The organism is Streptomyces sp. NPDC005878 (assembly GCF_040629815.1).
Taxonomy (GTDB): Bacteria; Actinomycetota; Actinomycetes; order Streptomycetales; family Streptomycetaceae; genus Streptomyces.
In genome coordinates this window covers 57,153-114,300 of the sequence record NZ_JBEXWK010000019.1, presented here as the reverse complement: position 1 = coordinate 114,300, position 57,148 = coordinate 57,153, and the positions used below count along the sequence as shown (strand labels likewise).

Here is a 57,148-nt window from a genome sequence, read left to right as displayed (position 1 = left end):
GTCCGTCTGCGTCGCATCGAGCCGCACGGCCACAGTTTCCCCGGAGACGCCTTCGACGGTGACCGCGTCGGAGGCGGTGGTCGAGAAGCCCTTGACGTAGGAATCGTAGGTCCCGCCCAGGTTCTTCCCCCCGAGGTCCCACGCACGCGCGTAGTCCTTGGTGTCGATGGCAGCGAAGTAGTCCTCGACGACCTGCTGGGCAGGTGCGGTGGTGGGGGTGGCGGGGATGGCGGGGATGGTCGGGGCCGAGGTCGGTGGGACTGACGTCGATACGGGGTTGGATTGTGCCGGTACCGGAATCTCACTGGCCTGGCTTGGAGGGGTTTGCGTAGCCGTCCGGGTGACGATGCTCTGCGAGATGGCGGGTGCGGGCTGCGGGGTGTCTCGGGAGACGCTGGTCATCACCGCGGCTGCGCCCCCGCCCACCAGTGCCGCAGCCAGCGCGGCCCCGGCGATCAGCGGCCACTTGCGCCGCCTGCGCCGATCGTCGCCCGCAGCGCCCGCGCCCGGGTGGTCATCGTGGTCGGTGGAGGGCACCCGTACGGTCGGCGGGGTGGCCGACCGATGCTCGTCGTACGCTGCCGCAGCTGGCTCGGGTCGGTTGCCCAGCCCGTATGACGGCACCGGCGTGTGGGGTGTCGTCTCGGTCGGTTCCGGGGCCAGGCGCCCCTTGCCGGCGCTGTCCGTCGGCGGCGCGATTTGCGTCGGTGGATGCTCCGCTGCCCTGGGGGCGGGGGCGCTCACCGGCAGCCCGGCTGCCACATCGCCCAGCATTCGCTGGGCCTGCTCCGCTGTGGCCCGCTCGTTTGGGTCCTTACGGAGCAGCGCTTCTATGACAGGGGCGAGCGGGCCGGCGTGCCGGGGCTCAGGAAGCTCCTCAGCGACCACGGCCTGCAGGGTGCTCATCGTCGTGGTGCGGCGGAACGGTGACTGTCCCTCCACCGCGGCGTACAGCGTCACGCCGAGCGACCACAGATCCGACTCCGGGCCCGGCCGGTGGCCCATGGCACGCTCGGGGGCGAGGTAGTCCGGCGAACCGACGACGTCGCCGGTGCGGGTCAGGCCGCTGGAGCCGCCCATGACGGCGATGCCGAAATCGGTGAGCACCACCCGGCCGCCGCGCTCAAGCAGCACGTTGGCCGGTTTGACGTCCCGGTGAAGAACCCCGAGCTGGTGCGCCCGGTCCAGCGCCGACAGCAACTGCACGCCGAGCCGGGCCGCGTCCCGTGGCAGCAGTGTCCCCTCCGTGGCAATGACATCGGCGAGGGATTGGCCGTCGATCAGCTCCATCACGATCCACGGTCGACCGTCCTCTTCCAGCACATCGAATACGGTGACGACCCCCGGATGTTTGACGCGCGCCGCGGCCCTTGCCTCCTGTTCCATGCGGGTGTGCAGCACCGCGAGCTCTTCGTGGGGCAGGCCGCTGACCGTCAGCTCCTTCACCGCCACCTCACGGTTGAGCACCTGATCCTGCGCCCGCCACACGGTTCCCATCCCGCCGCGGCCGAGCTGTTCGACGAGGAGATACCGACCGGCCAGTAGCCGTTCCGCAGCGCCGCTCATGGTGCCGCCGAGCCGTCATCGCGCATCCGCAGGCATCGTGCACATGGTGTACGCGTCGTCATGGCTCCTCACTCCCGCCGTCATGCGGCCGAGGATCCCGTCTCTTTCCATGCTGTGCCGACTGCTCGGTGTTGTCGCGCTGAGCCGGATGCGAAGGCTGTGCATCAGAGCGGATTGTTCGCGATGACCCGGCCGGCAGCCGGTGAGACAACTCGATCAGGCCAGGCCCCCCGGCCAGCCAGATCTCCGCCGAGGTTCTCGATCGCGGTGGCGATGCGTGGCCGGGCCGGTACTCCGGGGCCGCCGTAGCGGTGCGATGTGGTGCGCGCCCTTTCCCGTGGCAGATACTCCTGCGAGTCCAGCGGACAGGATGCTGCGTCGGTGGCGGCATGGACGGGGGATCACGCCACTGAGGATGGGGGCGACCACACGGTGCTGGTGGCACCGATGAACTTGCCCGTCGCGACCTCGTCAGCGGTAGCGGAAGAGGCCCCAGCCCGACGCTGGATCTCCTTCCCATTACGGGAGGCCGCCCCACGCCCGCAGAGGCCCGGCCGGCGAGGGCTGGGCGGAGGTCAACTCCGGTCCCCTGATCGGTGGCCAGTGACGTTTCTGTGGTGAACGGAATAGTCCGTTGGGGTGAGTAAAGGGCTAGTACGGCGACGATCTAGAGATGGCCCAGAAAGGATCAGGGTCGGGTAAAGCGCTGCGTGTCGCAGCGTGCTCCCACGGTTCGTACCTCTTCTCCCCTCGAAGGAGCTGACGATGAGTTACGGGAACAAACTGCGTGCCCAGATCGCGGAGCCGGGCACCACACCTCTGATCGGCGTGTACGACATGTACTCGGCCTCGGTCGCCGCCGGGCACTACGACGCGATGTTCGTCTCGGGGTTCGGGTTCGCCGCCTCCCACTACGGGCTTCCCGACATCGGCTTCATCGCCTGGCCGGACATGCTGGCCTTCGTCCAGCGCCTGCGCGGAGCCTTCCCTCAGCATCACCTGCTCGTGGACATCGACGACGGTTACGTCGACGTGGAGGTCGCCTGCCACATGGTGGAAGGCCTGGAGCGGATCGGGGCCTCCGGGGTGATCCTCGAAGACCAGAAGCGCCCGCGCCGGTGCGGGCATGCCGACGGGAAGCAGGTCCTGCCGCTCTCCGAGTACCTCGACAAGCTGGAGGCGGTGCTCGAAACCCGTAAGGACATGCTGGTCGTAGCCCGTACGGACGCCACCGAGGAGGCTGACATTCTGCGTCGGGCCGAGGCCCTGGCCGCGACCGCCGCCGACGTCGTCCTGGTCGACGGGGTCCGCAGTGTCGAATGGATCCGGCGAATCCGCGAAGTCGTCGGCACCAAGCCGCTGTTGTTCAACCAGATCGCCGGCGGCAAGTCACCGCGCCTCTCCCTGACTGAACTCACCGAACTCGGCGTCGACGTCGCGATCTACAGCACGCCGTGTCTCTTCGCCGCCCACCGGGCGATGGACACCGCCCTGGCCGAACTGCGACTGGCCGACGGCCGGCTGCCCGCCGCGGAGGGACCCAACGGGGGGATCGGCGTGGGGGAGTCCACCAGGCTCCTGGCCAAGAACATCGCTCGTCGCCCGCTGGTCCCCGCCGCCCCTCAGGGCGCCGGGGTATGAGCGGCGCGCGCATCCGGGCTGCCGCCTTCCTGGCGGTGACCCTGGTCTGCGGCAGCGCGGCATCCGCCGTGGCAGGGAGCCTGATCACCGTCGTCGACAATTCCCATGCCGACTCGATCCTAGAAGTCGACCGCACCGCAAACCTCCAGACCGGAAGCGGCACCGCCGGCAGCGACCACGACGGCAGCGCCGTCGACATGTTCGCCACTCTCATAGACTCCGTGCACTCCGAACACGACAACAAGTAGGCCGACTACCGGTGCGGTCGGCCCCAGTAGGGTGCCGGCCGCACCGACGTCAGCACGACGGCAATCAGGGATAACTCGTCGTGAGCCGGAGCCGGGGCCGGGGCCGGGGCCGGACCGCTTACGAAGGCGGTGCTGGCGGCGCCATCCGGACGCGGCCTCCATCAGAGGGGTGTGTCACACCCGCCTAAAAGCCCGACGTCGGTACGGTCATCGACGACTGCCACTCTCGCCTGAGCAGCCCGAACACCCACGAGTCGGAGACCTCGCCGTTCACGACGCAGTCTTCCCGCAACGTCCCCTCTCGCACGAATCCGAGTTTCTCCAGAACCCGGGCAGACGCCACGTTGCGCGTATCGGCCTCGGCCTGCACTCGATTGAGGTCCAGTGTGTCGAAAGCCCACCGCAGCAAGGCATGCGCGGCTTCCGTCGCGTAGCCGTGGCCCCACATCGCACCGTCGAGGACGTAGCCCAGCGACGCACTGCGATTGCCCGGGTCCCATTGCGTCAGGCCGCACCAGCCGACGAACGCCCCGTCAGAAACACGATCGATGGCCACCCGCGCCCCGGTACCTTCTTCCGCCATCTGTCCGCACATCGCGATGAAGCGCTCAGCGCGAGCCCGTTCGTTCCACGGTGCTGAGTCCCAGTACCGCATCACATGAGTGCTGCTGTGCAGTGCGAAGAGGCGGTCCGCGTCGGCGTCGCCGAAAGGGCGCAGGCGCAGGCGAGCGGTGAGTAACAGAGGAGTGGCCAGTGTCATGCGGACCATCTTGCGTCCGCATGGGGTGGGCAGAACACCGAATATCCGACCCCGGTCCGGTCCTGGCCCCTCCGGGCAACGTCGCTGCCGGAGGTCGACTTGTGCCGAGCCCGCCCGGGCCGCTCGTAGGATGGAGCGCGCGGGCCCGTGGCGGGCCTGTTCGTCTGGTCCGTTCGGTGCCCCGGACGGAACCGCCTAGTAGCTGTCGTACGTGGGCTCGCCGGTCGGGCGGTAGACGCCGACGACGGTGCCCCCCTTCGTCGTCGAAACGCTGACCGGCTCCAATGCGGTGGGGATCGCTCCGTCGGCGAAAAGCCGCTTGCCGGTACCGATGATCACCGGGTGGATGGTCAGCCGGTACTCGTCGACCAGGCCGTGCTGCATGAGGGTCTGGGCGAGGTCGCCGCTGCCCACAACGTTGATGTCGCCGCCGTCGGACGCTTTCAGCGTGCGTACGGCATCGACGGTGTCGCCTTCCAGCAGCGTGGAGTTCTCCCACTCGACGGACGTCAGGGTCCGAGACGCCACGTACTTGTGCATGCTGTTCATCCGATGGGTGAAAGGGTTTTCGGGATCGGCGGTCGGCCAGTACGAGGCGAAGATGTCGTACGTCCTTCGGCCGAGCAGCATCGCGTCGGAGGCCTCGTACCAGCCGGCGATGGCCGTGCCCACCTCCTCGTCGGTCACCGGCTTCTGCCAGCCGCCGTGCTCGAAGCCGCTCTGTGCGTCCTCGTCCGGACCGCCCGGTGCCTGCATGACGCCGTCCAGCGTCAGGAACGTGCAAACGATGATCTTGCGCATGGTGCGCTCCCTTCGTTGACAGGTAGACCGCACCACCGCCCAAAACTCATCGGCGGGACTTCCGCAGTGCGGCCCGCGCGTCTGGCTCCACTCTGCAGCCGCCGCCGGGAGGAAGCCACCAGAGGCGTGGCACGCCGTGTCCAAGCTTCTACTTACCGTTACCGTATGGCTTGGGGAAGCAGCGCATTCCTCCACTAATTCACCAGGACGGGCAGGCCGCCCGTCAGCGCCACGCGCCCCCGGAAGCGGCCCGCGCACCTGCCCACCGGGGTCAGGAGCGGACGGCGGCCACGAGCTCGCCGGTTGTCACCACCTGGGCGAAGCCGCCGCCGTGCAGCGAGACGGCACTGGCTCGGGCCAGTTCGTCGGCCGTCAGCTGCCAGCCGTTCGGGCCGGTCAGGTCGAAGGTGTGGGTGGCGTCGAGGGCGACCAGCACGTCGTAGCCGAGGTTGCCGCCCATGCGGGCGGTCGTCTCCACGCACATATTGGTCTGGATGCCGACCAGGACGATCTGGGTGATGCCGGCAGCCTTGAGCCAAGGGTCGAGTTCGGGGGTGCCGTAGAACGCCGAGTTCACGGACTTGGTGATGAGCAGCTCCGGGCCGGCGCCCTTGCCGCGCCGCGCCTGGACGTACTCCTTGAAGTCATTTCCCTCGTATCCGGTCCGCAGGGGCGAGCCGGGTTTGTTCGAGTCATGCCGTACGAAGACGACGGGTCGGTCCGTGCGCTGCCAGGCCGCGATCAGCGAGGCGATGTTCTCGTCGGCGGCCGGGTTGTTGCGTGGTCCCCAGAACTCCGACTCGTCGAAGCCCCTCTGCACGTCCACCACGACCAGGGCTGCGTTCTGTGTGATCTCCATGCCGATGATCCTGCCGCCCCGGACGGCTGTCTCCCAGAGGACCAGAAGACAGCGATCGATGGTTTACTGCCACCGTGACGCGACTCGTGCGGGCCCACCGCATTGCCCTGCTCGCCTTCCCCGGCATCCGAGCCTTCGACGTCTCGGTGATCACCGAAGTGTGGGGTACGGACCGCACCGGCGACGGAGTCCCCGCCTTCGAACTGCGCCGGGTCGCCGCGGACCCCGCCCCCGTGACGATGCGCGGCGGGCTCGCGCTCACGCCCGACCGCACTCTCGCCTGGCTGCCCCGCGCCGAGCTGATCCTCGTGCCAGGTCTGGACGACCACGCCACCCCGGCGCCCGAGCCCGTCCTCGCCGCGCTGCGGCGTGCGCACGCCCGGGGGACCACCATCGCCGCGCTGTGCGGCGGCGCCTTCACCCTTGCCCAAGCGGGATTGCTGGATGGACGCCGGGCGCTGACCCACTGGGCACTGACCGATCTATTGAAGACCCGGCACCCCCAGGTGCACGTCGAGCCCGACGCCCTGTTCGTCGAGGACGGCAACCTGTGGACGGCCGCGGGTACCGCCGCGGGCATCGATCTGTGCCTGCACCTGGTGCGCACCGCTCATGGCGCGGAAGCCGCCGCGACCATCGCCCGCTCCATGGTCACCGCCCCCTTTCGGACAGGAACCCAGGCCCAGTTCATCGAACACCCGACGCCGGCCGCCGACCGTGACGTGGACGTGCTGGCCGAGGTGCGTGCTTTTGCCCTGGCCCACCTCGGCGAGCCGCTCACCGTGGCCGCGCTCGCCGCTCGCTCCGGAATGTCGCCGCGTTCCTTCGCGCGGCACTTCGCGGCGGCGACGGGGACAACGCCGCTGAGCTGGCTCTTGGGCCATCGCGTCGCGGCGGCCCAGAAACTGCTCGAACGTACTGATCTGCCCATGCCCGAGATCGCCCGCCGGTGCGGTTTCGGCAGCGAGGTCACCATGCGCCAGCACTTCGCATCGCGCCTCGGGACCAGTCCGCGGGCCTACCGCACCTCGTTCGCCCAACCATCAAGGTACTGACCCGGTTCTCGGTTCCAAGTCCCGGTGGTAGCGGTGGCCGTGGGTGTCACCGGAAGCGGCGTGCCACGGCGTGGAAGGACTGTTTGGGCTCCCAGTGACCGGTTTCCGGGTAACCGCGCCTGGTTCCGGCGGGGCAGGTCTTGGCCAGTGCGAAGCTGGCGATGTCCAGGTCGTGGCGGCGCTGAGGGGAGTGGGGCGAGTCGGGGGCGATGAAGTTGTAGACGAATGCGCCGTGCAGGCGTTCGGCCGCGTAGAGGTCGAGCAGATCCCCGATCTCGTCGGCCTGTTCTTGTTCGTTCCGCAGGTATCCGTCCTTGACCAGGGGAGGTTGCCGCTCCCAGTCCACCGCCTCGAAGCCCGATCCTCCCTGCTTCCTGGCCCCGGTGAAGGTGCAACAGCCGAACTCGGTGATGACGACGGGCTTGCGAAGCCGTTGCAGAGCTCTCAGCTGCTGGGTGTACGTGGTGTGGTTGTCCGCGGTGCGGTAGAGATTGGCTCCCACGACATCGAAGCCCTGCCAGTCGACCTCCTCCCACTCTCCTGAGCTGTAGGTGATCCGCCCCTTGAACAGGGGGCGTACGGTCGTGAGCGCCCGGCCCAAGAAGATGTTCAGCCGCTGCTGGTAGCCGGCCGACTCAGGGCGCCCCAGGGCCTGGCCGCGTTCGGTGTAGTCCTTTCCCGGCACCAGGCCGGACATGAAGATGGTCAGCTCCGTGCCGAGGGAGAGGCCAACGCCTGGGTGACGGGTGCGCAGTTGCTCGGCCGTGCGCGCCACGGAGTCGAGGAAGGCGAGGGTCTGCTCCGCGTCCTTGTCGAACTGACGCGGTTCGAACCAGACGAACAGGCCCTGCGAAGCGGCGATCGCTGCGGCCTCCGCCAGCCGGTCGAGGTCATGGCCGAGCAGCAGGATCGCGTTACCGTGCAGCTGTTGCCGGACGGCGGTGATCTCCCGGCGCACGTACTCGGGCCGCCAGACCTCGCGGTCGGTGTCGAAGTTGACGCCCTTGTAGGTGAGGGATCCAGCGGTCCGCGATGACGCCGCCGGCACGGCGGCTGTCGTATGGGCGCGCGCGTTGCCGGCGATGCAGAGGGTGGAGAGGGCCGCGGCGCCCGCAAGGAGCGTCCGGCGGGTGGTAGGTGCTGAGGGTGTTGACGTCATGCTGCCAGCCTGTACGCAGCGGGGCGGATGGCACGTCGGTCGAAAGGCTCCCGTCCCACGACCAAAGTCGTTACTGGGCCCGACCTTCGGTGCGTGGAGCCCGTGGCCTTGGTCGCCACATTCCGCACTCCCTCGGCATCTCCGCGGCCGATCCGCATCACAGTCGGGCAGGGCAGCACGAACCTCATCAGATCCCGCTCGGACCCGGCCCGGCGCAGTCGACTGGGCAGCACTCGCTCGTCCAGCCCTGGCGGCGCCTTTTTCAGCAGGCTGTAGCCGAGCATCCGCAATGCGTCATCTTCGGTTCCATAAGCACGCCTTGGGCTTGCCTAAACAGATTACTCAGGAAAGTGATCTTGGGTGATAACGTCGGCACGCTGTGCAATTGCACACAAGTGGAGCCACTCATTCCATGATAACGATCTTCCTAAATGACGTCTCGCGGGTTTGCCGTCCATTGGAATGTACCTTTGGTGCTTGCCCCATCAAATCCCGTACTGACAGCCGAACTTGAGGGTACGTCAGTAGCGTTCGCGCATTGCCCAGAAGGGCCCGCTCCTATTCCCCGCACAAAGCGGCCCTGTCAGTTCGTGCATCCGCTCTGGCACACTTCCGGCCAACCACAACTCCCCCACAGAAATGAGGTGTGGCCTTGTCCGGTCGCAGAAGACAGGTGCAGCAACGGCGGCGAAGACGCGGCATGCTCGTCGTAGCGGTAGCCGTCACGGCGGGAGCCCTCGCCGGTACAGCGGCACTCGGTGGCGTCTTCGACCACCACTCCTCCCGGCCCGAGATCACCGCCGCGCCTGCCGCGGCGGACGGTCCCGCTCCGGCGCCCGCACACGACAAGACGCCGGAACCGGTGGCACGAATACCCAACGAGGACCGCACGCGCGGCCTGGTCTACAAGGGCCTGCATTCCGCGCCCAAGGGTGACCGTTGCGCCGGTGTCCTGCGCACCGCAGACGGCCGGTGCACGCACGGTCCCGACAAGCCCCCCAAGGGGGTGGACATTTCGAAGGACACGCCACCCGCCGTGAAGGCGCAGGGAGCGGCCGGAACGCCAAGCCGTCCCGCCACCCAGAAGCCCTCCCCGGACCAGCCGTCCTCCGGAACCACGGCCTCGGTGGACGCCCGTCGGCCGGGCGCCGCCGCCAAGGCACCGCCCGCCGCCCCCACGCGGGGCTCCGGAACCGGAAAGGCGGCGCCGGGTGGTCAGGCGGTGCAGTGCGACGGCGACGGGAGCACGGGCAACCGGGTACAGGTGGTGTACGCGCACGGTCCCGGCAACGACCGGTACGGCGAGTACCTGGCGTCGTTCCGCAAGTGGGCCGCCGACGCCGACACCATCTACTTCGCCAGCGCGCAGGAGACCGGCGGCGTACGGCACATCCGGTACGTGACCGGAGCCGACTGCACCCCGTCCGTGCTGAACGTGGAGGTGGCGAACTCGGCACTCGCCGAGTTCGGTGCTCTGAACTCCGCACTCGCCGCCAAGGGTTTCGACCGGCGCGACCGCAAGTACATGATCTTCGCGGACGCCAAGGTCTACTGCGGCATCGGAACCTTCAACGGTGACGAGCGCCCCGGCGCCGCCAACCTCAGCAACTTCGGCCCCTCCTACGGCCGTACGGACGCCGGGTGCTGGAGTGGTTCCACCGCAGCGCACGAGCTCGGGCACAACCTCGGAGCGGTGAACAACAGCGCACCGAACAGCAGCCGCGGCGCCCACTGCACCGACGAGTGGGACGTCATGTGCTACTCGGACACGCCGTACTACCCCACCATGCGCAACGTCTGTACCGAGCGGAACCATGACGAGCGCCTGGACTGCAATCACGACGACTACTACAACACCAGCCCACGGGCAGGCAGTTACCTCACCACGCACTGGAACGTCGCGAACAACCAGTTCCTGATGACCGGCGGTGGGACCCGGCCCGACCCGAACCCCAACCCGAACCCGAGCCCCACGCCGACCCCGACCCCGAAGCCGACCGGCAGCACCGGACCAACGACGGGTCCCGTCCCGGTCCTCGGACAGCTGACGTCCGACTCCGCCGTGGTCAGCTGGCCGGCGGCGCCCTCCGCCGCCTGGTATCAGCTCGTGCTCAACGGCAGCCACCTGGCATGGGTCCAGCCCAACTCGGCCCGGGTCTACAACCTGCGCCCCGACACCGACTACAGGCTCGCCGTGGCGGTCCGCGACCAGGCCGGCCACGACTCCGCACCCGGACGCACACTGTCGTTCCACACCCCGCCCGTCGGCAGCACCACCCAACCCGGCACGCGGTACACGCTGACCAATGGCCACACGGGGCTGGCGGCTGAGATCTGGGGCGGCCAGAGCGCCGACGGCGCCGTCCTAGTCGGTTCGCAGCCCAACGGGTTCACCCCTCAGCAGTGGTACCTCGATGACGCTTCCGGCGGCAACGCGCGCCTTCGCTCGGCCGTGTCCGGCAAGTGCCTGCAGCTCGGCGGTGCCCCGGCCGCGGGCCAGTGGATCGCCCAGAAACCCTGCTCCGGCAGTGACGCCCAGCAGTGGCGGCTGACCACGTCCGGAACCGGTCTGCGCCTGACCGCCAAGAACAGCTCACTCGTCCTGGCTGTCGGCAATCGCCCGTACTACGGAGCCTGGCTGCTCGAACTCCAGGACCCAGGCACCTCCAGCTACCAGACCTGGACCTTGCAGAAAGCATCCTGACCCACCCCTAGAGGCAGGGGCCGTCGTCATACGGCCCCTGCCACCCCCCCACCCCCCTCACACCGGAGTCACCCCCTCATGCCCGATCGCCGCTTCACGGCAGTGGCCGCCGCCCTCACGGGCCTGCTCCTCCTGGGCTCCACGGCAACGGCACACGCCCACGGCGACACCATCCACCTGACCGTCACGGGCGTGTCCGCCGGCCACCCCGTCACCAGGGCGACCTGGGAGGACGACGGTCACCCCGTCAAAGAGGCAGTCGCCGGAACCCTCACCGCGACCTCGGTCGACGGCACCAGCGTCGGGCCCTGGCGGTTCGTACCCGTAGCCGGCGAGCCCGGAACCTTCACCACCGCCGAGGCACTCCCCGCCGGCCACTGGACCATCACGGCGCAGACGGCCTTCCCGGCGCTCGGCCGCGCCGAGTCCCAAGCCGAAGTGGCCCCCGCGTCGGTTGCCTCCTCGCCACCCGCCGCACAGGCAGTGGCGAAGCCCCACGTGGCGGCAGCCCCTGATACCGAATCCGACGGCGGACCCGGCGCGGGCACCCCGCTTGCCATCGGCGCCGGCGTCCTGTTCGTCGCCATCGCCGGCCTCGCCGTATTCCGACTGCGGCGCCGCAGCCGGATCCGCCCTTCCTGATCAGGACGAACACCCTGATCAAGACAAAGGAACCCCCCATGCACAGATTCCGCAGGACCTCCCGCACACCCGCCCATACACCGCCCGGCAGGCAGGCCCCCGGCAGGCAAGCCCGCAGCAGAACGCTTACGTCCGCAGTGGCCGCCGCCGCCCTGTCCGCCGGCCTCCTGCTGGTCGGTGCCCCGCAAGCCGAGGCCGCCATCACCGGAACAGTCGTCGGCGGCCAGGGCAACTTCACCACCATCAACCAGCGTTCCCTGCCCACCCTGTCCTCCAATGTCACCGGCAGCTCTCCGGTGGGTGACCACATCCCGATGGTCTGCCGGACCACCGGCGACGCCGTGGAGAACAACTCGCGCTGGATCTGGTCCGGGGCCTACTACCTCGCCGACGCGTTCATCCGCGAGGACACCGGCAGCCTGCCGGTGTGCGGCACCACCCGGCCTGCCAGCTGGACGGCCCTCAACATCGGCATGCAGAAGCAGGTCCAGAACCAGTGGTGCTGGGACGCCTCGGGCCTGACCATCGCCAACTACTGGGGATACACCGGCTACACCCAGTACGACTTCTGCCGACTGGCCGCCCAGAACAGCTGGCTGGACTGCAACAACCAGCCCGCCACGCTGGGCGACATGGCCAACGCCCTCAAGAACATGGGCTTTCGCAACAGCGGCACCGACCTGTACCGCAGCGCCTCCTTCAGCGAGACCCAGACCGAGATCGCGAACGGGCGCCCGTTCGCCGTCCGCATCGGCTGGACCTCCGGCGGCGGGCACATGAACGTCATCTACGGCTACGACAGCACCAGCAACATGGTGGCGGTCGGCGACCCCTGGCCCAGTACCCAGACCTACACCTGGTGGAACTACTCCACCTACGCCGGAAACAACTCCTTCCGGTGGACCCATACGCGCACAGGCATCCACGGCTAGGGGAACCGACCATGCACCGTACAACCACACGCGCCGCCACTGTGCTCGCCGCCGCTGCCGCCACCCTGGTCGCGGCCGCTCCCGCGCACGCCGCCGACCGCCCCCCTGCGCCCGCCGCGGCCGACTACACCGCCGCTCAGCAAGTGCTGCGCTCCGGGCAGCTTCACGACACCGTCTCCCGCTTCCTGACCGCCGCCGAGCACCGTACGCAGGTCACAGGCGCGGACGGCGGCACGGCCGGTACTCGACGCGGCCTTGTTCAAGCCCCCACCACCGCACCCGGGTTCGACCTCAAGAAGCCCGTCCCGCTCTACGAACTCGCACCGGAGTTCGTCACCGGTAAGACCAAGCCGACCGCCGCCTCGGCTCTTCGGCTCTCCTACCTCGTCTCCCGGGTCTCCGCGGCCGATGGCCACCAGGCCGCGGTCCTGCTCGCTCAGAAGCAGAGCGGCCACGCCTGGGAGCTGGCGGGGATCCGGGACGGCGACGCGGACATCAGCACCGCCGAGCGGGGGACCGAGCAGGCACAGACCTTCTTGGAGCCTCAGATACACGCCTGGTACCGGGTGACCGACACCGGCACCGTCGAGCCTCTCAACAAGGAGGCCGGTGTGGCACTTCAAGGCAAGCCGCAGGTCAGCCTCAAGGCCTACCAGCAACTCGTCGCCAAGCGCTACAGCGACAAGCTTCCGGGCTCGGCCTACGACCGCAAGGGCCTCGCCGGCGGCTACACCTCTGCCGAAGACCGGCCCGCCACCACGACGGCCGCTGCCGCCAGTACCTCACGTCCCTGGGCCCCCGCCGCCTCCACCGGGGTCGCCCTGTCGGCGGCAGGGGGAGCACTCTTCCACCTGCGCCGCCGACGTCGCTCCGCCTGACCCGCGCGGTCCGGCCCCCTTCGCGGAGGCCGGACCGCCGCTTGGCAACACGACAGCCTGCGCCGTGTGATGAACCACACTGAACCACACCGGGACACGCTGGATACGCAAGTGCAACCCCCCGCAGCGGAGTTCGACCTGTGGCGTCGGCCGGGCGCTGTCCGCCCTGTGAGGTGCGCGCGCGTCCGTTGGGGGAACTGCCCCTCGCCGCGGAGCACCTTCACGAAAGACGGCGTTCGATCGCTTCCGGGACCCGAACAGACGCTGGCGAGGCTCTCATTCCGGAAAATGTGCGGCTCGGGTTCGCTCTCGCGGATATTTTTACGGTGATCCATTGACCGGGGTCACGGCGCCCGGATAGAAAGATCGCGATCAGGATCGCGATCACGAGTCCGGTCCATACAGCCTGCCCGGGGGATTCCGCTTTGCCGCACACAGATGCACTTCGTCCTGCCCGCGTCCTCGTGGTCGAACCCGCCTCCTCCGGGGGTGCCACCCTGATCGGTGTCGCGGCCGAGATGGGACTGCGGGTCGTCGTCGCCAGTGCCGACTCCGGTGACCGTCGGCTCTCCGACGCCGTGCGCGCGGCGGCCGACTCGGTGCTGACGGTGGAGACCAACGACCAGGCCGCCCTCGAAGCGGCCGTACGCGAACTGCACAGCGCCGAGCCGTTCGAGGCGGTGCTGCCGGGCTCCGACATCTATGTGACGGCGACCGCGCGCGTCGCCGCGGCGCTGGACCTTCCCGGACTGCCCGTGGCGACCGTCGACCGGGTCCGCGACAAGAGCGTGATGCGGGCCGCCGTGGCGGAGGCCGGGCTGCGCACTCCGCGCTTCGCCCAGGCCACCTCCGACACCGAACTGCGCGCCGCAGCCGAACGCGTCGGCTTTCCCTGTGTGATGAAGCCGGTCGCCTGCTCCGGCAGCATCCACGTCAGCCGCGCCGACGACCTCGACCAGCTCACCGCGGCGTTCCAGCGGCTCGTGACCGACCCGGAGCCCGACATGGGCAAGCTCCACGAGCACCGGGTGCTCGTCGAGGAGTACGTACAGGGACCCGAGTTCAGCGCCGACGGTTATGTCCTGGAAAGCGGCGAGATCACCGTCGTCGCCCTCAGCCGCACCCTGCTCGGCCCCGAGCCGGACTTCGTGGAGATGGGCCACCTCACCCCCGCCCTAGTCGACGACGCCACCCTGAAGAGCGTCGAGGCGTACGTCGGCGATGTCGTCCGCGCCGTCGGCATCACCAGCGGGCCCTTCCACTGCGAACTGCGCCTGGCCGCCGACGGTCCGGTGCTCATCGAGATCGGTGCCCGGCTGCCGGGCGACCGGATCGTGGAGTTGCTGCGGCTCGTGACCGGCGTCAGCCTGCCCAGGGTGGCCGTCGCCATCGCGCTCGGCGTCGGTCTGGAGGCGGCCGGCGCCTTCGCGCGGCCGCAGGCCGAGAGCGCCGGCATCCGCTTCTTCTCCGCCGCGGGCCGCTCCTCGTACCGGGAGCTCACCGGGTGGCGGGAGCTGGAGGCACTGCCGGACGTCCGCGAGAGCGCCGTGTACTTCGCGCCGGGCGAGAGCATCCCCGGCGTCGAGGACTGCCGCTCGCGCCTCGGTCACGCCCTGTTCACCGCCGACTCGCCGCAGGGCGCCCTCGACCGCTGGCAGGCGCTCGGCGACCTCGTCGTCCCGGCCTGAGCCGGCGGATCCGACCATGAACACACACATACTCGACTACGCGGCCGTCGGTATCGGCCCCGCGAACATGAGCCTCGCCGCGCTCGCGCATCCGGTCGAAGGGCTGCGCGGCGTCCATCTGGAACGCCGGGAGAGCTTCTCCTGGCACCCCGGGCTGCTGCTGCCCGAGGCCACCCTCCAGGTCTCGCTGCTCAAGGACCTGGTGACGCTGGTCGATCCGACCAGTCCCTTCTCGTTCCTGTCATTCCTCGCGAGCGAGGGCCGGCTCTACCGGTTCCTGGCCGCGGACTTCCCGGCCGTCCTGCGTGCCGAGTTCAACCAGTACCTCCAGTGGGTCGCCGGGCGGCTGCCGAGCCTGACGTTCGGGGCGGACGTACACAGCGTGGACTTCCACGACGGCGCCTTCCACCTCCGTACCGCAGAACGCGAAGTGACGGCACGCCACCTCGTTCTCGGTACGGGGCTCACCCCGTCCGTCCCCGAGCCGTTCCGGCCCGTCCTCGGCCCCAGTGTCTTCCACTCCGGGGAGTTCCTGCTGCGGGCCCCCGACGTGACCGGACGGCGGGTCGTCGTGGTCGGCGGCGGCCAGAGCGGCGCGGAGATCGTGCGCCACCTGGCGGCCGGCGGGGCCCCCGAGAGCATCACCTGGGTCAGCCGGCGCTCGTCGTTCCTGCCGATGGACGACTCGCCGTTCGCCAACGACCTCTACTCGCCCGACTACGTACGCCGCTTCCACGCGCTGCCGGCCGACCACAAGGCGCGTCTGCTGGAGCGGCAGAAGTACACCAGCGACGGCATCGACCTCCAAGTCCTCCAGGACATCTACCGGTTGAGCTACCGCGACGAGTTCATCGAGGACAACCCCGGCAGGCTGCGCTTCCTGGCGGACAGTGCCGTCAGCGCGGTCGAGGGCGGCCCCGACGAATGGAAGCTCGTCGTCGAGTCCTCGGCCCCGGACGCCCCCGCCGTGCTCGCCGCCGACATCGTGATCCTGAGCACCGGATACGCCTACGCGCTGCCGGACTTCATGGCGCCGCTGGACGCGCGGCTACGACGGGACGGCGGGATGCTCGTCGTCGGCGACGACTTCTCGGTCGCCTGGGACGGGCCCGCGGAGAACCGGATCTACCTCCAGAACGGCGCCCGGCACTCCTGGGGCGTGGCCGATCCCAATCTCAGTCTGCTCGCCTGGCGCAGCGCGGTCATCCTCAACAGCATGCTCGGTGAGACGAGGTATTCGGTATGACCGCTCATCAGGTCGCGCAGTTCCAGGCCGAGGCGGTCGGTGCCCTGGTCCCCTTCGGTCCGACCGAGGTGGAGCCCGACGGAGTGGTCGTCGCCGAGGCGGACTTCGCCCGTTCGGTCTTCCCCCACGTGCCGTTCAAGACGGCACGCTTCACCGTGCCGCCGGGCGGGACCAGCTCGCCCGACCAGCACGCGGTCCAGGAGATCTGGCTGGTCCACGCCGGATCCGGCACCCTGGAGGTGGACGGCGAACGATCGCTCGTCGGGCCCGGCTCCCTGGTGGGCTTCGCCTCGCGGGCCGTCCACGAGATCTTCGCCGACCAGGGCGAGGAACTGGTCATCTACTCCTTCTGGTGGTCGGCGCCTGATGAGTGAGCGCACCACCGGGACCGATGAGGCGCTCCACTACGACCTGGCCGTGGTCGGCGCGGGCGTGGTCGGCGCGCTCGCCGCGTACTACGCCGTGCGCCGGGACCCGGGCCGCCGCGTCGCCGTGATCACGCACGCCGGGCGGGGGGCGGGAGCGACCCGTCTGTCGGCCGGGTTCGACACACCCACGGGGCACAACCCCGCCCAGCGCGCCCTGGCCGCTCGCAGTACCGTGCTCTTCGACGAGCTCGCCGCCGGACTCGGCGACGCCGGACGCGCGCCGGTCGACGTCCGCTGGCTGGTGGCCCGCGCGAACACGGCCGCGCTCGACGCGACCCTGGCCGCCGGCGGCCGCACCCGCCCGGTCACCGCGGAGCAGCGGGCCCTGCTCGACCGGACGTTTCCCGGGCTCACCCACGGCGACGGCGAAGTCCTGCTGGCCAGCGACCCCATGACGGCGGGTCAGCCGCAGTGGCTCGCCGACCGGCTTCTCGACGAGGTCCTGGGCCACCCGGACACCACCTTCCTGGAGGGCTTCCGGGTCACCGACGTACGCCGTACGGGCGGGCGCGTCGAACTCGTCGCCGCCGACGGCAGCCGGATCACCACCGCCAAGGCGGTCCTCGCGCCCGGGCCCTGGGTCCTCGACGGCCCCGTGGCGGCGGCGGCCCGCGAGCGCGGCGCCCGGGTCAAGAAGGTGGTGGCGTTCCACATCATGACGCCGCCCCCGCCGGGCGCCCCGGCACTGGTCCTGGAGGACGCCGACGCCTTCCTGCTGCCCCACCGCCCCGGCGGCCATTGGATCTTCAGCATCACCTCGCCCGACTGGGACCGAGGCCCCGACGAACCGCTCGCCATCGATGCCCGCGACCGGGAACTCGCCCGCGCCCTGCTGGAGCGGCACGTACCGGGTTTCCTGCCGCACCTGCTCGGCGGCCGGGTCTTCAGCGACTGCTTCACCCCCGGCCATCTGCCGGTCGTCGGCACCGTCGATGACGACGACGTGGTGATGGCCATCGGCGGCTCCGGCTCCGGCTACCGACTCGCCCCGGCCATGGCCGAGGACGCACTGAACCTGCTCGACGGGAGAACGCGAACATGAGCCTGCTGACCGGGGACACCCACACCCCGCGGCACTACCTCCTGGTGCCGCCCGAGGCCACACCCAACGGCCCCCTGCACCTGGGCCACATCGGCGGCCCCTTCCTGTGGTCGGACATGATCGCGCGGCACCTGCGGGTCCGCGGCGACCTGCCGCTGGTGATCACCGGCAGCGATGTGTACGAGTCGTACGTGACGCTCAGGGCGCACGCCGAGGACTCCACGCCCGGCGAGGTCGCCGCCCGTTACGGACAGCGCATCCAGGACGACCTGGCCGCGCTGCGCATCGGCGTCGACGCGTTCATCGTTCCCGATCAGCAGCCCTGGCGCGAGCAGTTCGAGCAGGAGGTCGCCGCCTCCATCGAGCGGCTGACGGCCCGGGGCGCGGTGCTGACGCGCACCGAGCGCGTGCCCCACTGCGCGGCGTCGGACCGCTGGGTGGTGGGCGGCTGGCTCCAGGGCCGCTGCCCTGAGTGCGGCGCGGGCATCGCCAGCTACTTCTGCGAGGAGTGCAGTGCGCACTTCCTGCCCGAGTCGGTCGTCGAGCCGCGCCCCCTGCTCGACGAGGGCCCGCTGACCTGGCGGGAGATCTCCAGCCTCTTCCTGCGGCTGCCGGACCGCGACCTCCTGGACAGCACGCTCGTGGAGCTGGGCGTCGCCGAGCGCTACCGGGCGACCGTGGCGCGCTTCCTGGAGCGCGACGGCCTGACCGTACGGCTGAGCGCCCCGCAGACGTGGGGACTTCCGCTGCCCGAGGCCGAGCCGGACGTGCCGCGCGCCCTCTTCCCGTACGCCGGGATCTTCATGTTCGCCCGCCTCGCCGGCGCCGTCCACGGCCGGCTCTCCGGCACCGGCGTGAACGCCTTCGACCCGGATTCCGGCGTCACCACCATCACCACCCTGGGGATCGACAACGTGATCCCCACCCTGGTCTCGATCGTGGGCACCAGCCTGCTGCACGGCGACATGAAGCCGTACGACCGGTGTCTGATCAACCACTTCTACCAGCTGGCCGGGCGGAAGTTCTCCACCAGCGCCCGGCACGCCATCTGGGCGGCGGACATCGCCGCGTCGCCCGCCATCGGCGTGGACACCGTCCGGTACTACCTCGCCGGGGCCGATCTGGAGTCCGGGGCGGCGAGCTTCGAGACGGCGGACTTCCTCCACACCGCGAACGCCACGCTCGCCGACGGCCTCGGCAAGCAGATCGAAGCCGCCTGGAGCCGGCTGCCCGAGGGGCCGCCGCAGGCGCCCGCCCCGGCCGTCGCCGACCTCCTGGAATCCCTGCTCGCCGAGCAGTCCGCGGCGCTCGACGGCGCCCGTGTCTCGACCCGGCGCGCGGTCGCGGCGCTCGACCGCTGGTGCGCCGACGACGCGGTCGCCCACGCGGCCGAGGACGGCGCCTACTGGTGGCTCAAGGGGCTGTCCCTGCTGGCGTTCCCGGTGATGCCGGACCTCGCCGAGCTCCTCTGGCAGCGCCTCGGCGGCGCCGGAGAGCCCCGCGCGGCGGACTTCCTCGCCAGGACCCCGGCACACCGGGACCGGCCCGCGCCCGGCTTCGGCCGGGTGAGCGCCGCCGACCTCGACGCCTGCCTGCCCGACACCCTGCGACCGGGAGCGGACGCGTGACCGACCGGACCACACCGCTGTACGTCGTCCTCAACCGCTCCGGCGACGAGTTCGGCGAATACCACCGTTTCCTCGACGGCCACCCCTGCCGGATGGTGTACCTCACCACGCCCGGCGGGCTGCCCGCGCTCGACCAGGACGGGGCGACCGAGATCCATGTGCGCGACAGCCTCGCCCACGACGACCTGCTGCCCCTCGTACGGCAGATCGCGGACCGGCACGGCACGCCCGAGGCCGTCTTCGGCCAGTCCGAGTACGACATCCTGACGGCCGCCCGGCTCTCGGCGGCACTCGGCGTCCCCGGCGGTTACGGCCTCGACCTCGTCGAGCGGTTCAAGGACAAGCCCGCCATGAAGAGCGCGGTGGGCGCGGCCGGGCTGCGCGTTCCCCGGTTCCGCAGCCTGGACGACGCGCCCTCGGCGGAGGCGGTCGTCGACGCCCTCGGCGGTGTGCCCCTGGTCCTCAAGCCGCGCGCCGCGGCGGGCTCCCAGGGAGTCACGGTCGTCCACAGCGCCGCCGAACTGCGCGAGGCGCTCCTGGGCGTCGACCCCGAGGCGTACGAGTGCGAGGAGTACGTCGAGGGAGACATCTTCCACGTCGACGGCGTCCGCCGCTCCGGCCGCCTCCACTTCGTCACCGCTTCCCAGTACGTCCACACCTGCCTGGACTACGCACACGGCCGCCCGCTCGGCTCGGTCCTGCTCGACCCGGGCCCCGAGCGCGACGAGCTCACCACGTTCGCCGACCGCTGTCTGCGGGCGCTCGGGCTGCGCGACGGCGCCTTCCACCTGGAGGTGATCCGGCGCCCGGGGGGCGAGCTGGTGTTCCTGGAGGTCGGGCTGCGGCCGGGCGGCGCGCAGGTGCCGTTCCTGCACGTCGACCTCTACGGCATCGACCTGTTCGCCGAGGCGTTCCGGGCGGCCCTGAGCCTGCCCCCGCTGTGGCAGCCGCCGTCCGAACCGGTCGAGCCCCGGGCGGGAGGCTGGCTCATCTACCCCACTCCGCGCGAGCTGCCCGGCCGGGTCGTCGCGCGCACCTCGCCCCGCTCCGCCGTCCCCGAGGTCTACCACGAGGAACTGCCCGCGATCGGCCAGGTCATGACCGGGCCCGGCAGCTACGACGAGGGCTGCGGGATCTTCCGGTTCCGGGGGCGGAGCGCCGCCGGGGTGCGCGCCGCCGTGCACACCGCGATGGAGGTGTACGGGTTGCGGACCGAGCGGGCCGAGACCGTTGAGGCGCATGGCTGAGGCACGCCGGCACGGCGTGCTGCACGCCTGGTTCCAGGAGATCCTCCCGGCTGCCGGGAACGCGCGCCGACTCGGCGTCCTCACCCTCATCCAGTCCCTGGGCCTCGGGGTGTTCCTCACCTCCAGCGCCGTGTTCTTCACCCGGACCATCGGCATTCCCGCCCAGCGCGTGGGCCTCGCCCTGTCGGTCGCCGGGCTCTGCGGTCTGGTCTGCACCGTGCCCATCGGCCGGCTCGCGGACCGGCTCGGCGCGGGCCGGGTGCTCACCGTCAACTTCCTGCTCGCCGCCGCCGGATTCACCGCGTACTGCCTGGTGGACGGCTTCGCCGCGTTCCTCGCGGTCGCCTGCGCCATCGCGGTCCTGGAGACCTCGGCGGGCGCGCTCCAGGCGTCGCTCACCGACGCTCTGGTGGGCGAGGGGGAGCGGGTCAGGGTGAGCGCGCAGATGCGCAGCCTGTTCAACCTGGGCTTCCTCGGCGGCGCCGCGCTGGCCGGAGCCGCCATCGCGGCCGGCACCTCGACCGCCCTGTACGCCACGGTCCTGGCCAACGCCGCCCTGCAGCTGGTCTCCGTCGCCGTGCTGCTCGGGATGCGGCTGCCCGCGGGCGCCAAACCCCGGGCCGCCGCGGCCGAGGCGCCCAGCCGGGTGCTGGCAAGTGCAGCAGTGCGGGACGGGCGCTATGTGGCGGTGGCGCTGGTGTGCGGCGCCCTGGAGCTGTACCACCCGTTGCTGACAGTCGGTCTGCCGCTGTGGATCGTCACCGGCACCGACGCACCCGCGCTGCTGGTGTCGGGGCTGCTGATCCTGGACACCGTCCTGGTGCTGTTGTTCCAGGTCACGGTCAGCAGGGGCGCGCGTACCCCGGCGGGAGCGGCACGTATGCTGCGCTGGGCGGGGTGGGCGCTGGGGGCGTCCTGCCTGGTCTTCGCGGTGAGCGGGGGGCACGGCGCGCTCCTGGACAGCGCGGCCCTGCTGTGCGGCGCGCTGGTGCTCGTCCTCGGCGAGCTGTACCAGGCGTCGGCGAGCTGGGGCCTGTCCTTCGGGCTCGCCCCGGCGGGACGGCAGGGGGAGTACCAGGCGGTGTTCTCCCTGGGGCGCGGGCTCCAGCAGTTCGCCGGGCCGTGGCTGATGACTTCCCTGGTCGTCGGCGCGGCGGCGACCGGCTGGCTGGTCCTCGCGGCGCTCTTCGCCGTGCTCGGGCTCGCCGCGCCGCCGTTGGTGCGCGGCCTGGAGAAAGCCCGCGCACGGACAGAGCCGGCGCCCGCCTGAGCGGACCGTCCGGCGTCCGTCCGGACCACATGTGTCAGTACCCGTACGACCGAAACGAGTAAGCGAGCACCATGACCGTACAGCGACGACACGACCCGGACGAGCGCGGCTTCGCCAGCGACAACTACGCGGGTGCGCACCCCGAGGTCCTCGCGGCGATCGCCCTGGCCAACGGCGGCCACCAGGGCAGCTACGGCGCCGACGTGTACACCGAGCGCCTCCAGGAAGTGGTACGCGGCCACTTCGGCCCCACCGCGCACACGTACCCGGTGTTCAACGGCACCGGCGCGAACGTGTTCGCGCTCCAGGCCATGCTCGACCGCTGGGAGGCCGTGGTCTGCGCCGAGTCGGCGCACATCAACGTCGACGAGGGCGGGGCGCCCGAGAAGGTCGCCGGGATCAAGCTCCTGACGGTGCCCACCTGGGACGGCAAGCTCACCCCCGAGCTGATCGACCGCCAGGCGTGGGGCTTCGAGGACGAGCACCGGGCCCGGCCCAAGGTCGTCTCGATCGCCCAGTCCACCGAGCTCGGCACCTGCTACACGCCGGACGAGATCCGTGCGATCTGCGACCACGCACACGACCTCGGCATGCTCGTCTACCTGGACGGCGCCCGGCTCGCCAACGCCGCCGCCACCCTCGGCGTGCCTCTGCGCGAGATGACCACCGACGCCGGCGTGGACGTCCTCTCGCTCGGCGGCACCAAGAACGGGCTGCTCTTCGGCGAGGCCGTGATCGTGCTCAACGAGGACGCGGTGCGCGGCATGGCCCACCTGCGCAAGTCGAGCATGCAACTGGGCTCCAAGATGCGTTTCCTGTCGGTGCAGTTCGAGGCACTGCTCGGCGGTGACCTCTGGCTGCGCTCGGCGGCCCGCTCCAACGCGATGACCCAGCGGCTGTACGAGGCCGTGCGCGAGCTGCCGGGCCTGGAGATTGCCCGCCCGGTGCAGGCCAACCAGATCTTCGCCGTCCTGCCGCCCGCCGTCACCGAGCGTCTCCAGAAGCGTTTCCGCTTCTACACCTGGGACGAGCAGGCCGGCGAGGTCCGCTGGATGACCTCCTTCGACACCACCGAGGAGGACGTGGACGCGTTCGCGGCGGCCATCGCGGAGGAACTGGCGGCGGAGCGGGGCCAGGGTCCGGCGGGTGCGCTGACCACGGCCGAGCGCGAGGAACTGGTGCAACTGCGCCGCAAAGTCCGCGAGATGGAAGAGACGATGGAAATGCTGGGGAAAGTGGCCGGTTTCTCCGCGGACCGCAAGACGAAGTAGCGAGCGGCAAACGCCCGGGGGGCGGGGGAGCGCCCTGGCCCCCGGGCAGGGGAAGCACGACGGGGCCGTCCGGTTCCAGGTCTCTCTGCCCGGCAGCATGCCCGGTGATCACCTGAGGAGGCGTTCGGGCGCCGTGCGCCTCCGGTGGGCGATCGTCCTCTGCGGGGCAGCGCGGTCCGGCTTGCGGTCGGCGGTGGCGGTTGGCGGCCGACCGGCGGAGCTCCTCCGCCGCCTGCGCCTGCACCTGCACCGGTGCCGGTGCCGGTGCCGGTGCCGGTGGCTGGGGCCCGACAGGTGACCGACCCGTACAGGGTGTCTTGGCGATGTTGCGCCGATGGAGTGGCTCACCGTCGGCGTCAGCCACGTCAGCTCCTGTCTGGCCGGGAGGTGCGGATACAAAGAGGCGATGTACGCGAGCGACGCGACCCCGACTGGGACAGAGCGGATTCTGCGCGAGCTCGAACCGTCGGCGGGACGTCTGCTGGAACAGCACCTGGCGGTGGCGCGCGAGTGGTTTCCCCACCCGTACGTGCCGTGCAGTACGGCGCGGGACTGCGAGAAGCCGCTGAACGGTGCCGACGGGGATCCCCATCAGTCGGCGTGGCCCCGGATCGCGCCGGACGCCCTGCTCCAGACCGGGGTTCCCGGCCCCCGCTGTGAGGGGCGCGGACATCGGCATCTACGACCGCGACGTCCACCACGAGCACGTCGTCAGGCCGCTGGTGCGCGCACTCGGGGAGATGGGCATGCCCGGCCTCGGCCCGGCCGGTGAGCAGACCGGCCCCAGGAACGGCTGGGCCGGCACATGGAGTAGCTGCACCCCCGCCTCTCGCGCCCGCTACCTGCGCCGCCGGATGAACACGCGCTGTCCGGATCGTTCCCAGACCATCGATCAGGAGGTCACGACATGACACAGGTAGCGGCCAACGGCACCCAGCCGGGGCTCCCGGAGCCCCTGGTAGCTCTGCTGACCGAGCAGCTGGGCGTCACGGTGGAGCGGGAACGGCTGACGGCGGCGATGACGTTCCAGGAACTGGGAGTGAGCTCGCTGGCCCTGATGGAAATGGTCGTGGCGGCCGAAGAGCAGTTCGGGGTCGTCCTGCCGGAGGAAGCGATGGAGCTGTCCCCGTCGCACACGCTGGGCGAAGCCGCCCGGCTGTTCGCGTATGCAGGCTGAGGTCGCGGTCACGGGGCTGGGTCTGGTGACTCCCGCCGGGCACACGGCGCAGGCGAACTGGGCGGCTCTGTGCCGGGGTCGCTCCTTGGCCCGCCCCGACCCCGAACTCGCGGGGCTGCCCGTGGACTTCTCGTGCCAGGTAACGGAATTCGACGCCGCCGCCGAGCTCGGCCGGTCTCTTGCCCGCAGGGCGGACCGGTTCGTGCACTTCGCCCTCGTCGCCGCCCGGCGAGCCGTAGCCGACGCACGCCTCGATCCCGCTTCCTGGCCCGCCGAGCGTGTCGGAGTCGTACTCGGGGTCGGATCGAACTGTCTGAGCACCTACGTCACCGAGTTCGGCCATCTCGGCGCGGGCCGCTCCGAGCGGGTCTCACCCCTCGCGCTGCCCCGCAGTGTGCCGAACATGGCAGCCGGTGAGGTGGCGATCGACCTGGGCGCCCAGGGACCGAATTTCACCACGTCAAGCGCCTGTGCCTCGGGTGCGACGGCGATCGGTGTCGCACGGGACCTGCTGCGGTCGGGTACCTGCGACATCGTGCTGGCCGGGGGCAGCGAGTCCGGGCGCTCACGGATGACGGCCACGTGCTTCACCCGGATGCGCGCCCTGTCCCGCCGTCGGGAACGGCCGGAGCTGGCCAGTCGGCCGTTCGACGCGGCACGGGACGGCTTCGTCCTCGGTGAAGGCGCCGCCGTCCTGGTACTGGAACGCCTCGCCCATGCCAGAGGGCGCGGGGCGGCGGTCCAGGCGCTGCTGCGCGGTTACGGAGCCGGATCCGACGCCCGTCACCCGGTGGCCCCGGACCCGACCGGTGCCGGAGCGGCGCGGGCCGTCCGTGCGGCCCTGCGGGACGGTGCGTGTGCGGCGCGGGACGTGGGTCTGGTCAACGCGCACGGCACGTCGACGCCGTTGAGCGACGCTGCCGAGGCGGCCGCCTTGGCGAGCGTGTTCGGGGACAGGGTGCCGCCGGTGACCGCGGCCAAGGGCGTGATCGGTCACGCCCTGGGCGGGGCGGGCGCGATTCAGGCCGCGTACACGGTGTTGGCCTTGCGCCATGGCCTGGTCCCGCCGGTGGCGAACTTCGAGGCGGGGGACGGCGAGCACCGACTGGATGTCGTGGCTGCCCGTCCCCGCCCGGTCAGCGCATCGGCGGGAATCAGCTGTTCCTTCGGCTTCGGTGGGCAAAACGCCGTCCTGCTGTTCAGCACGGCCTGAAACGACAGGAAGGGTGAGAACTGACCATGAAGGAACTACTGGCGCAACCCCCAAAGGCGGCCATCGCACACCACTACGCCAAGGACGCCGAAGGCGCCTTGTGCCCGCCGCACATCATGGCCCTCACCACGGCCTTCCCGCCGCACCAGTACCCCCAGCACGACATCATGGCCACTCTGGCGCGCGACACCCTCATGAACTCCACGACCGGCACCCTGATGCTGCGGAAGATCGAGGCCAACGCGGGCGTGACCACACGCCATCTGGCGGTGCCACTGGACCAACTCGTCGCACTCGCCGACCACGACGACTTCACCCAGACCAACGAGGTATGGCTGAGGACCGCGCTGGACCTCGGCGAGCGAGCCCTCACGGCAGCGCTGAACGCGGCCGGTCTGCAGCCGCGGGACGTCGACGCGGTCATCAGCACCACCGTCACGGGCCTGGCCGTACCCTCACTCGAAGCACGGCTGGCACAACGCATGGGGATGCGGCAGGACGTCAAACGCATCCCCCTGTTCGGCCATGGCTGCGCCGGCGGAGCCGCAGGCCTCGCCCGCCTTCACGACTACCTGTGCGCCCACCCGGGCCAGACCGCGGTCCTGCTCGCGGTGGAACTGTGCTCCCTTGCGTACCAGCAGAAGGACGCGTCGATGGCCAACATCGTCGCCAGCAGCCTGTTCGGCGACGGCGCGGCCGCAGTGGTGGCCGGCGGCGGTCGCCGCGCGAAGGGGCACCAGGGTCCTGAACTGCTGGACAGCTACAGCTGGTTGCTGCCGGACAGCGAAGACGCACTCGGCTGGGAGATCGGCTCTCACGGGTTCCGTATCCGTCTGGCGCCCGAGGTGCCGGAGCTCGCCGAGAAGCACCTGCCCGAGGCCGTGCATGCCTTCCTCGCACAGAACGCGCTGACGACCGACCGGATCGGCAGCTGGATCGTGCACGGTGGCGGCCCGAAGGTGCTGGCCGCGGTGGAGCGCGGCCTCGGGCTGTCCCCGGACGCGACAGCCCTCACCCGCTGCTCTCTGGCGGACAGGGGCAACCTGTCGTCCGTGTCGGTGCTCGATGTGCTGAAGGCCGCGACAGACACCGCTCCCGCACCCGGGACACTGGGCCTGATCGCGGCCATGGGCCCCGGGTTCGCCGTCGAACTCGTCCTCGTCCGCTGGTGACCGAGCTGTCATACGTCAGGAGAGAGGTGCTCCCGTGACGGATGTGAGCGGCGCACGGAATCCTCGGCACGACGGATGGTGTGCAGCAGCGGCCCTTACGAGGTCGGAGCGACGGAGCCGGCATAGGGCCTGTCCCGGGCCTGTCTCCCAACCCGGCTCGTTTGGTCTTGTGGCAAGATCACGGGATGCTACGACTAACCGACTTCATCATCGACTGCCCGGACGCGATGAAGCTGGCAGCCTTCTACTCCGATGTGACGGGGCTGCCGGTCAAGGAGGGCAGTAACGAGAACTGGGCCGGTATCCGGCTCGGTGACATCGAGCTGGCCTTCACCCCCGTGGAGGACTACCGCGCCCCGCAGTGGCCCGACAGTGAGCACCCCAAGCAGTTCCACCTCGACTTCGAAGTCGACGACATCGAGGCTGAACAGCGCCGCGTCCTGGCCCTCGGCGCGAGCCTGAAGCAGGACTGCACCGGCCCCGAAGGCTACGGCTTCCGCGTCTATGTCGACCCCGTCGGCCACCCCTTCTGTCTCTGCCGCAACAAAGGTGTCATCTGGACCGACCAGGGCCCTGTCTGGCCCAAGCGCGGCTAGAGCGTGTCGTGAGTGAGCTGAACGGCGGCGAGTCCTGATCGGGAAGGGGTGAGGTCTCCGGGGCCGGGTTCATCGACGAGGAAGAACCCGGCCCCGGACACCTCGTGGCTGCCTCGGCGGTGAGGCGGCGGTCCGATCCGACCAGCGCACACGGCGCACACGGGGTGAGCCTGGAGCCGAGCCGTTGTTTCCTGCTCCCCGGCGGCGGGGTCGGCCCTCGCAGCCGACCAGGCGGCAGCTCATCGACGGCAACCGATGGAGGGTTCGGGTGGGCTTGCCGTGGCGGGGATGTGCCCCGCATCCCACGGCTCCTGGCAGGCGGTCTACGTGCTGGTCCGGCGCTGGTGGCGCGACGGAGCCTGGACGCATGCCGGACACACTGGCCTGGCCTGGCTGGAGCGAGGTTCGAGTACAAGCTCAGCCGATGGTCCACCGCTGGGTGCGGTCGTTGCGGTCGCACTCGGTCGTCCGGTAGAGCCCGTCGTAAGTCTGGTAGAGGCACAGGCGGGTCGCCGTGTTGCGAAGCATGATGGCACTGGCCGGCGCGGGTTGGATGACCTGCCACAGCTGGTTGCTCCCGCTGTTGCACTCGCCTGTGTAGACGTGCCGCTCCTTATTACTGTCGAGGCAGTCGTCCCATACGTCGTTCTTGAGTGTCGAGGACGTGTTGGTGGTGCCGGTCCACCGCCAGTACTGGACGCCGTAGCTCTTGTCGCAGGCTTGGGCCCAGAGGTGGAAGTAGGCGTTCTCCTCGATGCACTGCTTGTACTCATAGTTCGCGAACCGAGCCCGGGACACCGCGGTTTGGGCGGCGGTAGCCGTGCCCGGCGTGGTGAGGGTCAGCGACAGGGCGAGCCCCACCACCGTCCCGATGACCGACACAACGCGCGTGGTTCTTCTTCCTAAAGCGGACAAGGTCGGTTCCTCTCACTCGCTGCCCGGCTCCTCTGAGTCGACTTGCCACATGGTGGCAGCCGATCGTCGTGATCGGGACCCCTGCGGTGGACCCCATCGCCCGAGCGCGCGAGAGCCGCCTGCTGGAACGCCTGCCGCTCCGATGGGGGGGGCTTGCGTCGCCGTTTGCGGGTGGAGATCTGACGGGGGAGCAGGTCGGGCGGCGGGGCGCGGACACGCGGAACGCTACGCCTGGTACCGCGCTATGGGCGGGACGCAGGCCCCTTCGCCGGCGCCGCGGCCTCGGCGACGATCGCCTGCAGTGCGGCGACATGGCCGTTGAACGCATCCCGCCCGGCGCTCGTGAGCCGGGCGCGGACCTTGCGGCGGCTGCCATCGAGGCGGCGCTCCGTGGCGACGTAACCGGCTTCCTCAAGCGTCGCGAGTTGCTTGGAGAGTGCCGAGTCGGACAGTCCGAGACGGTCCTTGAGGAAGGCGAAGTCCGCCCAGTCGGCCGCAGCCAGGGTCGCCACCAGTGACAGGCGTGTACTCGGGTGGATCAGCTCGTCGAACCGCGCGTCCGTCATGCCCGCACCCAACACCGCAGTACGCGCAGGATCTCCGGTCCACCGAAACCGACGATCGCCGCGACCAGCGCAGCCGCCCACATGGCGGCGTGGTTCGCGCCGTCGGCGTCAAGCGCGAGTGCCGCCAGGACGGTGAGGGCTACGAGGGCGATCAACATGCCGATCACCACCAGAGGGATGCGGCGGCTCGCGATTGCCGCACTGACCTGCAACTGGCCAGTGCGGCGGCGCCCGTTGAGCAGGCCGGACGCGAACGTACCGTGGGCGGCCCCGAAGACCGTGGTCGCGATGCCGGCCACCCACGGCGTAGTCCAGGTGCCGAGCGCGCCCAGCAGTAGCCAGCCGGCTGCCATGGCCCACCAATAGCCGCGGGGCAGGCCAACCTCCTCGGCCACCTTGCCACGGGCGCGCTCGACTGCGTCCAGCGCGGCACGGGCCTGGTCGGAAGCGATGTTCTCCACGATGGACCTCACTTTCCTGTCGGGAAAGTCAGAGTCCCACTTTCCTGACGGGAAAGTCAACGCTTCGACGCCAGTGACTTTCCCGATGGGAAAGTCGACATGCTGGCGGGGTGGCCTGCGTCGGCCCGCGCTGTTCCCTCTTCAATCAGCCAGCACGGCAGGGACGCCGTGCTGCAAGCGGCTGGCCGGCAGGCGTATAAACCTGGGCGTCTTCGCCCGGAGGGGCCCCGTAGGAGTGCGCGTCCGTATAGGGAGATCAGCCGAGTTGAGTAGGTCCTGTCCGTCCTACCCGTCTCCTATCCGTCCTGCTCCTGGGAGGGAACCACCGGCCCCCGGGCGATCAGGACGTCGGCTTCGCGGCGCCAGCCGAGGGAGGAATAGAGGTGCTGGCCTTCCGCACTGGCGATCAGGAGGCCGGTACGGGCGCCCTGGGACAGTGCGGCCTCCGCCAGCGCGCTCACTACGGCGCGGCCCAAGCCGCGTCGGCGGTGTGCCTCCTCCGTCTCGATGCGATCGGCGATCGCATCGGTGCCGACGACGGCGATGGTGCCGCGCGCCGCCACCTCCCCGGAGGCGTCATGGAGGGAGACGACCGTGACCGGCCCCTCCGTGCGGACCTCGCGCTCGTACGGCTCGGTGGGCGCGTGCTGCGGGTGCCCGGTCAGATCGATGGTCATGAACCACTCGGAGCGGTGGAGCAACTCCAGTCCGGCGGCGCCCACGACGGTTTCGACGGTGTCTGCTCGCAGCGTAGGTACGGTGAGCCAGGTGGTCTTCCGCGTGGCGGCGACGGCTGCCGCCAGCCGTGCCACAGACTCGGGGTCCTCGTCCGCGCGCAGTGCGAATACCTCGACCTCGCGGCCCGGTTGGTTGCAGTTCGACCGCAGGCCGTCCCCGGCGGGCCCGAGCAGCTCGGCCTCGGGCAGGGAGCGGGCGACGGTCCATCCGTTCAGCCAGCGTCGTATCAACTCTGGTTCGATCTTCGTCATCCGGTGATTAGAGCACGCCCCAACCGGTGAGCGGGCGAATAAAAAGCCCGTCGCGACAGGTGACACCTACCTACACCTTCGAGCGCCGTCGCCGCGACGACCTGCGGATATGTGCCGTGGCCAAGGTAACCGTGACAGCAGTCGCAGGTGGGAACCTCTGCCCCGCCCCTTCGGAATCACTTGGCCGCTAGCGGGGTGTGGAGTCGTCGGCTTCGAACGGGCCGCCGTGACCCGGCACGATCAGGTCCGCTGCTTCCAGTACCCGCAGCCGGGAGGCACGCAGCACCTCGCGGTCCGGGGCCACCGGGTCGTCCGCCGGGCCCTGCGCGTGCCACCACAGATCGCCGGCGAAGGCCACCACACCCGAGTCCGTGCCCGCCAGCAGCGTGATGTCCTCGGGGCTGTGGCCCGGGGTGCGGATCAGCCGGAGCGACGGGGTGAGTTCGTAGCCCTCCGCGTCCCGGTTCTGCCACTGGTCACCGAGGTACTCCACCTTGTGGTCGTGGACCCGGGCGTGAGGGAAGAGGCCCACGTTCATGGTGTTGTCCGGGTGGTGGTGGCTGAGCACCACATCGGTGATGTCGTCGGGACCGAGTCCCAGTTCGGCCAGCGGGGCGAGGATGTGGTCACGGCTGGCCACCATGCCCGGGTCGAAGATCACGTGCCGCCCTGCGTCGGCGATGTAGGAGACGGTGGCGGCGACCCCGGGGCCGGTGGAGCCCACGTAGCCGGTGGTCAGGACCTGGTACACGGCGCTGCGGCCGAGCGGTGCGTCTGTCATGGCCTCAATCCTGCCGGGCCAGGGGGCAGTTCACGAGTGGCACAGGAGCCGCACATCGCAGGATTCGTGCCACCGTGTGCCACACTGCGCCCATGCCGCCTTTCCCGACCGTCGCCGCGTACGTCCCCCCAGGCGTCGGCATGCTCGCCGTCGGCATTGTCACCGAGGTGTTCGGCCCCCATGGGTCCGCGCTACCCGGTTTCGACTTCGCCCTGTGTACGGACCGTCCCGGGCCGGTGCTTACTGACCACGGCGTACCGCTCTCCATCGCGCACGGCCTGGACCGGCTCGCCGAGGCTGATCTGCTCATCGCCCTGCCCGGAACCGACTTCCGTACACCGCCCGCCGGGGCTGTACTCGACGCGCTGAGAGCCGCGCACGGGCGAGGCTCGGTCGTCGCGGCCCACTGCGTCGGCACGTTCGCGCTCGCCGCTGCCGGTCTGCTCGACGGTCGGCGGGCGACCACCCACTGGCGGTTCGCCGACCTGCTCGCCGACCGCCACCCGGAGGTCATCGTGGACCCCGAGGCGCTGTACATCGATGAGGGGAGTGTTGTCACGGGCGCGGGGGCCGCTGCGGGCTTCGACCTCTGCCTGCACCTGCTGAGGCGGGAGTACGGGGCCGCGATGGCCAACACTGTCGCCCGGGACATGGTGCTGCCGTCCCACCGCGACGGGGGACAGGCCCAGTACCTCGCCGCGCCCGTCCCCTCGGACAGCCAGGACGAACAGCTCGCCGAGGTCCTCGGGTGGGCCCGCGAGCACCTTCACGAGTCGCTGCCCGTCACGGAACTGGCCCGCCGCGCCTTGATGAGCAAACGCACCTTCGCCCGCCGGTTCACCGCCGCGACCGGCACCACCCCGCACGCCTGGCTGCGGAGCCTACGGCTGAGCAGGGCCGAGGAACTTCTGGAAACCACGGAGCTGCCCATCGAGGAGATCGCCCGCCGGGTCGGTTACGCGAGCGCTGCCGTGCTGCGCGAACAGTTCGTACGGCGCCGGGGAGTCCCGCCCCGCTCCTACCGCCGCTCCTTCACCAGCGTGCCGTAGGGATCCGGGCCAGCCGCTGTCAGCCGGGCCTCAAGCCGCAGACTTTAGGGCCGAGGGTGCGCGGCAGAGCGGATTGGCGCCGGTAGGTGAACTCGACGGTGGTCGGGTCTGCCAGGCCTGTGGGTTCCGGCGGACGTTGCGGAAGACGCCGCCGGATCCGCCGATCCTGTCGATACCGGCAAGGGGCGAGCACCGTTCTGGGCGAGCCAGACGCAACTCATTCGCGTTAAGCTGGCTGCATGAGTGCCCGAGCGACCACCCGCCCCGGCGGGCGCAGTGCCCGTGTCCAGCAGTCCGTGCACCAGGCCGTCCGTGATCTGGAGGCGGAGGTGGGGCGGGACGCCCTCACTGTTCCGTTGGTCGCGGCCCGCGCGGGAGTGACTCCGTCCACTATTTACCGGCGCTGGGGGGACCTGCGGGAACTGCTGTCCGACGTGGCCGTGGAACGACTGCGTCCCGATGCCGAACCGGCTGATTGCGGCAGTCTCCGGGCGGACCTGGAGGCGTGGGCGTTGCAGTTCGCGGAGGAGATGTCCTCGACGGCGGGCCGCACGTACATCCGCGATGCCCTTCTGGGCGACCCCGAACAGGGCAACGCGGTGCGCTGCTCCGACTACGCGGCCGAGCAGTTGAAGACCATCGGTGTGCGCGCGGCCGGGCGGGGGGAGGCCGTGCCCGATGTGGAGAGCCTGTTGGACGTCATCGTCGCCCCCATGATGTACCGCATCCTGTTCCGCCCCTCGGATGTGTCGGCGGCCTACACCGACTGCCTGGTGGCGGCCGCGCTCGGCCGGAGCGTTGCGACCCCTCGCGACTAAAAGCTAAGGGTTTGCGTTTTGGGGACACTGAGGCCTACCCTGTCTAAAGCGAAGCGTTTGCCTTTAGGTGTGAGGGGTGCTCCATGCCCAGTGTTTTAGCCCCTGACCGCGGGCACGCTCTCGGACCATCTGGGCCCCGCCCGGTCCTCACCGTTGCGTTGCCCGCCGAGGCTGCCGTGATGGCTGTCTTCGCCACCACCCGGCGGGCAGGGGCGCTGATCGCCGCCCGGATCACCGTGCCTCTTCCGTAAGGACCCACCCCCACCCATGAACACCGCCACAGCCTCTCAAGGCACCTCCCTCACCAGCACGGAATGGAGCCTCGGCGACATCGTCGTACGCCGCGTCGACGAGATCGAACTGCCGCGCCAGACCGGCCCCTGGCTGCTACCGGACGCCACCAAAGACGTGCTCGACGAAGCCTCGTGGCTGCGTCCCGACTTCGCCGACACCGACGTCCCGCGCCTGGCGAGCCACAGCTTCGCCGTGGAGGCGGGCGGGCTGCGGATCGTCGTGGACACCGGCATCGGCAACGCCAAGCCGCGCGCCAACGCGGCCTGGAACGGTTTGGACACCGACTACCTGCAACGCCTCACGGCGGCCGGTTTTCCGCCCGAGTCCGTGGACCTGGTGATCACCACGCACCTGCACACCGACCACGTCGGCTGGAACACCCGCCTCGTCGGTGAGGACTGGGTTCCCACCTTCCCCAACGCCCGCTACCTCACCAGCCGCACCGAATGGGACCACTGGGCTGCCGCCGACCTGGACGAGCCCCGCCGCCAGATGTTCCGCGACTCCGTCACCCCCGTCCGCGCCGCCGGACAGTACGAATGCGTCGACGTGCCCGAGCAGGGCCAAGAGGTGGCGCCGGGTGTCCTGTTGGTCCCCGCGCCGGGCCATACCCCTGGGCAGGTCGCCGTGGAACTGCGCGGCAGCGACCGCCGCGCCCTGATCACCGGCGACAGCATCCACCACCCCGTGCAGCTCTCCCACCCCCACGTGCACAGCTGCGTCGACATCGACCCCGCCCAGGCGATCCGTACACGCGCCCGCATTCTCGGCACTCTGGCCGACACGGACACGCTGCTCCTGGGCACCCACTTCCCGAGGCCGACGGCCGGGACCGTGCGCCGCGAGAACGGCCGCTACCGGCTGCACGCCGAGCACGGCGCCGAGATCCCGGCCAGTACAGCCTGACCGCAGGAGCGGTCCCGCCCCCCGCCCGCACCAGCCCGCGCACGCGGCCGCACCCACACCTGTCCAGACAAACCCTCGGCCTTCAAAGCATCGCTCACTTCGCCGCTCCCACCACCCACACCGAGAGGAAGAGCACCCATGTCAGCCACCGAACTCACACCGCCGGAAGCCGCCCGCTGGGCCGCCCGCGCCGGACTGGTGCTGCCCGAAGAGCGCCATGCCCCGGTCGCCGCGGTCGCCAACCACATCCACAGCGTCGTCGCGGTCCTGCGCGAGCTGGACTTCGCGGACATCCCACCGGCCGCCGCCTACCGCGCCGGAGGGGAGAAGCGCGATGCAGCCGTATGAGCTGACCCTCGCCGCCGCCGCGGATGCGATACGCACCCGGCGACTGTCCCCGGTCGAACTGGTCGACTCCGTCCTGAACCGTATCGAGAAGGCGGAGCCGCACCTCAACGCCTACGTCACCCTCGCCGCGGAGCAGGCGCGCAGGGCGGCGGGCGAAGCCGAACACGAAGCGGCGCACGGCCGGTACCGGGGACCCTTGCACGGCATCCCGATGGGACTCAAGGACCTGATCGATGTCGCCGGGATGGCCACCACGGCCAGCTCCCGGGTCCGTGCCGACCATCGCGCGACAGCGAACAGCACGGTCGCCGCACGTCTGAACGCAGCCGGCGCGATCCTGCTCGGCAAGACACACACCCACGAATTCGCGTTCGGCCTGACCACCCCGCAGACGCGGAACGCCTGGGACCTGGGCCGCGTCGCCGGCGGCTCCAGCGGTGGCTCCGCGGTCGCCGTCGCCTCGGGCACCGCGACCTTCGCCCTGGGCACCGACACCGGCGGGTCGATCCGGGTGCCCGCCGCACTCAACGGCGTCGTCGGCCTCAAGCCGACCTACGGCCTCGTCCCCCGGCACGGTGTCACCTCCCTGTCCTGGTCGCTGGACCACATCGGCCCGATCACGCGCACCGTCGAGGACGCGGCCCTGGTATTGAGCGCGCTGGCCGGACACGATCCACGCGATCCCGCTTCCCTGTCCGTGCCGGCCGTGGACTACCGGCCCGCTGCCGGCGCGGATCTGACGGGACTACGGGTCGGCCTGCCGCGCACCTACTACTTCGACCACGTTCACCCCGAGGTGGAGAACGCCGTGCGGCACGCCATCGGGCAGCTGGAAGCGATGGGCGCACAGCTCGTCGAGGTCGACATCCCGATGGCCCGCTACATCCAGGCCACCCAGTGGGGTCTGATGGTGCCGGAGGCCGGCGCGTACCACGAAGCCGGCCTGCGTACGGTCCCGGAGCTGTACCAGGAGGACGTCCGCATCCTCCTGGAGGCAAGCGAGTTGATGAGCGCCGCCGACTACCTGCGCGCTCAACGCTCGCGCACCCTCATGCGCGCCGCGTGGGCACAGATGCTGGAGGAGGTCGATGTGATCGCCGCCCCGAGCGTTCCGATGCCCGCGGCCGGGGCCGACGAGGAGACGGTCACCTGGCCCGACGGCACGATCGAAGGCGTCTCCGACGCTTACGTACGCCTGTGCGCCCCGGCCAACATCACCGGAGTGCCCGCCCTGACTGTGCCGGTCGGCCACGACGCGGCGGGCCTGCCCATCGGCATGCAACTGCTGGGCCGGCCCCTGGGCGAGCCCACACTCCTGCGGATCGGCCACGCCTACGAGCAGACGCAGCCTGCCCGGACGCTCGCCACAGCGGCCTGAGTCTCCACGGCGCCGGCCGGCACGCGATACCGAGTCCGGTCGAAGCCTGGGAAGCTTTCACCTCCGGGGGCGTTTGCACGGTTGCTCCACGCCTGTGTGTTCACCGGCGAGCGAAGCCCTGGGTGCGGATGGCGTGGTCCAGGTGCCAGAACGTCTTGTCGATGGCGTTGCGGGGGAAGGTGATGGTGTACGGGGCGACGGCCGCGGGGGCGGACTGGCAGCCTTCTTCGGCCAGGATCAGGACGCGGTCGAAGCCGCAGTGTCCCTGGAAGAGCCCGATCTCGTGGATGACGTTCTGACGGGCGACCAGGTGGCCGTCGCCGGTGGAGTCCTCGGCGGTGAGTACACAGATGGCGAACCCGCAGCGCTGGAGGTAGTCGGAGAGGGCGTCGGTGACCTGCCTGCTGCCCCAGGCGTCGGATTCGAAGGAGTAGACGGGCAGGCCGAATCGCTCTTCCACGAAGGCTTTGACCGCCAGCCACTCGGGGCTGCGACCGTGGGCGACGAACACCCCGTCGGGCAGTGCGGCGGTGCGCCGGGTGGTCTCGAAGGATCCGATGAAGTCCCGGGTCACCTCGGCGAGTTGTGCGTGGCCGTGGCTGCCGACGTAGCGCAGTTTGTGGCGGGCCAGGGTCATGCCGAGCAGCGCCCCGAGTTCCACTTGCAGCCGATCGCCGGTCAGGACGGCCAGCAGTCCGGCGGCGAACACGTCACCGGCGCCGGTGGCGTCCTCGACCTGGTCGTCGGCCAGGAGGAGCTGCGGGTAGAAGGCGTCCACCGCCTTCCCGTTCTCCTGCCGCCAGGTGTGGGTTCCGGCGCGCCGCTTCACCACGATGACACCGGAGTCTGCCGTGCCCTGGTCCAGGAGCCAGGACGCGATGTGTTCGTCGGAGCTCTGGTCGCCGAGACGGCCCAGTTCGCGGAACTCTCGATGGTTGAGCAGCAGGTAGTCGGCCAGGGTGATGAGGCCGGTCACCGCGGGTGTGGGGTTGGTGCTCCATACGTGGCCGGGGTCGAAGCTGATGAGTGTGGCTGGGTTGGTGCGCTTGACGGCTTGCAGGAGGGCCAGCAGCCGGTCCGGGGTGCGCTCGTCGAGGAAGGAGGTCACGTGGACGACCCGTGCACTGGCCAGGTAGGCGACGACGTCGTCGAAGTTGCGTTCGAGGTGGTCGGCCATGGCCGTGTTGGCGCCCGCGTGGGTGAGGAGGGTGCGTTCGCCGTCTTCGGTGAAGGAGAAGCACACACCGCACAGGTGGTCCTCGTCCTGGAAGACATAGCGGTGGTCCACGCCCAGGGCGTGTAACTGCGCGGTGCTGGAGATGCCCGGTCCCGGTACGTGGCCGGCGACACCGACGTAGCCCAGGCGCAGGTCCAACTGGAGCTGCGCCAGCGTGTGGATGGCGTTGAACGCCGACCCGCCCAGGGAGGTCTCGAGCGCCGCGGAGTCCACGGCTTCCAGCGCGGCGTAGACCGTGTGCTCGTCGACGGCGGTCTCGGTGCCCCACTCCGGTACCGGTCGGTCCTGGTCCACGATCTGTGCGATCCGGGTGCTCAGTGGCGTTTCCGCCGGTGCCCCGGCAGCGGGGGAGGAGATGATGTAGTCGAGGTTCAGTGCTCCGATGCCGACCACGTCCAGTGCGAACGTGGGCCTCGTGGGCGCCTGCCTCCTCCTCCGCGAATCAGCGGTCATGTCGGCTGCCTCCTGGGGGTAGAAAACCTTCCCTCACCAGCATTCTCTCCAACTCCCAGAAGGTGCTGTGGATGCGTCCGGGGCTGAAATCCAACCGGATCAGGCCCGCGATGTTCGAGAACGCCGCGCAGCCTTCCTCCGTCAGCAGGGCCACGCGCCCGAATCCGTAATGACCCTGGAGGATACCCACTTGGTGGACCACGTCCTCGCCTGCTCTGCGCTCCCCGTCGGACATCACGCGGGTCGCCGACAGCACGCACACCGCGAAGCCGCAGCGGGCCAGTCGGTCCGCGAACAGCCGCGATACCTCGCCACCGTGCAGTTCGTCCTGACCGAGCGTGTGGACGACAAGACTGCAGTCATCGCGCAAGAACCGCCGCAGCATCTCCCACTGAGCTCCGCTGTCATGGGCAAGCAGGACCGCCGGCGGCCGGCTGCCCGGACCGGAAAGCTTCTCGGCCGACTGCAGGAACCCCGCGTCCAAGTGCGGGGGAGCCGAGGTCCGCAGTTGGCCGTGGAGGGTGCGATGTCTGGCCAGGCTCAGGCCCAGAAATGTCCCCAGCTCGACCTGCAGTCGCCGGGAGGTCTGTGCGGCGAGCACCGCGGCGGCGAACACATCGCCCGCGCCCGTGGCATCCTCCAGCGCAGACTCCCGGGTGGGCCGCCTCAGCTGGAAGCGCTGGGCCAGCACCCCGGCCGGGGAGCTCCGGAAGACTTCGACGAAGTCATAGCGCTTGGTGACGAACACCGTGCACCCCGCCGCGCAGCCGGCAAGGACCCGCGCGGCGAGCACTTCGTCCGACTCGCCGACCGCGTAGTCGCCGAGGGCCTTGAACTCGCGGTGGTTGACGAACAGCAAGTCCGCCAGGGCCAGGATCTCCCGCACGGCCGGGCTGCGGTGCTGCGCCCAGTCGAAGCCGGGGTCGAAGCTGATCCGCAGCGCCGGATTGCGCCGCCGCGCCTCGGTGAGGACCTCCAGCATGAGCGGGGGCGTGGCCTCGTCCAGGAACGACGTGACGTGCACGATCCGGGCCTGCGCCAGGTAACCGGCGATCCGGTCACCGTGCTGGCGCAGATGGTCGGCCATGGCGAAGTTCGCGCCCGGGTGGGTCAGCATCACCCGCTCGGCGTCCTCCAGATACGACAGGCACGTCCCGCACAGCCGGTCCGGCCTGCGCGCCACCCAGCGCCGGTCGATGCCCAGCAGATCCATCTGCCGTACGAACGACAGGCCGGGCGTCTCGATCCGCCCGGCCACCCCTACGTACCCCAGCTGCACATCGACCCGCATCTGCGCCAGAGCGAAAATGGTGATCCAAGCGGAACCGCCGAGCGAGGCGTCCAGCGACGACGTTCCCAGCCGTTCGATCGCTTTGGAGATGGTGACTTCGTCCGCAGCCCCTTCGGTGTTCCATTCGAACCGGGCCGTCGACTCCGATACTTGCTCCGCCAGACGCCGCGACAACCGTGACGCCCCCGCGATGTAGTCCACGTTCAATGCGCCGAACCCGACAATCTCAACGAGCCGCTGCCCGCCACGTAATCGGCTGTCACCCTCATTCACGGTATCCCCCCAGAACCTGGCCGACGCGAGGTCCACTGCAAGGCATACCCGCTCGGCAGCCCCCGCCACCATGCTGATGCCGAGGGGACATTCCTGCACGGGAGGAGCGGCTTCTGTGTTCAGCGAGGAGTGACGGCCGCAGATGCCGTTGCCGGGTTGTGCGTACGGTCCTTTCCGGCCGTGTGTCCGGCAAACACCTGTGTCATCTTCGAAGGGCAGAGGACCCGGGTTCGAAGGGCAGAGGACCCGGGCGCTGACTGATCGCCGGGGTCCTCTGAAACGTGCGGGTCCGACCTCGATGTCCGCAGGCGGTACACGTGTGATGTGCACCGCCCCGGCCACTGGGCGGTGTCAGGTTTTCGCGGTGACCACCTTCACCGGTTCGGTATCGGGTGTGCTGTGCCGCTCGGCCCAGTTCTCCAGGGCCGTACGGCAGGCGTGGTCGAGGTGGTGCAGTCCGGAGAGGTTCACCTCGATCGGACGGTCTTGGGGCAGGGCCTCCAGGCTGTCGAGTATTTTCGGCAGCCGGAGAAAGGTCGCGTTGCCCGACAGGTGGACCTGGAGGGGACCGGCGCCCTTGTCGATGACCTCCGTCTTGAGGTTGGAGGTTTCCCAGGCGGTCTTGATGACGGACAGGGCCAGCCCGATGAGTACGCCTTCGAACATGTTCACCGCGACGATCGACACGGCGGTCACGACGAGGATCAGGGCCTCGCTCTTGTGGCTCTGCCACAGCGCGGTGATCTGGCGGAACGGGATCAGTTTCCAGCCGGCGTGTACGAGGATGCCGGCGAGGGCGGGGACCGGGATCAGCGCCAGGGCCCACGGCATCGCGGCGGCGAACAGCAGCAGCCACACACCGTGCAGCACCCGGGAGGCCTTGGTCTTCGCGCCCGCGCCCACGTTGGCGGAGCTGCGCACGATCACCGCGGTCATCGGCAGCGCGCCGAGCAGACCGCACACGGTGTTGCCCGCGCCCTGGGCGATCATCTCCTTGTCGTACTGGGTGCGGGGACCGTCGTGCAGCCGGTCCACGGCCGCCGCGCTGAACAGGCTTTCCGCGGAGGCGATCAGCGCGAACGCGATGACGGTGCCCCAGATGGCCGGGTTGGCCAGTTCGGCGAACGCCTCGGCTCCCGGCGGCTGGATGACGCCGAGCAGACCCTCCACCTCGACGGAAGCCACGGGCAGATTGAAGGTGAGGGAGATGACCGTGGCCAGGACCACCGCCGCGAGAGCGCCCGGCACGGACTGCACGGCCTTCGGTGTCTTCTTCCACAGCACGATGACCGCGATGGTGCCCGCACCGATCGCGAGAGAGGCCAAGGCCTCGGTGCTGCCGAGCGCGTCGGCGAATGCCCCGGGCAGGCCCGCGACCTTGCCGATGCCGGTCTTCGGGGCCTTCATGCCGGCCGCCGCGTAGATCTGGCCGGCGATGATGACGAGGCCGATGCCGCAGAGCATGCCCTCGACGACGGCGACGGAGATCGCCCTGAACCACCGGCCGACCTTGAGGAAGCCCATGGCGAGCTGGAGCAGTCCGGCGAGCAGCACGATCACGCCGAGTGCGGCCACCCCGAACTCGCTGACGGCCTCGAAGACCAGCACGGTCAGGCCCGCGGCCGGCCCCGACACCTGAAGGCTGCTGCCGGGCATGAGCCCGGTGAGGAGACCGCCCACGATGCCGGTGACCAGGCCCAGCTCAGCGGGCACGCCGGAGGCGACCGCGACGCCGACGCACAGCGGCACGGCGACCAGGAAGACGACGATGGAGGCAAGGAAGTCCTGCCTCAGGTAGGGGTACTTCGACAGCATGGTCGTCAGTCCCCTCAGAGCGTCTCGAAGGTGTCGGAGTCCTCGCGGTGCTCCAGAACGATGCCGGTGTGGACCTCGTAGTACCAGCCGCGCAGCCGCAGTTCACCCGCGTCCAGGCGCTTGCCGACGCACGGGTAGGACCGCAGCCGCAGCACCTGGGCGAGGACGTGGTTCTGTACGGCTTCGGCGACGGTCGGGTCGGCGGAGTCGGAGCACCGGGGCTGGTCCGCGGCGTTCGTCAGCCAGTCGCGTACGGCCGGCACGGCGTCCAGGTCGTCGCCGCGCACCAGCGCGCCGATGGCGCCGCAGTGCGAGTGGCCGCAGATCACGATGTCGTCGACGCCGAGGACCTCCACGGCGTACTCGATGGTGGCCGCCTCGCTGGTGGGGTGCTCGGAGGCGTACGGCGGGACGATGTTGCCGGCGGTGCGCAGCTCGAAGAGCTCGCCGGGGCGGGCGCCCGTGATGAGGGCCGGGACGACCCGGGAGTCGGCGCAGGTGATGAACAGGACCTGCGGGGACTGCCCGTCGGCGAGGTGAGCGAACTCCTCAGGGCGCTGTCCGAAGGTACGGGCGTTGTCTATGAGGGGCTGCATGACGTGGTGATTCCTCCTGGCGCGCTGTGGGGGGCGCGTCGGTGTGACACGGATTCGGGCAGAGGAGCATGAGGCGAGCGGGCGCGACGGCGCGCGGCGACTGCGGGCGCGGGGCGCGGTGGCATGGCACAGGGCATCCGGGAGCGCTGTACGGGCAGGGCGGATGCCCGGCCGTACCCGGTGCCGGATGGGGGTGGCTCGCTCGGAGGCCGCTCAGCTCAGCAGCGGAAGACCTGCAGCGCTGCGGGAGATCTGTTCCCCGGGGCTCTCTGCTCGTTCGGCGGCGCTGCCAGGGAGACGTCCGCGTCAACAGCGCCAGGCACAGCGATGGCAGACGCCATGGTGCGGGTGGACGTGACCGCGAGGAGATCTTCTTCTTGCTGTCGACGGGCGCGGTTGCCGTGGTGCCCGTAGAGATCTTCCGGTTCGATCGGCCCATCCCCCAGCGAAGCTTGCCCGACGGCGGCGGGGGGTTCGGTGGCTTGGGCCGCGAGGTCGGGGGCGCCCTGAGCGAAGAGCTGCAGGGCCAGCAGGGCGACGGCGAGCGCCGCCAGAAGGACGTGCACCGTTCGTGTTCGTGCCACCACTCGGCTCCTCGTGTCAAGAGTCGGGCATGCAACGGACGCACGGCTTCGGTGCCAGCCGCCCTGCTGAACGCAGCTTATCCGTAGGGACGTTAACGGCACGTAAGTTAAACGTTACATTCAGTGGAGGGCCGAACCCTGCGAAGCGGAGAGACCTGCACCAGCAGAAGTGGTGCGCCGGCGCATGGGGGAGCCGAGGAGTATGAGACCACAGGGAGCGGTGGGCGTTCGCCGGGGCCCGTGGCGGAGCACGCCGTCCCCGCGCACCCCTGGTGCCCGGGGTTTCACGGGGACGGCGTGCGCTGTGGTGGTCAGGTCTGGCACTGGGAGGTCGCGGCGCCGGTCCAGTTGCTCCAGGCACCTCCCGCGGGCTTGACGTGGACGCGGATCGCGACCTTGGCGTTGACGACGAAGCAGACGCGGGTGGTGCTGCCGATTTCGATGGGTCCGGTGGTGGTGCGGCGGGGGACGAGGGTGCGTCCGTTGCCGATTTTGACCCAGTGGCCGCCGGTGACGACGCGGAAGAAGGCCTCGTATTCGACGTTCGCCGCGTGGCGACTGGTGTTGTGCAGGACGACGTGGGCTTTGATGTCGCGGGTGTAGACGCGTCCTTCCTTGCCCTTCTCGGCGCTGATGCAGCCGTTGGCGGCGATGCCCCCGGTGGAGACGGAGCCGCCACAGGCGACGGCGGCGGCGTGGGCGTTGGTGGCGGGAAGCAGCAGGGCGAGCGCGGTGGCCGTGATCAGGGCTGCGGTGCGCTTCAGGCGCATGAGGGCAGGGCCTTTCTGTGGAGATAAGTCCCCCTTCCCGTGAAATTTCTCCCTGGGAAAGGGGTCCTTTGCAGGGGAGGGCGTCCACGATCACGGTGGCATACGACAGCGCGGTGCGTACGGCGAAGCGGTACGTGGCGCACAGATTGATGACGGCACAGCGGATCCGAGCGGGGTCCGAGCCGGCACTTGCCCGGCCATGCGCCCGCACACCAGTCCAACCCCCCCCGCACGATCGACGATGCGCATTGCTACCCGGTCGGCGACCACCCCTGAGCCGATCGATCCCACGGCCCAGCCCTCGTCGTGATCCGCGTGGACGCGGCGCCAGCGGCTGACGCTCTTGCGCGCCCTCCTGACCGGCGACGATGATCACGACGCGTTGCGCGCCCCTGGCTCCAGGGCTCCGTGCGGGCGGGGGAAGGCCTCGTCGTGGGCCCCGCCGCCCTCCCACGGCTCGGCTTGGTGGCGGCCCTTGCCCCGGCCCGGGCGGACCGGCCACCAGATGCCCCGGCCGAGGAGTACGGCGAGCGCGGGCACCAGGACGAGGGAGAGGACGAAGGCGGAGAGCAGGATGCCGAGCCCGGTCGCGAAGCCGATCTGCTGGGTGGCGGGGGCCGCGTTCACCGCGAGGCTGCCGAAGGAGCCGGCGAGGACCACACCGGCGGTGGCGACGGCGGGCGCGGTGTGGCGCACGGCGCGGGCGACAGCGGCCCGGGCGGGTCCCGGGCGCTCCATCTCCTCACGGATGCGGTCGCTGATGAGGATGTTGTAGTCGGTGCCGAGCGCGACCACGAAGAGGAACAGCACGAGCGGCAGCACGAAGTTGACGCCCGGCTTGTCGAGCAGTTGCTGGAAGAAGAGCGCGGAGGCACCCAGCGTCGCGGCGAAGCCGAGCCCCACGGCGATCATCAGGACGGCCGGGGCCAGCAGGCTGCGCAACAGGACGATCAGGATGAGGGCGATCAGACCCGCGGCGACCGGGAACACCGTCTTGAGGTCGTGGTCGACCGCTGTGGAGATGTCCGCGAAGATCGCCGCCGTACCGCCGACATGGGCCTCCATACCGGCGGGCGTGGAAAGGGCGACCGCCTCGCGGACCGGTCCGGAGATGAGGTCGCGCGCCTGTCGGCTCTGGGTGTCGGCGGTGAGGTAGACGTCGATGCGGGCCGCCGAGCGGTCCTGGTTGAGTACGGTGCTGCCGACCTTTCCGACGCCTTGGACCTTGGCGAGCGCCCGGGGCAGGGCGTCGACGCTTCGCGTGGTGAGCGTGCGGCCCTGCTCCGCCGTGACGTACACGGTGGTCGGGTCCGACACCCCGGCGGGCAGCGCGCGGTTGATCTCTGCGGCGGTGGCGGCCGCCGCAGTGCCCTCGTCACCGCCCGACTGGTCGAAGTCCATACGGACGCCGGCGGCCCCGGCCGCAAGAGCGCCCAGCAGGGCGACCGAGGCCACCACGAGGGTGAGGGGGCGCCGGGAGACGAGGTCACCGAGGCGCCCGGCGGCGCCCGGCCGGGGCTCGCGCCGCAGCGAGCGGGACGGCCAGAACATCTTGCGCCCGCTGACCGCGAGCAGGGCGGGCATGAACGTCAGTGAGGCCAGCAGCATGACGAGCACCGATACGGCGATGGCGGGGCCGAGCACGCGGAACTGCCCGAACGTCGCGATCCCCAGGGTGGCGAACGCGGCGACGATGGTCAGCGCCGCCGAGGTGATCGCCGTACCGACCCTGCCGGTGACCTCCGCGGCCACGGCACGGGCAGGCAGGTCGGGATGGGCCCGTAGCTGCTCGCGGAAGCGGAACAGGAGAAAGAGGAAGTAGTCGACCCCGATGCCGATCAGGACGACGCCGATCAGGTTCGGCGTGGAGGTGTCGAGGTCGATACCGGTGACGAGCGCGGCGCACACGACCGTGCCCAGTGCCGCGCCGCTGATGACGGCGACCGCCAGCAGGGGCACGAACGCTGCCAGCACACTGCGGAACACCAGAATGTTGATCAGCACGATCAGACCGATCATGAGGGCGCCGACCACCTCGCCGGTGGTTTTTTCGGCCTCCGTGGTGTCGACGAGCCCGGCGAGTCCGCCGGTGAAGCCCGTACGCATCCGCGCATCGGCGAACTCGCGCTTCACCTCGTCGCGAAAAGCCCGGTAGAGGTCGTGCATACCGGGGTCCGTGGCATTGCCGGTCAGCTGTACGGACAGCAGCTCGAAGCCGCGGTCGGGAGCGACCATGGCGGGACTGACCTTGGGTGTCTGCGAGTAGTCCTTGGCCAGGAACGCTGGCCCGTCCCCGCTGGGTTCGGGCATCTCGACGCGGCGCCGGCCCAGCTCCGCGGCGACGCGGCCGATGTGTCGCTCGTCGGCCCCGGTCAGGGGCTTGCCGTCCGTCCGGGCCACGAGCACGGTCATCGCGTTGGCATCCGGCTTCGCACCGAACTTCTCTTCGGCGATTCTGAGCGCGGCGGCCGAGTCGTAGGTGGCGGGCAGGAAGTCCCCGCTCTGGCTCTGGGTGACGCGGAAGAGCAGCGACTGGCCGAGCAGGGCGAGGAAGAGGCCCACCACCGACCAGACGAGGATGACCTTCCAGGGGTTGCGGGTGGAGAACCCGGTCAGGGCGCGGATCACTTTGTCCTCCGACGATGGATGGGGATGCGGCCGGCGGGCGGCATGCGGCCCCTGGCGGGGACGCGGCCCTTTCGGCGCCATGACCAGCACATCAGCGCGGCGGGGCGCGGTCGTCCGAGCACGGGAGGAGAAGTGCCCTGGGAGTTCGGCGGGGGCGCGGGCGGCGCCTGGGACCGTGCTCCCAGAGCGGGGTCGGACCTCGGGCCGGATGTGGACCCGGTACCCGATGCGAGACTGGGATCATGGAACGAGGGCCGTGACACACCGTCGACGGCCGGAACCGCCCCTCACAGAATCGGGACCGCCATGGTGACCACGCCTCCCGCGCCCTGGGCCCCGGCGACCCGGCAGGGCGGCGACGCGCTGCCCTGGACACGCAACGACGGCCTGGTCGCGGTCGGTGCCGGGGTCATGGACCTGGTCAGCTTCACCTTCGCCAGCCATGCGGAGCAGGGTGAGGTGCCGGTGGCAGGATGTCTGCTGGTGATGGCGGCCGCGCTGCCGCTGCTGGCACGGCGCCGCGCACCGGTCCCGGTACTCGCGGCCGTGCTCGTGCTGGGCCTCGTCATGAATCTGACCGTGCCGACGCCCCAGCATTTCGGCGCCGCGGTGGTTGTCGCGCTCTACACCGTCGTACGCCTCAAGGGCACGCCCGTGGCGGTGGCCTCGGCGGTGGGCGCGGTCGTGGCGCTGGTGAACTGGACGAAGTGGCCGCGCCTTTCCCTGATGGAAATCGTGGCCAATGTGCTGGCCGCCCTTGTCGTGATCATCGCGGCGGCCGTGATGAACCGCTGGCAGCGCGACATCGCGGCCAACCGCCGACTGCTCGCGGACCGGGCCGTCGCCGCCGAACGGCGCCGTATCGCGCGCGAGTTGCACGACATCGTGGCGCACCACATCACCACCATGCAGCTGATGGCCGGGGGAGCCCGGGCCAACCTCGCCCGTGATCCGGAGGTGGCCAGGCAGGCGCTGGTCGAACTGGAGGGCTCCGGGCGCATGGCGCTGCACGAGATGCGCCAACTCCTCGACGTCCTGCGGGCCGGGGACGAGGCGGAGGACGAGCCGACCGCACCGCAGCCCGGCATCGCGGACCTTGAGCGGATCGTCGCCGAATCGTGCCGGGCCGGGCTCCCCACCGCGCTGGACGTACGGGGCAGTGAGCGCCCGCTGCCGCCGAGCGTGGGCCTGACCGTCTTCCGGATCGTGCAGGAGTCGCTGACCAACGCGCGCAAGTACGCGGGCGAGGCGCGGGCGCGGGTGCGGCTGGTCTACGAGCCGGACGGCGTGGTGGTGGAGGTCCGGGACGACGGTGTCGGCGCGGACACGGGACTCGCGCGCGGGAGCACCGCGTCGGGTTCCGGTTACGGACTGGTGGGGATGCGGGAGCGGGCCGCGCTGCACGGCGGGACGTTCGAGGCCGGTCCCCTGGACGAGGCGGGATTCCGGGTGAGCGCCCGGCTGCCGCTGACGGCTGACGAGGGAGTGCCACGATGAACGCGACGACGCACCAGGCGAGGGAACCGAAGCCCATCAGGGTGCTGATCGCGGACGATCAGCCGCTCGTACGGCGCGGGCTCGCCCTCATCCTGGCGCCCGACCCGGCCTTCGAGGTGGTGGGCGAGGCGGGCGACGGCGAGGAGGCGGTGTTGCTCGCCCATCGGCTGCGCCCCGACGTCGTCGTGATGGACATCCGGATGCCGGTGCTCGACGGCGTCGCCGCCACCGGCCGCCTCGCGCGTGAACTGCCCGGCTGCCGGGTGCTGGCGCTGAGCACCTTCGATCTGGACGAGTACGTGGTGGCCGCGCTGCGCGCCGGAGCCTGCGGGTTCCTGCCCAAGGACATCTCGCCCGAGGAACTGGTGGCAGCGGTACGGGTGGTGCACACCGGCGAGGCGGCCGTCGCGCCCCGGCTGCTGACCCGGCTGATCTCCACATACGTCAGGGCCCCGGAGCGCCCCGGGCCGCCCCTGGCTCAGGTCGACGGTCTGACGCCGCGCGAGGCGGAGGTGTGGCGGCTGATGGCCACGGGCCTCGACAACGCGGAGATCGCCGACGCCATGGGTGTCAGCGCCTCCACCGTCAAGAACCACATCACCGGCCTCTTCGGCAAACTCCGCGTCCGCGACCGCGCCCAAGCCGTGATCGTGGCGTACGAGACGGGAGTGGTCGAGGTGCGCCGGCCGGGCTAGCACGGGCGTGGCACGGCGACGCGTCGCAGGAGTTCTCAGCGGTCGCCCGCTGGCGATCTTCCGATTCGGGCAGTGCACCGACTCGGGCCGGGCCCCGGTACATGAAGCGCTCTGACCCTGGGGATTGATTCTGTGCCCGCTTCTGCCCGGGGCCGTCGGCGTCGGTGTCCCAGGCAGTGCCGGAGAGCGCCCTTCGGGAGGGTTCGTGATCGAGGACGGGTTGACCGGGGTCGGACAGCCACGGGATCGCACGGCTTGGGGGGTATGCCGGCGCTGGTGGTATGTCATCAGGTCCGAGGCGGTGCTGAGCTGGCGGTTCAACGTGGTGGACTTGCCGGCCGCGGTGGTGCCGGGGGTGCTCTTCACGTTGGCGGCATGGTGGAGCCTGCGTCTGCCTGCCTCGGATCTGGCGTGGTTGCTGGTCAGAAGCCTGGTCTATTTCTGGCTGTTCCTGTCCGTGCACACCCTGTCCAACCAGCTGATCGGTGTGGAGGAGGACCGCGCGAACAAGCCGTACCGTCCACTTCCCCGAGGACTGGCCACGGTGCGGGGGACGACACACCGTCTCGTGGTGGCGGTCGTGTTGTTCCTCCTGGCGGGGCAGTTGTGGGGGGTGCTGCCCTGGACGGTCTTGTGGGTGTTGCTGGTGGGGTTGCGTACGTACGAGAACTTGATGCGCTGGTGGTTCGTGAAGAACCCCGCGATCGTCGGGGGCGCTTTCGCGCTGCTGGGAGCGGCCTGGCAACTGGTCGGCCCGCTGACCCCCGAGGCCTGGTACTGGGTGGCGGCCGGTACCGGGTACTGGCTGATCGGATTCGTGGAGGATCTGCGGGACGTCCCCGGCGACACGACGGTGGGCCGGCGGACGTTGCCGATGGTCGTCGGCGCGCCCGTGGTGCGGGCGGGGGTGGGCCTGGTGCTCGTCCTCGCCCCGGGTGCCGCGCTGTGGATTCTGGCACCAGGTGTCACCGTCCCGGTAACTGTCTGGCTCGTCGTACTGGCCCTCGGGTGCCTGCTGGTTGCGGCTCGCCTGTGGGTGCTGCGCAGTCCGCGCCAGGACGCGGTGACCTATCAGTTGTACTGCTGTGCGTGGTGCTGGCTGCTGTGCGGGCCGGCGTTCTCGGCCTGAGGACACGGGATGCCGCGGCGTCACCGTCGGAGTTTCCGAAGGGAGTTCTTCCGTGACGGCTACCGGTGCCCCCTCCTCTCCCGCTGCGCCCGTGGGGCTGCGGTTCCTGATGTCGCGGGCCGTCATCTGGTGGGCGCTGCTCGGCGCGGCCTTCGTGATCCTGCAGTTGTACGTCTACGCGGCCTGGCTCCTGCGGGGGGATCCCGCGCCGGTGGGCACCGGGGCCGACCCGGTGCCCGGCGGGGTGCGGGTGTGGGCGTGGCTGTTCCAGGTCCTGGTGCCCTGCGCGTTCGCCTTGTGCCTGGCGCAGGTGGTGCGTGACTGCCGCGCCCGGCGCCGGCTGTCGTTCGACGCACTGCTGCTGGGCGGATGGTTCCTGGTCTACTGGCAGGACCATATGCCGGTGCTGTGGCGGGCGGACTTCTCCTACAGCTCCTACCTCGTCAACCTCAGCTCCTGGGCGCCGCAGGTGCCGGGCTGGGTGAGCCGAGGCGACGACCGCACACCCGCACCCCTGTTGTTGACCTCCGCGCTCTTCCCGCTGCTGGGGGTGTGCACCGCCGTGGTGATCTGCGCGGTCCTGTGCCGGTGCGCGCGTCTGCCCGGCCTGCGCTCACGCCCCGCACTGATCGCGGTGGCCGTCGCGACCGGCATGGTCCTGGACCTCGTGTGCGAGTCGGCGCTGCTCCTGACCGGGCTGATCTCCTACCCGGGCACGGTGGGCGCCCTCACCTTGTGGCCCGGCCGGCCGTACCAGTTCCCGCTGTACGAAGCCGTCCTGCTGGGCTGCGTGTGGGGGGTGGCGGGTGCACTTCGGTACTTCCGCAACACCGAGGGCCGGTCCGCGATCGAGCGCGACGCCACGGGTCTGCCGCCACGGGTGGCCACCACCGTGCGGATCCTGGCCGTCGCGGGTGTTCTGAACTCGCTGTTCCTGTCCTATGCCCTGCTCTTCAACACGATTTCCCTGCACGGTGATCCCGTGGACCAGGACCGGCCCAGCCACCTCTTGAACGCCGGCTGTCCCCCACCGGGCCGGCCGCCCTGCGCGCCGGCGACGGAAGGAACGGACTGGTGACCGGTAGGGCGGCCGCCGGGTTCGGTCACGCCGTGATCTGCGGCGGCGGATTCGCCGGGTTGGTCACGGCGCACGTACTCGCCGAGTACTTCGACCGGGTCACCGTCATCGAACGCGACCGCCTCCGCGACGGCCACGTTGTACGCCCCGGCATCCCGCAGGCCCATCACGTGCACGGCATGATGGCGCGCGGCGCCCGGGTCCTGGAGGAGTTCTTCCCGGGGTTGCGAGAAGAGCTGCGGCAGGCCGGAGCACCCGTCTTCGACTTCGGTGCGGCCTTCCCCGTGCTGACACCCGCCGGATGGACCCCACGGGACAAGGCAGGCGTCGAGGCACAGTCCTTCAGCCGCACCGCGCTGGAAGACCGGATCCGGGCACGGGTCCTGGCCCATCCGCACATCACCCTCCTCGACGGCCACGTCGTCTGCGGCCTGTCGGCCACAACCGCGCGCACAGCGGTGAACGGCGTCCTGGTGCGTCCCGCTGCGCCCCTGCCCGATGCGGCGAACGAGCCCACAATGATCCCAGCGGACCTGGTGATCGACGCCCAGGGCCGCTCGTCCCAGCTGCCCCGCTGGCTCGCCGAAGCGGGATGGACGAAACCCGCGACCTCCGTCGTCGACGCCCGCTACGCCTACGCCTCGCGTCTCTACGCCCAACCGGCCGAGCCTCCGCCGCAGTGGGTGTGCACCTTGCAGATGACCTACGCACCCGGCGTGCCCCATGGGGGCGCGGTCGCAGCCGTCGACGGCCGACGCTGGGTCGTCTCCCTCATGGGCGCCGCCGGTCATCTCCCGCCCAGCGCGCCGGAAGAGTTCGAGGCGTTCGCAGCCGGACTGGACAACCCCCATATCGCCGAGGCGATACGCCTGGGCCAACCCCTCTCACCCGTACGGCGGTTCACCAACCTGGCGAACCGCTGGCACCGTTACGACCAACTGCATGCCCGCCACGCCGAACGCCTGATCGTCCTTGGGGACGCGCTGTGCACGTTCAACCCCGTCTACGGGCAGGGCATGACGGTCGTCGCCCTCCAGGCCGGCGTCCTGGGGGACGTGCTGCGCACCCGACGGGCCGGCGGTCGTCTCGACGGCGCCGCACGCGACTTCCAACGGCGTGCCGCCGCCATCGTCCGGCTGCCCTGGCTGATCGCCACCAGCGGCGACCTGGGCTGGCAGGACACCAGCCCGGGCCCCTTCACCCGGGCCGTGCGCTGGTACCTCGCCCGCGTACTGGCGCACATTCCCCACAACCCCGACCTCTACCGCCACTTCGTCCTCGTCCAGCACATGCTCAAGGGCCCCGCCACCCTGCTCACCCCCCGCGTACTGGCGACCGTGCTGCGCTCGCCACGCCCTCCACACAGGGACCCGTGACCCCGCCCCTGCCCAGCGCACGTCCCTATCACCGGTCATGCGAAGACGCGACGGGCCTGCTCGCGGGACACGGCTGACGAGCACGCGCAGGACCCGGCTTGTGCGCCGTGTGGGGGAGCGGACTCCGGCCTTTCGGTCCGACTCGCCTGTGCCCCACGGTGTCGTCTGGTGCCTGGCGCTCTGCGTGGTGCGCTGTCGGCGCAGGGATCCGGCCAGCGGCATACGTGGGTTCGAATGCGCGATCTTGTCCCCTCAGATGCCTGCCCTACAGGATGGCGAGCCCCATCAGCCAGGGAAGGGCTTGTGACGCATCGTGCCCGAAGCCACTCTTGACCTGCCGCTCAGCTTCTCCGTTCCCGAGATGTTCCGGGACATCGACTTCACGGTGACGGCCGAAACCCAGACGGACAGGCTCATCACCGACCTCACCAGCCTCGACCCGTTGCCGACGGATGACGAGATCGCCCACGCGATCGTTTCCCAGCAGGCGATGTACGAGATGCTCGCCGCCGCGGGGGCGGTCTACGCGGGCATCCTGCTGTCCGGGCCCACCGAGGACGAGCCGGAGAAGCCTCTCAGCTCGATGTTGCTGTCGGTCACCGCCCGGCCCAGCGAACTGTCCAACGAGGACACCGTGCACCGCCTCGCCCGCACCATGGGCGCGATCTACCCGGACGCCGAGGTGGGCGTGGTCATGCTGCCGGCCGGGCCCGCCGTGCTGCTCACCGAGGAGAGCGAGGTGCCCCGGCCCGTGAACCTGCTCAACGCCGGCGGCGGTCCGACCGTCGTGCGCCAGCTCCATGTCTTCGTTCCCGTCCCGGGACGGCTGGCCATGGCGGACTTCGCCATCGCCACGGAGAACATCGCCGAGTGGGACGCCTGCGTCGAGATCATCGGCCAGGTCTGCAAGACGATCACCTTCGCCTGAGCCCCACCCCCTGCACACGAGAGGACCGGTAAGCCATGAAAGCGCTGTACACCGTCGGCGAAGGCAACGGACGGTTCCCGATGGGCATGCTGGGTTACGACCCCGGCGTGGACGATCTGATCGTGGCGGCGGTGCACTCCGAGCTCAATATGTACACCTCGTCCGAAGGCGATGCGATGAGGATCTGGGGCTGGGACCCCAAGGCCCTGCGCGACGAGGACCGTTACCGCATCGAGCAGCTCATCCGGATGTACCTCTACCAGGAGAACCGGATCGTCAGCGCCCTGCGGCGACTGGACGCACAGCTCGGCGCGCTCCAGGAATCCTCCGATGAGGCGTGGGAGGCGGTCCGGAAATACACCGAGTCGCTGGCCGAGGAGTCCCGAAAGAGGACCGATCTCCTCCTGAAGCGAGCCTCCGCGCGGCAACGCGACCAGTACGAGGCCAGGGTCGTGAAGCCTGGCAGTGTGATCGACTTCTACGATCCCGAGGTCGCCCGGTCCGTGGGAAGCCACTCCCTGGGCAAGGCCGGCCAAAGGTTCACCTGCGAGATCTGGCGCTTCCTCGACAAGGGGTACGGACCCGACCGCATCCCCCACGACGAACTGCGCGAACTCGTCGACACCGTGCTAGCCGTCGAGGCCGAGTACCAGCTCCAGAGCCTCCTGCTCGACCGGGAGTTCACCCGGATCATCACGATGCGCGGCAAGGAATTCGACTACCTGACGGCCGTCGCCGCGGAACGGGCCGCCGCTGAGTCGGGTGACAGCGGCTTCTGGGGAATCCTGGGCGATGTCCTCGGCGTGGTCTCCGCCGTGTCCGGCGTCCTCGCCCTGATTCCCGTGCTGACTCCCATCTGCGGGCCGATCGCCGTGGTCACCGCGGTCGGCGCGCTCAGCGCGCACACCGTGGGCGCGGTCATCGAGGGCGACTGGGACGCCGGGACCATCGTCGAGCTGGTCACCGACGTGGTCGGAGCTGTTCCCGCGTTCGGCGCGCTCGCCAAGGGGCTGCGCACCGGCGCGGTCAGCATGCGATCGGTGGGCAAGGTGGGCGTGGCCGTCCGGTCGGGCGGCCGGGCCTTCTTGGCAGCCACTGGTGGCGCAGCGGCCGCCGAGGCCGGGGCCATCTCCCGATATCTGGGTGCCAAGGGTGCCCGCATCGTCGGAGCGACCGCCAAGCAGGGAGTGGTGGCGGGCAAGGTGATCGAGGGATCGGTGTCGATGGCCACCCAGATCCCCACCGCCGTCGCTCTGTCGACCGGCGAGGAGTCCGAGGGTGCCGGCGAGGTCGCGACCGGCACCGATCTCACCATCGGGACCCTTGAGCAGGTCGGTGAGTGGAAGGTCGTCGGCAATATGTCCAAAGGAGCCGGAAAAGTATCGATCGCCACCTTCAGCAAGATCTTCGCCTGAACCGACCAATCGGTTTCTTCGCGCAAGAGGAGACCCCCACGACCCTTGACCCCTATTCGGGGTCGGTCCCGCGTGAGGGCCGGGCTTGTCCGTGGGTGGTGGCGGTCATGGCGGGTGTCGCGAGCAGGACGTGCGCACGGGTCGGCCGCCGATACGCAGCCCCGGCACCGCGGCGCACGGTCGGGCGACGGCGCGGCGCGCGCAGGCCGCAGGTCATGGACGTAGGGGCGCCTTGGGAGGCGGGGGAGCCGGTTCATTTGCGCCCAGGAAACCGATCTGTTTTCCTACATGGAAACAGATCGGTTTCCGTTCGGTCCAGTCGTGGACCAGCAGCAAGGGACAGAAATGGCTACCACGTTCGACCACGGGGCCCCCGCCCCCGAGAAAACAGGCTCGGGCCGCCGCGGCTCACACGCCATGCGTTGGTGGGTGCTCGTCGTGCTCGGCACGGCACAGCTCATGGTCACTCTCGATGCGACCGTCGTGAACATCGCCCTGCCCGCGGCCCAGCACGACCTCGGCTTCAGTGATGGCGACCGGCAGTGGGTGATCACGGGGTACGCCCTGGCATTCGGCAGCCTGCTGCTGCTCGGCGGGCGGCTGGGGGACCTGTTCGGCCGGCGAATGACCTTCGTGACCGGCCTGATCGGTTTCGCGGGCGCGTCCGTCCTCGGAGGCGCGGCCGGCAGCTTCGCCGTACTCGTCGCGGCCCGTGTGGCCCAGGGCCTCTTTGCCGCGCTGCTCGCGCCCGCGGCACTGTCACTGCTCAGCGTGACCTTCACCCAGAGGTCCGAAAGGGCGAAGGCCTTCGGTATCTTCAGTGCACTCGCCGGCGCGGGCGGCGCGATAGGGCTGCTGCTCGGCGGCATGCTCACCGAATGGGCGTCGTGGCGCTGGGTGATGTACGTGAACGTCGTCTTCGCGGCCGTCGCCCTGGTCGGCGCCCTGCTCCTGCTGGCCAAACCCGTGATCACCGAGCGGCCTCACCTGGACATCCCGGGCACCCTCACAGCGAGCGCCGCACTGTTCGCCGTCGTCTACGGTTTCGCACACGTCGAGTCCACCAGCTGGACCGACCCGGTCACCGTCACCTCCATGGTCGTCGGCGTGGTGCTGCTCGCGGTGTTCGTCTGGCTGGAGTCCTGGGTCGCCCACCCCCTGCTGCCGCTGCGCCTCGTACGCGACCGCACCCGCGGCGGTTCGTTCCTGGCGGTGTTCGTCATCGGTATGGGGATGTTCTCGATATTCCTGTTCCTGACCTACTACCTGGAAGCCAGCCTCGGCTACTCGCCGATCAAGACCGGCCTGGCCTTCCTGCCCATGGTCGGGGGCATCGTTCTCGCGTCGACCACCGCACCTTCGCTGCTCCTGCCCAGGGTCGGTCCGAAGATCGTGATCAGCTCCGGTTTCCTGGTCGCCGCCTCCGGCATGGCCTTGCTGACCCGGCTCGAGCTGGACAGCGCCTACGCCGCCCACATCATGCCCGGCCTGATCCTGCTGGGGCTCGGCCTCGGCGGGATGATGACCACCGCGTTCCAGGGCGCGACCGCGGGCGTGCATCACGAGGACACGGGCGTCGCCTCGGCACTGATCAACACCGGCCAGCAGGTGGGCGGCTCCATCAGCACGGCGCTGCTGACCACCGTCGCCTCATCCGCCGCGACCGACTACCTCTCCTCCCACAAGCCCGGCGCGCTGACCGTCGCGCAGGCGGGGGTCGAGAGCTATACGGCCACCCTGGCGTGGGGTGCCGGGTTCTTCGTGGTCGGGGCCGTGCTCGCCGCGCTCCTGATCCCGAACGCGCCTCTGGCGCCCTCGGAGGGGGAGCCCGTCATCGCCCACTGAGGCGCACAGTCCCCACGGTTCGGCGACGGCTCCTCCTGTGGGACCGTCGCCGAACCGTCGCTCGGCCCCTCGCCCTCGGCGTCTTCTCCGTCGAGGGGCCGGAGCCGCCCCCCTGGAAACCGATCGGTTTCGATTTCGCCGGAAAGCGGGTTAACCTCACCGTATGAGCACTGACGGGAAGGCCAAGCCCCGGGAGCGGCTGCTGGAGGCGGCGGCCACGCTCACCTACCGCGACGGCGTCGGCATCGGCATCGACGCGCTGTGCAAGGCGGCGGGGGTGTCCAAGCGCTCCATGTACCAGCTCTTCGAGAGCAAGGACGAACTGCTGGCAGCGAGCCTGGAGGAACGCGCTTCCGCCTTCGTGGCGACGCTCTTGCCCGCGGCGGACGACGGCCGGTCACCCCGCGCGCGGATCCTGCACGTCTTCGAGCAGGTCGAACGGCAGGCGGGAGCGCCCGAGTTCCGAGGATGCCGGTACCTGGCCGTGCAGATCGAACTGAAGGATCAGAGCCATCCGGCGAGCCGGGTGGCCCACCGGATCAAGGGAAACCTGACGGCGTTCTTCCGGGCCGAGGCCGAACAGGGCGGAGCCGGCGATCCCGATCTGCTGGCCCGGCAGCTGAGCCTGGTCTTCGACGGCGCCAGCGCCCGAGCGGGAATTGGAGCCGACAGCCTCACCGGCCTCATCGTCCCCACGGTGACACCCCTGCTCGACGCGGCCGGGGTGCGCTGACCCATCGACTTCCGGGGGATGGCCGAGGCCGGCCGACGCGCTGCATAGATGGTCCGCGCCTTCGGTGGTCGCGGCGGGCAGCCGGCTGAACTGGGGCAGTGGTTGGCCCAGCGCCTACTGACCAGGGCTCGGCTTTGCGTACACCCGACGCGACTCCACCAAATACACGAGGCGGCTGGGGGCCGCTGGGTTCACTGCCGTAACCGACCGGAACGGGCGTCGGCGCTAGCACCCCTTGCACGCCTCAGATGCCCCCAGGGACCAGTTCACCCGGCAGGGTAATCCCAGCCTGCAGTGCTCGAATCCCGGTGTTCCTCCATAGAAGCCGTCGCCGCCATGACACAGTCGTGGCCGGCGAAGTACGACGGCGTACATGTGCGCGTCAGGACCGGCGACGTCGCCGGGCGGCAAAGCCCAGTGCTCCGGCTGCGCCCAGTAGAGAGGCACCGGCCACCACTACAGCCGTCGTCGGTGTGCCGCTGCTTCCGGTGCTGGCCAGCTGTGCGTTGGCTCCGGACGAACCAGACAGCCCGCCCGAGACCGCCGAGGAGGTCTGGGGCGACTGGGACGGCGAGGCGGAGCGGGTCGGGTCAGCGGTGGGGGTCACGGTCGTGTTGACCGTGCCCGCAGTGGTACCCGGAGTTGCGGTGGTGCCCCGCGCGAGCACCTTCACGACCGCTCCGGCACCGCACGAGGTGGTGCCCGTGAACGCCGTCGCTCCCTGGTTGACGAATACACACGGCTGGACCGTGGCCTTCCCCGTGGGGGTGTCCTTGCGGTAGGTCACGCGGACCTGCGCGGCCGTGCTGCTGTATGCGGTGAGAGAGGCGTCCTTGCCGATCACGTTGAAACCGTAGATGCCGGGCTCGGCGGGGGCGGTGACGGGGGCAAGGGTCTTCCAGGCTCCTCCGCGCAGCACCTGCACGGAGGCGTACTTGCTGGTGAGCAGGGTGCCCGTGACGTTCTCGTACGCAGAGGCGGTGGGGTTGTCGACCGTGACCTTGAAACCGGCGGTGCCACCCGCGGCCACCGTGGTGGGAACGCCTGAGAGCTTGGTGGTGAGGCCGTCGACCTTGA

The 57,148-nt window shown here is 70.2% G+C and carries 52 protein-coding genes (2 of these 52 only partly in view); 34 read left to right on the top strand and 18 right to left on the bottom strand.

Features of this window, described 5'->3' with window-relative positions; all coding sequences use genetic code 11:
* Positions 1–1,566: the 5' portion of a protein kinase gene (locus tag ABZ404_RS25615; protein WP_358835940.1), read on the bottom strand. It extends 78 nt beyond the left edge of the window; 1,566 of the gene's 1,644 nt are visible here — the first part of the coding sequence; the start codon lies at positions 1,564–1,566; its stop codon lies beyond the left edge, outside the window.
* Positions 1,567–2,331: 765 nt separating this feature from the next.
* On the opposite strand from ABZ404_RS25615, the gene ABZ404_RS25610 reads away from it, so the two are divergent.
* Entirely contained in the window at positions 2,332–3,207 is an 876-nt protein-coding gene (locus ABZ404_RS25610; protein ID WP_358835941.1) for an isocitrate lyase/PEP mutase family protein, read from the top strand.
* Positions 3,204–3,455: a hypothetical protein gene (locus ABZ404_RS25605; RefSeq protein WP_358835942.1), complete on the top strand. Its 252-nt coding sequence runs from the start codon at positions 3,204–3,206 to the stop codon at positions 3,453–3,455. Before ABZ404_RS25610 ends, ABZ404_RS25605 begins: the two co-directional genes overlap by 4 nt.
* 184 nt (positions 3,456–3,639) lie before the next feature.
* On the opposite strand, the gene ABZ404_RS25600 is transcribed toward ABZ404_RS25605, so the two are convergent.
* The 3 genes from ABZ404_RS25600 to ABZ404_RS25590 form a co-directional block, all read right to left on the bottom strand.
* The gene (locus ABZ404_RS25600; protein WP_358835943.1) at positions 3,640–4,215 is read right to left on the bottom strand and encodes a GNAT family protein; all 576 of its coding nucleotides are present in this window, start codon (positions 4,213–4,215) and stop codon (positions 3,640–3,642) included.
* A 195-nt stretch (positions 4,216–4,410) separates the two neighbouring features.
* Entirely contained in the window at positions 4,411–5,016 is a 606-nt protein-coding gene (locus tag ABZ404_RS25595; protein WP_358835944.1) for a dihydrofolate reductase family protein, read from the bottom strand.
* 271 nt (positions 5,017–5,287) lie between these two features.
* Entirely contained in the window at positions 5,288–5,875 is a 588-nt protein-coding gene (locus tag ABZ404_RS25590) for a cysteine hydrolase family protein (protein WP_358835945.1), read from the bottom strand.
* 74 nt (positions 5,876–5,949) lie between these two features.
* Between ABZ404_RS25590 and ABZ404_RS25585 the strand changes: the two genes are divergently transcribed.
* A complete protein-coding gene (locus ABZ404_RS25585; protein ID WP_358835946.1) occupies positions 5,950–6,930 on the top strand; it encodes a helix-turn-helix domain-containing protein in 981 nt (326 codons plus the stop codon).
* A 46-nt stretch (positions 6,931–6,976) separates the two neighbouring features.
* Here the strand turns inward: ABZ404_RS25585 and ABZ404_RS25580 are convergent, their stop codons facing one another.
* Positions 6,977–8,089, bottom strand: coding sequence for an abortive infection protein (locus ABZ404_RS25580; protein WP_358835947.1), 1,113 nt, complete (start codon positions 8,087–8,089; stop codon positions 6,977–6,979).
* 700 nt (positions 8,090–8,789) lie between these two features.
* Between ABZ404_RS25580 and ABZ404_RS25575 the strand changes: the two genes are divergently transcribed.
* From ABZ404_RS25575 to ABZ404_RS25495, 17 genes are all read left to right on the top strand, one after another.
* Entirely contained in the window at positions 8,790–10,793 is a 2,004-nt protein-coding gene (locus tag ABZ404_RS25575) for an RICIN domain-containing protein (RefSeq protein WP_358835948.1), read from the top strand.
* Positions 10,794–10,871: 78 nt separating this feature from the next.
* A complete protein-coding gene (locus ABZ404_RS25570) occupies positions 10,872–11,435 on the top strand; it encodes a hypothetical protein (protein ID WP_358837756.1) in 564 nt (187 codons plus the stop codon).
* A gap of 38 nt (positions 11,436–11,473) precedes the next feature.
* Positions 11,474–12,367, top strand: a complete 894-nt coding sequence (locus ABZ404_RS25565) for a papain-like cysteine protease family protein (RefSeq protein ID WP_358837755.1) — start codon at positions 11,474–11,476, stop codon at positions 12,365–12,367.
* Between the two features lie 11 nt (positions 12,368–12,378).
* Complete coding sequence (locus ABZ404_RS25560) at positions 12,379–13,245, top strand: hypothetical protein (RefSeq protein ID WP_358837754.1); 867 nt, start codon at positions 12,379–12,381, stop codon at positions 13,243–13,245.
* Between the two features lie 425 nt (positions 13,246–13,670).
* Complete coding sequence (locus tag ABZ404_RS25555) at positions 13,671–14,933, top strand: ATP-grasp domain-containing protein (RefSeq protein ID WP_358831230.1); 1,263 nt, start codon at positions 13,671–13,673, stop codon at positions 14,931–14,933.
* 16 nt (positions 14,934–14,949) lie between these two features.
* Entirely contained in the window at positions 14,950–16,179 is a 1,230-nt protein-coding gene (locus ABZ404_RS25550; RefSeq protein WP_358831229.1) for a SidA/IucD/PvdA family monooxygenase, read from the top strand.
* Positions 16,176–16,553, top strand: coding sequence for a cupin domain-containing protein (locus ABZ404_RS25545; RefSeq protein WP_358831228.1), 378 nt, complete (start codon positions 16,176–16,178; stop codon positions 16,551–16,553). The genes ABZ404_RS25550 and ABZ404_RS25545 overlap by 4 nt, the downstream gene beginning before the upstream one ends.
* Positions 16,546–17,649, top strand: a complete 1,104-nt coding sequence (locus ABZ404_RS25540) for an FAD-dependent oxidoreductase (RefSeq protein ID WP_358831227.1) — start codon at positions 16,546–16,548, stop codon at positions 17,647–17,649. The genes ABZ404_RS25545 and ABZ404_RS25540 overlap by 8 nt, the downstream gene beginning before the upstream one ends.
* Positions 17,646–19,277 carry a class I tRNA ligase family protein gene (locus tag ABZ404_RS25535; protein WP_358831226.1) on the top strand — a complete coding sequence of 544 codons (1,632 nt, stop codon included), beginning with the start codon at positions 17,646–17,648 and terminating at the stop codon, positions 19,275–19,277. Before ABZ404_RS25540 ends, ABZ404_RS25535 begins: the two co-directional genes overlap by 4 nt.
* A complete protein-coding gene (locus ABZ404_RS25530; RefSeq protein WP_358831225.1) occupies positions 19,274–20,524 on the top strand; it encodes a hypothetical protein in 1,251 nt (416 codons plus the stop codon). The genes ABZ404_RS25535 and ABZ404_RS25530 overlap by 4 nt, the downstream gene beginning before the upstream one ends.
* Entirely contained in the window at positions 20,517–21,794 is a 1,278-nt protein-coding gene (locus ABZ404_RS25525; protein ID WP_358831224.1) for an MFS transporter, read from the top strand. The genes ABZ404_RS25530 and ABZ404_RS25525 overlap by 8 nt, the downstream gene beginning before the upstream one ends.
* Before the next feature lie 71 nt (positions 21,795–21,865).
* Positions 21,866–23,065 (top strand): low specificity L-threonine aldolase, encoded by a 1,200-nt coding sequence (locus ABZ404_RS25520; protein WP_358831223.1) that lies wholly within the window; start codon positions 21,866–21,868, stop codon positions 23,063–23,065.
* Between the two features lie 656 nt (positions 23,066–23,721).
* On the top strand, positions 23,722–23,976 hold the full coding sequence (locus tag ABZ404_RS25515) for a hypothetical protein (protein WP_358831222.1): 255 nt from the start codon (positions 23,722–23,724) through the stop codon (positions 23,974–23,976).
* Positions 23,973–24,242, top strand: a complete 270-nt coding sequence (locus ABZ404_RS25510; RefSeq protein ID WP_358831221.1) for an acyl carrier protein — start codon at positions 23,973–23,975, stop codon at positions 24,240–24,242. The genes ABZ404_RS25515 and ABZ404_RS25510 overlap by 4 nt, the downstream gene beginning before the upstream one ends.
* Positions 24,232–25,455 carry a beta-ketoacyl-[acyl-carrier-protein] synthase family protein gene (locus tag ABZ404_RS25505; protein ID WP_358990913.1) on the top strand — a complete coding sequence of 408 codons (1,224 nt, stop codon included), beginning with the start codon at positions 24,232–24,234 and terminating at the stop codon, positions 25,453–25,455. Before ABZ404_RS25510 ends, ABZ404_RS25505 begins: the two co-directional genes overlap by 11 nt.
* A gap of 26 nt (positions 25,456–25,481) precedes the next feature.
* On the top strand, positions 25,482–26,627 hold the full coding sequence (locus ABZ404_RS25500) for a type III polyketide synthase (RefSeq protein WP_358831219.1): 1,146 nt from the start codon (positions 25,482–25,484) through the stop codon (positions 26,625–26,627).
* A 185-nt stretch (positions 26,628–26,812) separates the two neighbouring features.
* Positions 26,813–27,223 carry a VOC family protein gene (locus ABZ404_RS25495; protein WP_358831218.1) on the top strand — a complete coding sequence of 137 codons (411 nt, stop codon included), beginning with the start codon at positions 26,813–26,815 and terminating at the stop codon, positions 27,221–27,223.
* A 417-nt stretch (positions 27,224–27,640) separates the two neighbouring features.
* On the opposite strand, the gene ABZ404_RS25490 is transcribed toward ABZ404_RS25495, so the two are convergent.
* From ABZ404_RS25490 to ABZ404_RS25470, 5 genes are all read right to left on the bottom strand, one after another.
* Positions 27,641–28,105 carry a hypothetical protein gene (locus ABZ404_RS25490; RefSeq protein WP_358831217.1) on the bottom strand — a complete coding sequence of 155 codons (465 nt, stop codon included), beginning with the start codon at positions 28,103–28,105 and terminating at the stop codon, positions 27,641–27,643.
* Between the two features lie 275 nt (positions 28,106–28,380).
* Positions 28,381–28,704 (bottom strand): transcriptional regulator, encoded by a 324-nt coding sequence (locus ABZ404_RS25485; protein ID WP_358831216.1) that lies wholly within the window; start codon positions 28,702–28,704, stop codon positions 28,381–28,383.
* Positions 28,701–29,165 (bottom strand): hypothetical protein, encoded by a 465-nt coding sequence (locus ABZ404_RS25480; RefSeq protein WP_358831215.1) that lies wholly within the window; start codon positions 29,163–29,165, stop codon positions 28,701–28,703. The genes ABZ404_RS25485 and ABZ404_RS25480 overlap by 4 nt, the downstream gene beginning before the upstream one ends.
* Positions 29,166–29,461: 296 nt before the next feature.
* Positions 29,462–30,154 (bottom strand): GNAT family N-acetyltransferase, encoded by a 693-nt coding sequence (locus ABZ404_RS25475; RefSeq protein WP_358831214.1) that lies wholly within the window; start codon positions 30,152–30,154, stop codon positions 29,462–29,464.
* Between the two features lie 187 nt (positions 30,155–30,341).
* Positions 30,342–30,935, bottom strand: coding sequence for an MBL fold metallo-hydrolase (locus ABZ404_RS25470; RefSeq protein WP_358831213.1), 594 nt, complete (start codon positions 30,933–30,935; stop codon positions 30,342–30,344).
* A 92-nt stretch (positions 30,936–31,027) separates the two neighbouring features.
* Here ABZ404_RS25470 and ABZ404_RS25465 point away from each other — a divergent pair, with 92 nt between their 5' ends.
* The 5 genes from ABZ404_RS25465 to ABZ404_RS25445 all read left to right on the top strand — a co-directional run bounded on the left by ABZ404_RS25465 (position 31,028) and on the right by ABZ404_RS25445 (position 35,728).
* On the top strand, positions 31,028–31,984 hold the full coding sequence (locus ABZ404_RS25465; RefSeq protein WP_358831212.1) for a helix-turn-helix domain-containing protein: 957 nt from the start codon (positions 31,028–31,030) through the stop codon (positions 31,982–31,984).
* Positions 31,985–32,223: 239 nt separating this feature from the next.
* Positions 32,224–32,802 (top strand): TetR/AcrR family transcriptional regulator, encoded by a 579-nt coding sequence (locus ABZ404_RS25460; protein ID WP_358831211.1) that lies wholly within the window; start codon positions 32,224–32,226, stop codon positions 32,800–32,802.
* 267 nt (positions 32,803–33,069) lie between these two features.
* A complete protein-coding gene (locus tag ABZ404_RS25455) occupies positions 33,070–34,002 on the top strand; it encodes an MBL fold metallo-hydrolase (RefSeq protein ID WP_358831210.1) in 933 nt (310 codons plus the stop codon).
* A gap of 138 nt (positions 34,003–34,140) precedes the next feature.
* Positions 34,141–34,350: a hypothetical protein gene (locus ABZ404_RS25450; RefSeq protein ID WP_358831209.1), complete on the top strand. Its 210-nt coding sequence runs from the start codon at positions 34,141–34,143 to the stop codon at positions 34,348–34,350.
* Complete coding sequence (locus ABZ404_RS25445; RefSeq protein WP_358831208.1) at positions 34,337–35,728, top strand: amidase; 1,392 nt, start codon at positions 34,337–34,339, stop codon at positions 35,726–35,728. Before ABZ404_RS25450 ends, ABZ404_RS25445 begins: the two co-directional genes overlap by 14 nt.
* Positions 35,729–35,828: 100 nt before the next feature.
* On the opposite strand, the gene ABZ404_RS25440 is transcribed toward ABZ404_RS25445, so the two are convergent.
* From ABZ404_RS25440 to ABZ404_RS25410, 7 genes are all read right to left on the bottom strand, one after another.
* A complete protein-coding gene (locus tag ABZ404_RS25440) occupies positions 35,829–37,418 on the bottom strand; it encodes a PfkB family carbohydrate kinase (RefSeq protein ID WP_358831207.1) in 1,590 nt (529 codons plus the stop codon).
* Positions 37,408–38,982 (bottom strand): PfkB family carbohydrate kinase, encoded by a 1,575-nt coding sequence (locus tag ABZ404_RS25435; protein WP_358831206.1) that lies wholly within the window; start codon positions 38,980–38,982, stop codon positions 37,408–37,410. Before ABZ404_RS25435 ends, ABZ404_RS25440 begins: the two co-directional genes overlap by 11 nt.
* Positions 38,983–39,333: 351 nt before the next feature.
* Positions 39,334–40,797 carry a SulP family inorganic anion transporter gene (locus ABZ404_RS25430; protein WP_358831205.1) on the bottom strand — a complete coding sequence of 488 codons (1,464 nt, stop codon included), beginning with the start codon at positions 40,795–40,797 and terminating at the stop codon, positions 39,334–39,336.
* Positions 40,798–40,811: 14 nt separating this feature from the next.
* Positions 40,812–41,393 carry a carbonic anhydrase gene (locus ABZ404_RS25425; protein WP_358831204.1) on the bottom strand — a complete coding sequence of 194 codons (582 nt, stop codon included), beginning with the start codon at positions 41,391–41,393 and terminating at the stop codon, positions 40,812–40,814.
* A 218-nt stretch (positions 41,394–41,611) separates the two neighbouring features.
* Positions 41,612–41,977 carry a hypothetical protein gene (locus ABZ404_RS25420; RefSeq protein ID WP_358831203.1) on the bottom strand — a complete coding sequence of 122 codons (366 nt, stop codon included), beginning with the start codon at positions 41,975–41,977 and terminating at the stop codon, positions 41,612–41,614.
* A 311-nt stretch (positions 41,978–42,288) separates the two neighbouring features.
* A complete protein-coding gene (locus tag ABZ404_RS25415; protein WP_358831202.1) occupies positions 42,289–42,747 on the bottom strand; it encodes a hypothetical protein in 459 nt (152 codons plus the stop codon).
* Between the two features lie 372 nt (positions 42,748–43,119).
* Entirely contained in the window at positions 43,120–45,375 is a 2,256-nt protein-coding gene (locus ABZ404_RS25410) for an MMPL family transporter (protein ID WP_358831201.1), read from the bottom strand.
* 306 nt (positions 45,376–45,681) lie between these two features.
* Here ABZ404_RS25410 and ABZ404_RS25405 point away from each other — a divergent pair, with 306 nt between their 5' ends.
* The 9 genes from ABZ404_RS25405 to ABZ404_RS25365 all read left to right on the top strand — a co-directional run bounded on the left by ABZ404_RS25405 (position 45,682) and on the right by ABZ404_RS25365 (position 56,071).
* A complete protein-coding gene (locus ABZ404_RS25405) occupies positions 45,682–46,872 on the top strand; it encodes a sensor histidine kinase (protein WP_358831200.1) in 1,191 nt (396 codons plus the stop codon).
* Complete coding sequence (locus ABZ404_RS25400) at positions 46,869–47,567, top strand: response regulator transcription factor (protein ID WP_358831199.1); 699 nt, start codon at positions 46,869–46,871, stop codon at positions 47,565–47,567. The genes ABZ404_RS25405 and ABZ404_RS25400 overlap by 4 nt, the downstream gene beginning before the upstream one ends.
* Before the next feature lie 205 nt (positions 47,568–47,772).
* Entirely contained in the window at positions 47,773–48,696 is a 924-nt protein-coding gene (locus ABZ404_RS25395) for a UbiA family prenyltransferase (RefSeq protein ID WP_358831198.1), read from the top strand.
* 52 nt (positions 48,697–48,748) lie between these two features.
* Positions 48,749–49,774 (top strand): spirocyclase AveC family protein, encoded by a 1,026-nt coding sequence (locus tag ABZ404_RS25390; protein ID WP_358831197.1) that lies wholly within the window; start codon positions 48,749–48,751, stop codon positions 49,772–49,774.
* A complete protein-coding gene (locus tag ABZ404_RS25385; protein WP_358831196.1) occupies positions 49,771–51,150 on the top strand; it encodes a monooxygenase in 1,380 nt (459 codons plus the stop codon). Before ABZ404_RS25390 ends, ABZ404_RS25385 begins: the two co-directional genes overlap by 4 nt.
* A 313-nt stretch (positions 51,151–51,463) precedes the next feature.
* Positions 51,464–52,078, top strand: a complete 615-nt coding sequence (locus ABZ404_RS25380) for a hypothetical protein (RefSeq protein ID WP_358831195.1) — start codon at positions 51,464–51,466, stop codon at positions 52,076–52,078.
* A 35-nt stretch (positions 52,079–52,113) separates the two neighbouring features.
* Entirely contained in the window at positions 52,114–53,493 is a 1,380-nt protein-coding gene (locus tag ABZ404_RS25375; protein ID WP_358831194.1) for a hypothetical protein, read from the top strand.
* 345 nt (positions 53,494–53,838) lie between these two features.
* Positions 53,839–55,338, top strand: coding sequence for an MFS transporter (locus ABZ404_RS25370; RefSeq protein WP_358831193.1), 1,500 nt, complete (start codon positions 53,839–53,841; stop codon positions 55,336–55,338).
* A gap of 163 nt (positions 55,339–55,501) precedes the next feature.
* A complete protein-coding gene (locus tag ABZ404_RS25365; protein ID WP_358831192.1) occupies positions 55,502–56,071 on the top strand; it encodes a TetR/AcrR family transcriptional regulator in 570 nt (189 codons plus the stop codon).
* A gap of 382 nt (positions 56,072–56,453) precedes the next feature.
* Here ABZ404_RS25365 and ABZ404_RS25360 read toward each other — a convergent pair whose 3' ends face one another.
* Positions 56,454–57,148: the 3' portion of a hypothetical protein gene (locus ABZ404_RS25360; protein ID WP_358831191.1), read on the bottom strand. 535 nt of this gene lie beyond the right edge of the window; 695 of the gene's 1,230 nt are visible here — the last part of the coding sequence; its start codon lies beyond the right edge, outside the window — the gene reads right to left on this strand; the stop codon is at positions 56,454–56,456.

Bases quoted from the DNA above. Each gene is read 5' to 3' on its own strand.
- ABZ404_RS25550 (WP_358831229.1), top strand. From the start codon at position 14,950: ATGAACACACACATACTCGACTACGCGGCCGTCGGTATCGGCCCCGCG.
- ABZ404_RS25425 (WP_358831204.1), bottom strand. From the start codon at position 41,393: ATGCAGCCCCTCATAGACAACGCCCGTACCTTCGGACAGCGCCCTGAG.
- ABZ404_RS25470 (WP_358831213.1), bottom strand. From the start codon at position 30,935: ATGACAGACGCACCGCTCGGCCGCAGCGCCGTGTACCAGGTCCTGACC.
- ABZ404_RS25445 (WP_358831208.1), top strand. From the start codon at position 34,337: ATGCAGCCGTATGAGCTGACCCTCGCCGCCGCCGCGGATGCGATACGC.
- ABZ404_RS25450 (WP_358831209.1), top strand. From the start codon at position 34,141: ATGTCAGCCACCGAACTCACACCGCCGGAAGCCGCCCGCTGGGCCGCC.
- ABZ404_RS25460 (WP_358831211.1), top strand. From the start codon at position 32,224: ATGAGTGCCCGAGCGACCACCCGCCCCGGCGGGCGCAGTGCCCGTGTC.
- ABZ404_RS25535 (WP_358831226.1), top strand. From the start codon at position 17,646: ATGAGCCTGCTGACCGGGGACACCCACACCCCGCGGCACTACCTCCTG.
- ABZ404_RS25485 (WP_358831216.1), bottom strand. From the start codon at position 28,704: ATGACGGACGCGCGGTTCGACGAGCTGATCCACCCGAGTACACGCCTG.
- ABZ404_RS25405 (WP_358831200.1), top strand. From the start codon at position 45,682: ATGGTGACCACGCCTCCCGCGCCCTGGGCCCCGGCGACCCGGCAGGGC.
- ABZ404_RS25600 (WP_358835943.1), bottom strand. From the start codon at position 4,215: ATGACACTGGCCACTCCTCTGTTACTCACCGCTCGCCTGCGCCTGCGC.
- ABZ404_RS25465 (WP_358831212.1), top strand. From the start codon at position 31,028: ATGCCGCCTTTCCCGACCGTCGCCGCGTACGTCCCCCCAGGCGTCGGC.
- ABZ404_RS25370 (WP_358831193.1), top strand. From the start codon at position 53,839: ATGGCTACCACGTTCGACCACGGGGCCCCCGCCCCCGAGAAAACAGGC.
- ABZ404_RS25475 (WP_358831214.1), bottom strand. From the start codon at position 30,154: ATGACGAAGATCGAACCAGAGTTGATACGACGCTGGCTGAACGGATGG.
- ABZ404_RS25540 (WP_358831227.1), top strand. From the start codon at position 16,546: ATGAGTGAGCGCACCACCGGGACCGATGAGGCGCTCCACTACGACCTG.
- ABZ404_RS25575 (WP_358835948.1), top strand. From the start codon at position 8,790: ATGCTCGTCGTAGCGGTAGCCGTCACGGCGGGAGCCCTCGCCGGTACA.
- ABZ404_RS25365 (WP_358831192.1), top strand. From the start codon at position 55,502: ATGAGCACTGACGGGAAGGCCAAGCCCCGGGAGCGGCTGCTGGAGGCG.
- ABZ404_RS25545 (WP_358831228.1), top strand. From the start codon at position 16,176: ATGACCGCTCATCAGGTCGCGCAGTTCCAGGCCGAGGCGGTCGGTGCC.
- ABZ404_RS25505 (WP_358990913.1), top strand. From the start codon at position 24,232: ATGCAGGCTGAGGTCGCGGTCACGGGGCTGGGTCTGGTGACTCCCGCC.
- ABZ404_RS25430 (WP_358831205.1), bottom strand. From the start codon at position 40,797: ATGCTGTCGAAGTACCCCTACCTGAGGCAGGACTTCCTTGCCTCCATC.
- ABZ404_RS25520 (WP_358831223.1), top strand. From the start codon at position 21,866: ATGACCGTACAGCGACGACACGACCCGGACGAGCGCGGCTTCGCCAGC.
- ABZ404_RS25605 (WP_358835942.1), top strand. From the start codon at position 3,204: ATGAGCGGCGCGCGCATCCGGGCTGCCGCCTTCCTGGCGGTGACCCTG.
- ABZ404_RS25525 (WP_358831224.1), top strand. From the start codon at position 20,517: ATGGCTGAGGCACGCCGGCACGGCGTGCTGCACGCCTGGTTCCAGGAG.
- ABZ404_RS25375 (WP_358831194.1), top strand. From the start codon at position 52,114: ATGAAAGCGCTGTACACCGTCGGCGAAGGCAACGGACGGTTCCCGATG.
- ABZ404_RS25595 (WP_358835944.1), bottom strand. From the start codon at position 5,016: ATGCGCAAGATCATCGTTTGCACGTTCCTGACGCTGGACGGCGTCATG.
- ABZ404_RS25500 (WP_358831219.1), top strand. From the start codon at position 25,482: ATGAAGGAACTACTGGCGCAACCCCCAAAGGCGGCCATCGCACACCAC.
- ABZ404_RS25415 (WP_358831202.1), bottom strand. From the start codon at position 42,747: ATGCGCCTGAAGCGCACCGCAGCCCTGATCACGGCCACCGCGCTCGCC.
- ABZ404_RS25455 (WP_358831210.1), top strand. From the start codon at position 33,070: ATGAACACCGCCACAGCCTCTCAAGGCACCTCCCTCACCAGCACGGAA.
- ABZ404_RS25570 (WP_358837756.1), top strand. From the start codon at position 10,872: ATGCCCGATCGCCGCTTCACGGCAGTGGCCGCCGCCCTCACGGGCCTG.
- ABZ404_RS25440 (WP_358831207.1), bottom strand. From the start codon at position 37,418: ATGACCGCTGATTCGCGGAGGAGGAGGCAGGCGCCCACGAGGCCCACG.
- ABZ404_RS25560 (WP_358837754.1), top strand. From the start codon at position 12,379: ATGCACCGTACAACCACACGCGCCGCCACTGTGCTCGCCGCCGCTGCC.
- ABZ404_RS25590 (WP_358835945.1), bottom strand. From the start codon at position 5,875: ATGGAGATCACACAGAACGCAGCCCTGGTCGTGGTGGACGTGCAGAGG.
- ABZ404_RS25580 (WP_358835947.1), bottom strand. From the start codon at position 8,089: ATGACGTCAACACCCTCAGCACCTACCACCCGCCGGACGCTCCTTGCG.
- ABZ404_RS25610 (WP_358835941.1), top strand. From the start codon at position 2,332: ATGAGTTACGGGAACAAACTGCGTGCCCAGATCGCGGAGCCGGGCACC.
- ABZ404_RS25400 (WP_358831199.1), top strand. From the start codon at position 46,869: ATGAACGCGACGACGCACCAGGCGAGGGAACCGAAGCCCATCAGGGTG.
- ABZ404_RS25510 (WP_358831221.1), top strand. From the start codon at position 23,973: ATGACACAGGTAGCGGCCAACGGCACCCAGCCGGGGCTCCCGGAGCCC.
- ABZ404_RS25495 (WP_358831218.1), top strand. From the start codon at position 26,813: ATGCTACGACTAACCGACTTCATCATCGACTGCCCGGACGCGATGAAG.
- ABZ404_RS25565 (WP_358837755.1), top strand. From the start codon at position 11,474: ATGCACAGATTCCGCAGGACCTCCCGCACACCCGCCCATACACCGCCC.